The sequence below is a fragment of the Helicobacter pylori SA221C genome (assembly GCF_000476855.1).
In the GTDB taxonomy this organism is placed as follows: Bacteria; Campylobacterota; Campylobacteria; order Campylobacterales; family Helicobacteraceae; genus Helicobacter; species Helicobacter pylori_DK.
In genome coordinates this window covers 55,783-111,046 of the sequence record NZ_CBPT010000003.1, presented here as the reverse complement: position 1 = coordinate 111,046, position 55,264 = coordinate 55,783, and the positions used below count along the sequence as shown (strand labels likewise).

Here is a 55,264-nt window from a genome sequence, read left to right as displayed (position 1 = left end):
TTTTCATTATTCTTTTTGCTTTCTAATGAAGAAGCGTCAAAGTTAAAAAGAATGTTTTCTAATTCAAAAGCAAAATCCTTATAAATGGTTTCGCTTTTCACGTAATAAAGATCTTTAGTTTTATAAAATAAAGCGGTGTCTTTTTTAAGGGAGCATTTTTCATAATCGCTTTTGGTATAAAGGCTATCATAAAGGGGCGTGTCGTTGAAATAAATCCCCCCATTAGCGCTGAAATAACGCTTGAAAAAGCTATAGAGTTTGTCAAACAATTCTTCTTTGAGATCGTTGTTGTTTTGGCATTTTGAATCAATGAGTTTTTTTAATTCTTGTTTTTTATGGTGGTAATACTGGCTTTTAGCCTTCATGAGGTTGATCATGCCATTTTTGATGGCTCTAGGGCTAGAATCTAAAAGGTTTTCTGGCTTGTCTTCAATCTTAACGCCTATGAAAAGGTTTTCTAAAACTTCATAAAATTGCGCTTCGTTCGTTTTCATCATCACGCTCCTTAAAAACATGGAAAGTATTATAACAAAGCCCTTTAATTAAGCGCTACAATACCCCCATGCAAAAAAAGATTTTTTTACTAGAAGACGATTACCTTTTAAGCGAGAGCGTTAGGGAGTTTTTGGAGCATTTGGGCTATGAAGTGTTTTGCGCTTTTAACGGGAAAGAAGCTTATGAAAGGCTCTCGGTTGAGCGCTTCAACCTCTTGCTTTTAGACGTGCAAGTGCCTGAAATGAATAGCTTGGAATTGTTCAGGCGCATCAAAAACGATTTTTTAATCTCTACGCCTGTGATTTTTATCACCGCCTTACAGGATAACGCTACCTTAAAAAACGCTTTTAATTTGGGAGCGAGCGATTATTTGAAAAAGCCTTTTGATTTAGACGAATTGGAAGCGCGCATTAAAAGGTTTTTCAATGATGATCCTATAGAAATCATGCCTAACATTTTTTATTACCAAAATTGCTTGAGTGTTAGGGGCAAAAAAGAGATCTTGCCGCCCAAAACCGCCCAACTTTTAGAATACTTTTTAGAGCATAAAGGGCAAATCATTAGCTCTCAAGTGTTAGAAAATAATTTATGGGAGCAGGCTATTGATGATTCCACCTTGCGCACTTACATTAAAGTGTTGCGCAAGCTTTTAGGTAAAAATTGCATAGAAACGCATAAGGGGGTGGGCTATCGCTTTAACCCACTATGAAAAAAAATCCCTCAAACTCTTTTTAGGGACTTATTTGGGCTCTTCGTTTGTGTTGATGCTGGTGATTAGCGTTTTAGCGTTTAACTATGAAAAAAACGAAAAAATCAAAATGATACGCATGGACATGGACAAAATGGCTTCTAAGATCGCTAGCGAAGTAATTGCCTTGCACATGCAAACGCATGGGGATTATCAAAACGCTTTAAACGCTCTGATTTCACGCTATAAGGACGCTTCCATAGCCCTTTTTGATAATAAAAGGCGTGTTTTGTATTCTAATATCCCTGAAAGCGCGGATTTGATTAAAAACCATAAAGAAGCGGGCTTTTTTAGTTTTAGGGGAGAGTATTACCTGTTTAGCGATGAAACTTTCGCTCACTTAGGCGTGGCTAAAATGCTTTTTAAAAATTCTAAACCCCTTCATTTTTCTTCTTTGTATCGTAACATTGTTTTAGTGTTTGTTGTAGCGTTTTTATGCGTGATAGGGGTTTCTGTGTTTTTAGGGCGTTTGTTTTTAAAGCCCATTAGGAATGAAATCACCCGTATTGATCATTTTTTAAAAAACACCACGCATGAATTAAACACCCCCATGAGCGCTTTAGTCTTGTCTTTAAAAACATTAGAAGACAGCCAACAACACTGCCGCATTAAAATCGCTATCCAGCGCATGAGTTTTTTATACCGCTCGCTCTCGTATTTAGTGATGCAAGATATTGAGCGCGAAACCCCCATGCTTTTAGATTTAAAAGCCCTGATTATTAAAGAAAACACGCTTTTTAGCGAGATGATAGACTACCACAAGCTGGAATTTAAAAGCGATTTAGTGGGAGTGGAATTGAAGGCTAAAGAGCAGGATTTCATTTCGCTTTATAGCAATTTGCTCATGAACGCGATCAAATACAGCGTCATGCATGGGTATATCCACATAGAGCTAACGCATGCGTTTTTGAAAGTGAAAAATTTAGGGTATGAAATCCCTAAAGACAAGATCGCAGAATTAAGCGTTCGTTACGCGCGTTTCAATTCTAGCGTGTTGGGTTATGGTATAGGGTTAGATTTAGTGAAAAAAGTGTGCGAAAAGTATAAAATGCGTTTAGAAATTCATAGCGAACCCTCTTTAAAAGGATCGTTTCATGAAAATTCGTTCTGTATTCATTTTCAAGGATAAAGATGCTTTCAGTGTATGAAAAAGTGAATGCCCTAGACAAAAGGGCGCTTGAAGAATGGCTTTTAAGCGAAGACATTTTAATGGAAAACGCCGCTATGGCTTTAGAAAGGGCGGTTTTACAAAACGCTTCTTTAGGCGCTAAAGTCATTATCCTTTGTGGGAGTGGGGATAACGGAGGCGATGGCTATGCGTTAGCCAGGCGTTTAATGGGGCGTTTTAAAACGCTAGTTTTTGAAATGAAATTAGCCAAAAGCCCCATGTGCCAATTGCAAAAAGAAAGGGCCAAAAAAGTGGGGGTAGTCATCAAAACATGGGAAGACAATCATAAAGATTTAGAATGCGATGTGTTAATAGATTGCGTGGTAGGGAGCGCTTTTAAGGGCGAATTAGAGCCGTTTTTAGACTTTGAAAGCCTTTCTCAAAAAGCACGCTTTAAAATCGCTTGCGACATTCCTAGCGGGATAGATTCTCAAGGGAGGGTGGATAAGAGGGCGTTTAAGGCGGACATGACTATCAGCATGGGCGCTATCAAATCATGCTTATTAAGCGATAGGGCTAAAGACTATATAGGGGAATTGAAAGTGGGGCATTTAGGGGTTTTTAATCAAACCTATGAGATCCCAACAGGCACTTTTTTACTGGAAAAAAGCGATTTGAAACTGCCCTTAAGGGATAAAAAAAACGCTCATAAAGGCGATTACGGGCATGCGCATGTTCTTTTGGGTAAGCATAGCGGGGCGGGGTTATTGAGCGCATTAAGCGCATTAAGTTTTGGATCTGGAGTGGTGAGCGTTCAAGCGTTAGAATGCGAGATAACTTCTAATAACAAGCCTTTAGAATTGGTTTTTTGTGAAAATTTCCCTAAAAAGCTCAGTGCGTTCGCTCTTGGCATGGGGTTAGAAAATATTCCAAAGGATTTTAACAAGTGGCTTGGATTAGCCCCATGCGTTTTAGATGCGGGCGTTTTTTATCATAAAGAGGTGTTACAAGCCTTAGAAAAAGAAGCCGTTTTAACCCCTCACCCTAAAGAGTTTTTATCGTTGTTAAAATTAGTGGGGATCAATATAAGCATGCTAGAATTATTAGACAATAAACTAGAAATCGCAAGGGATTTTTCTCAAAAATACCCTAAGGTGGTTTTGCTTTTAAAAGGGGCTAATACCCTAATCGCTCATCAAGGGCGAACTTTTATCAACACTTTAGGGAGCGTGGCTTTGGCTAAAGCTGGGAGTGGCGATGTGTTAGCGGGGCTTATTTTAAGCTTGCTTTCTCAAAACTACACGCCTTTAGACGCCGCTATTAACGCAAGCCTAGCACACGCACTAGCGAGTTTAGAATTTAAGAATAATTACGCTTTAACGCCCCTAGATTTGATAGAAAAGATCAAACGATTATAAAAGGATAAAAATGGATCATTTAAAGCATTTGCAGCAATTGCAAAACATTGAAAGGATCGTGCTTTCAGGCATTGTGTTGGCCAATCATAAGATTGAAGAGGTTCATAGCGTTTTAGAGCCTAGCGATTTTTACTACCCGCCTAACGGCTTGTTTTTTGAAATCGCTTTAAAACTGCATGAAGAAGATTGCCCCATTGATGAGAATTTTATCCGCCAAAAAATGCCTAAAGACAAGCAAATCAAAGAAGAAGATTTAGTCGCTATTTTTGCGGCAAGCCCTATAGATAATATTGAAGCCTATGTGGAAGAGATTAAAAACGCTTCCATTAAACGAAAACTTTTTGGCTTGGCTAACACCATTAGAGAGCAAGCCCTAGAAAGCGCGCAAAAATCCAGCGATATTTTAGGCACTGTGGAGCGAGAAGTCTATGCGTTATTGAATGGCAGCACCATAGAGGGCTTTAGGAGCATTAAAGAAGTGCTTGAAAGCGCAATGGATCTTATTACAGAAAACCAAAGAAAGGGGAGTTTGGAAGTTACTGGCATACCGACTGGTTTTGTCCAGTTGGATAATTATACGAGCGGTTTTAATAAGGGGAGTTTAATCATTATAGGGGCAAGGCCGTCTATGGGTAAAACCAGTTTGATGATGAACATGGTCTTAAGCGCGCTCAATGACGATAGGGGGGTAGCGGTTTTTAGTTTAGAAATGTCTGCGGAGCAACTCGCTTTAAGGGCGTTATCGGATCTCACTTCTATTAACATGCATGATTTAGAAAGCGGGAGGCTTGATGATGATCAATGGGAAAATTTAGCCAAATGCTACGATCACCTTTCTTGCAAAAAACTCTTTTTCTACGATAAAAGTTATGTGAGGATAGAGCAGATCCGCTTGCAACTGCGAAAGCTTAAATCCCAACACAAGGAATTAGGCATCGCTTTTATTGACTATTTGCAGCTCATGTCAGGGAGTAAAGCCACTAAAGAACGCCATGAACAGATCGCTGAAATTTCAAGGGAGCTTAAAACTTTAGCCAGAGAGTTAGAAATCCCTATCATAGCACTAGTGCAACTCAACCGCAGCCTAGAAAATAGGGACGATAAACGACCTATTCTTTCGGATATTAAAGACAGCGGAGGGATTGAACAAGACGCTGATATTGTTTTATTTTTATACAGAGGCTATATCTATCAAATGAGGGCTGAAGACAACAAAATAGACAAACTCAAAAAAGAAGGCAAAATTGAAGAGGCGCAAGAGTTGCACCTAAAAGTTAATGAAGAAAGGCGTATCCACAAGCAAAATGGCAGTATTGAAGAGGCTGAAATCATTGTGGCTAAAAACAGGAATGGGGCTACAGGAACGGTTTATACGCGCTTTAACGCTCCTTTCACGCGCTATGAAGACATGCCCATAGATTCCCATTTAGAAGAAAACCAAGAAACTAAAGTGGATTATGATATAGTTACAACTTGAAAGACAAAACTTTTCAGGGGGCGTTTGAACTTCTTACAACCCCCAAAGAATACTTATTGTGTGGGGTGTTTTTAAGCCTTTTGTTGGCGATCAATCTTTATTTAGAATACTTGAATTACCAAAAGCTTGATTTTTCAAAACCTACAAGCTTGAACGCTCAAATCTTGTTGCAATACCCCAAAACTAAAGATCAAAAAACCTATTTTGTTTTAAAGCTCCAATCAAAGGGCATGATCTTTTATTCCACCATTAAAGAGCCTTTAAAAAACCTCCAATACCGCCACGCGCAATTTTTTGGCAGGATCAAATCTTGCTCGTTCTTAGAGTCTCTAAAATCATGCTTTTTTCAAACTTACTCTTTTTCTTTAACGCGAAAACACAATTTCAAATCGCATTTGCGCCATTTCATTGATAGCGTTCATTCCAACGCTTTAGTGGGTAATTTGTATCGCGCGTTATTTATAGGGGATAGCTTGAATAAAGACTTAAGAGACAGGGCTAACGCGCTAGGGATCAACCACTTACTAGCCATTAGCGGATTCCATTTAGGGATTTTGAGCGTTAGTGTGTATTTTCTTTTCTCTCTTTTTTATACCCCCTTACAAAAACGCTATTTCCCTTATAGGAACGCTTTTTATGATATAGGGGTTTTGGTGTGGGTTTTTTTGCTAGGGTATTTATTGCTATTAGATTTTTTGCCCTCTTTTTTCAGGGCGTTTTTAATGGGCTTACTAGGGTTTTTGGCATGCTTTTTTGGGGTAAGGATCTTAAGTTTTAAACTTTTGATTTTAGCGTGCTGTATCGCCATAGCTTTACTCCCTAAATTGCTTTTTAGCGTGGGGTTTTTGCTTTCTGTTTGTGGGGTGTGGTATATCTTTTTGTTTTTAAAACACACTCAAATTTTTTTTAAAACCTCTTCTTTTTTAAGGCGATCTTTTCAAGTCATAAGCTTAAGCGCGCTGGTGTTTTTGAACATGCTTATTATTGCGCATGCTTTTTTCCCTATGTTTTCGCCCTACCAGCTCTTTAGCATTCCTTTAGGCTTGATTTTTATCGTGTTTTTCCCTTTGAGCTTGTTCTTGCATGCGGTGGGTTTGGGGTCTTTGTTGGATCGCATTTTAAACATGCCTTTAGCAATCCCTACGATTTCAATCCCTTCGCCTTTATGGCTTTTGGGGACGCATTTATTTTTAACGATTTTAAGCGTGCGTTTTTTTAAAGTTTATTTAAGCATGAATGTTTTAAGCGCGGGCTTTTTCTTGTATTGTTGCTATCAATATATTATAATGCCTAGCTTAATTGTAGGTTAGAAAAGTCATTTTTAGGGATCAAATAATTGCTTAAAAAAATCACGCATCAAATCAAAGCTTTAAGCGAGTTGGTCGCTTTGGAGCATACGATATTTTCTAGCATGTTTTTACTCATGGCTATGGTCATAAGCTCCTATCAAAAAAATCAAACGCTCTTTTTTGGCTTAGAAACCTTAATCCTTTGTTTTTTAGCCTTATTAGGGGCAAGAAACTTCGCTATGGGGTTTAACCGCTTGGTGGATAGAGATATTGATAAGGATAACCCAAGGACCAAAAACCGCCCGAGCGTGGATGGCAGGATCAGCGTTAAAGGCATGGTGGTTTTTAGCGCTTTAAACGCTCTTTTATTCGTGGTGGTGAGCTATTTCATTAACCCTTTAGCTTTCAAGCTTTCGTTACCTTTTTTAATCATTTTAGGGGGGTATTCGTATTTTAAGCGCTTTTCTTCTTTGGCGCATTTCATCGTGGGTTTGGCTTTGGGTTTGGCCCCCATTGCAGGAAGCGTGGCGGTTTTGGGGGATATTCCTTTATGGAATGTCTTTTTGGCTTTAGGGGTGATGCTATGGGTGGCTGGGTTTGATTTGCTCTATTCTTTACAAGATATGGAGTTTGATAAAGAAAGGGGCTTGTTTTCCATTCCTAGTCAATTAGGGGAAAAATGGTGCTTGAATCTCTCAAGGCTCTCACATTTTGTGGCGCTGATCTGCTGGCTTTTTTTTGTGAAATGCTATCATGGGGGGCTTTTTGCGTATTTAGGCTTAGGGGTTTCAGCCTTGATTTTACTCTATGAGCAGATCTTAGTGGCTAGAGATTACAAAAACATCCCTAAAGCCTTTTTTGTGAGTAATGGCTATTTGGGGGTGGTGTTTTTTATTTTTATTGTCCTTGATGTGGGGTTTAAGCATGCATGAGTTGGTTTTAAGATCCCAAGCTTTAGGGTTTGAAACGCGCTTAGTCCAATGCGATTTATCGTTTTCTTATGAAAGGTTTATCTCTAAAACCAAACGCTCTTTAGCGGTATTAGAAGAATTTGATTGGTTAAATTCTGGCTTTGATTTTTCACGCTTGAATGTTGAAAATGATACTTTGGAATTGCTCAAAGCGCTGTATTTTAAATTAGAAAAATTAGAGAGCCTGCTTTTAAAAGAAAATTTACTTGAATTGGAGCAAAAGGATCGCATCACCGCTTTAGGGCATGGACTCATTTGCTTAAAAAAACAAAGCCTGATAGCGCCTCAAACTTACTATGGGCGTTGCGTGTTAGAGGGGAAAATCCTAGCCTTTTTTGGCGTGGCTAGGGATAAGAGCGTTTTAGAAATCACGCGCATGCACGCCTTAGACATCAAGCGTTATGATTCTTTCATTGTCCATAGCGAAAGAAAAGGCTTGAAATTATGAACGGGAGCGGTAATGTTATCTTCTAATGATTTGTTTATGGTCGTTTTAGGGGCGATTTTATTGGTGTTGGTGTGTTTGGTGGGGTATTTGTATCTTAAAGAAAAAGAGTTCTACCATAAAATGAGGCGTTTAGAAAAAACCTTAGACGAATCCTATCAAGAAAATTATATTTATTCTAAGCGTTTGAAAGAATTAGAGGGGCGTTTGGAAGGCCTTTCTTTAGAAAAAAGCGCTAAAGAAGATAGCTCATTAAAAACGACCCTTTCACACCTTTATAACCAGTTGCAAGAAATCCAAAAATCCATGGACAAAGAGCGCGATTATTTAGAAGAAAAAATCATTACTTTAGAAAACAAATTCAAAGACATGGGGCATTATGCCGCTAGCGATGAGATCAACGAAAAACAGGTTTTAAAAATGTATCAAGAGGGTTATAGCGTGGATTCTATTTCTAAAGAGTTTAAAGTGAGTAAGGGCGAGGTGGAATTTATACTGAACATGGCAGGGTTAAAATGGTAGCTTTAAGCAACGCTCTTTCAAGGGTTTTTGGCTTTTTGGCTGGCTATGAATTCCCTTCTTTTATCCAAAAAAGCATCAACGCCCTTTACGTTAAGATCTTTAAAATTGATTTGAGCGAGTTTGAGCCTTTGGAAAATTATAAGAGTTTGAACGCCCTTTTCACGCGCTCTTTGAAAAAAGAACGCTCTTTTGACAAAGCCCCTAATATTTGCATTGCGCCTTGCGATGCTTTAATCACGGAGTGCGCTTTTTTAGACAATGATACCGCTTTACAAATTAAAGGCATGCCCTATAAGGCGCATGAATTGGTGGGCGAAATCAACCCCTTAAGCCCCTCTTTTTTCTATGTGAATTTTTACCTTTCGCCCAAAGATTACCACCACTACCACGCCCCTTGCGATTTAGAAATTTTAGAGGCTCGTTATTTTGCGGGGAAATTACTACCAGTCAATAAGCCCTCGCTTTACAAAAACAACAATCTGTTTGTGGGCAATGAAAGGGTGGCGCTTGTTGCAAAAGACATTCAAGGCAATCAATTGTATTTTGTAGCGGTGGGAGCGTTAAATGTGGGTAAAATGCGTTTTAATTTTGATAAGAATATCCAAACTAACGCTAAAGTCCGTTTCATGCAAACCTATTCTTACAACCCCCCCATTAAGGTCAAAAAGGGGGATAACTTAGGGAATTTTGAAATGGGCTCTACTATCGTTTTATTCATTCAAAACACCGCTTTTAAAGATTTGAGAGAAAAAAGCGTGAAGTTTGGGGAAAATATAGGGGAATTTCATGCCAACTGATAACGATTTAAAAACTTCTATTGTGGAATTATTGCGCGATTTGGACGCGCTTTTAGTGGCTCACTTTTATCAAAAAGATGAGATTGTAGAGTTAGCCCACCACACAGGCGATAGCTTGGAATTAGCTAAAATCGCAAGCCAGAGCGATAAAAATCTCATCGTGTTTTGCGGGGTGCATTTCATGGGTGAGAGCGTGAAAGCCCTAGCCTTTAACAAACAAGTGATCATGCCCAAACTCTCATGCTGCTCTATGGCAAGAATGATAGACAGCCATTACTACGATAAAAGCGTCCATTTATTGAAAGAATACGGCGTTAAAGAATTTTACCCTATCACTTATATCAATTCTAACGCTGAAGTGAAAGCCAAAGTCGCCAAAGATAACGGCGTAGTCTGCACCAGCAGGAACGCTTCTAAGATCTTCAATCACGCCTTAAAACAAAATAAAAAAATCTTTTTTTTACCGGATAAATGCTTGGGGGAAAATCTGGCCCTAGAAAATGGCTTAAAAAGCGCGATTTTAGGCGTAAACAGCCCAGAAGAAATCAAAAACGCTGATGTGGTTTGTTACAACGGTTTTTGTTCGGTGCATCAGCTTTTCAAATTAGAAGACATTGAATTTTACCGCCAAAAATACCCGGATATTTTAATCGCTGTCCATCCAGAGTGCGAACCTAGCGTAGTTCAAAATGCTGATTTTAGCGGATCAACGAGTCAGATCATAGAATTTGTAGAAAAGCTAAGCCCCGATCAAAAAGTCGCCATAGGCACTGAAAGCCATTTAGTCAACCGCTTGAAAGCTAAGCGTAACCATCAAAACACTTTCATTCTTTCTAGCACGCTCGCCTTTTGCCCTACCATGAACGAAACGACTTTAAAGGATTTGTTTGAAGTCTTAAAAGCCTATAAAAACCACAGGGCTTATAATGTGATTGAATTAAAAGATGAGGTGGCGCGTTTGGCCAAACTCGCTTTAACTAAAATGATGGAGTTGTCCTAATGGAGATAAAAACCTTTTTAGAATGCGCTTTAAAAGAAGATTTAGGGCATGGGGATTTGTTTGAAAGGGTGTTAGAAAAGGATTTTAAAGCCACGGCTTTTGTTAGGGCTAAACAAGAGGGCGTGTTTTCAGGCGAAAAATACGCTTTAGAGTTGCTTCAAATGACCGGCATTGAATGCGCTCAAAACATTAAAGATAAAGAACGCTTCAAGCCTAAAGACACTTTAATGGAGATTAGGGGGGATTTTAGCATGCTTTTAAAGATTGAGCGCACCCTTTTAAATCTGTTGCAACACAGCAGCGGGATCGCCACTTTAACGAGCCGTTTTGTAGAAGCTTTAAATTCTCACAAGGTGCGCTTGTTAGACACACGAAAAACCAGACCCCTTTTAAGGATTTTTGAAAAATATTCCGTGCTTAATGGGGGAGCGAGCAACCACCGCTTAGGGCTAGATGACGCTTTAATGCTTAAAGACACGCATTTAAAGCATGTGAAAGACTTAAAAAGTTTTTTAACGCACGCCAGAAAAAACTTGCCTTTCACGGCTAAAATTGAAATTGAATGCGAAAGCTTTGAAGAGGCTAAAAACGCTATGAATGCGGGAGCGGATATTGTGATGTGCGATAACATGAGCGTTGGAGAGACAAAAGAAATTGCCACTTACAGAGATGCGCATCACCCCTTTGTCTTGTTAGAAGCGAGCGGGAACATTTCACTAGAGAGCATCAACGCTTACGCCAAAAGCGGCGTAGATGCCATTAGCGTGGGGGCTTTAATCCATCAAGCCACTTTTATTGACATGCACATGAAAATGGCTTGAAAAGTTTGAAAAGGAGTTGTTAGCATGTTAAAAGAGTATTTAGAAGGCATTAAAGACCTGACGCCTGAAAAGAACGAACTCACGCACCGCCTTTTTTTGCATAACCTACTTGATGGTTTAAAAAAGAATTTCAACAAAGAATTTAAGATTGAGCATGAGCCTAAAAAAGACAAACAAGGAGGTCAGCCTGATTTTCGCGTTTCTTTTCAAGGGCTTAATATTGGCTATGTGGAAAACAAAAGAGCAGGGACTAAACTTGACGAACTTTTAAAAAGCGATCAAGTTCTTAAATATTTAGAGCTAAACCCTAATCTCATGCTCACCGATTACCTTAATTTCGTGTGGGTAGGGAAAGATGAAAATAACGAGCCTTGGATTAAAAATAAAATCTCTATCGCCAGCCTTGATGAACCCTCTAAACCCCTAAAACCCACACCACAAACTGAGCGCGATCTCATTGAATTTTTTAGAGGCTTTTTCAACTATGAAGCAGCGCCTATCACTAACGCCAAAGATTTTGCAACGCATTTAAGTGCACCCACCAAGTATTTAAAAGACGCTCTAATTGCATACCAAAAAAACGAGCAAGTTTCTAGCATTTTTAAAAATTTTAAGGAATATTAAAGCCAAATAGGGCTTATTCTCTATTCAGTTAGAACAAAGCTAGAGATTAAACATTAAGATAGCCTTAAAATGCTTGTGTTAAAATGGCTGGAGTAGCAGAATGAAAGGTTAGCCAATCATGGATTTTTTAAAAGAAAACTTGAATACGATCATAGAGGGGGATTGTTTGGAGAAATTAAAAGATTTTCCTGACAAAAGCATTGATTTTATCTTTGCTGACCCCCCTTATTTTATGCAAACAGAGGGGGAATTGAAGCGCTTTGAAGGCACAAAATTTCAAGGCGTTGAGGATCATTGGGATAAATTTGGCTCTTTTAAAGAATACGATACTTTTTGTTTGGGTTGGTTAAAAGAATGCCAAAGGATTTTAAAAGATAATGGCAGTATTTGTGTGATAGGGAGTTTTCAAAATATTTTTAGAATTGGTTTTCATTTGCAAAATTTAGGGTTTTGGATACTCAATGATATTATTTGGCACAAGAGCAATCCGGTGCCTAATTTTGCTGGCAAGAGATTATGCAACGCCCATGAAACGCTTCTTTGGTGCGCTAAACACAAAAATAGTAAAGTTACTTTTAACTATAAAACAATGAAGTATCTTAATAATGATAAACAAGAAAAATCAGTTTGGCAAATCCCTATTTGTATCGGTAACGAAAGGCTAAAAGACGCGCAAGGCAAAAAAGTGCATTCCACGCAAAAACCAGAAGCGCTTTTAAAAAAAATTATTTTGAGCGCAACTAAACCTAAAGATATTGTTTTAGATCCCTTTTTTGGCACAGGCACAACAGGGGCTGTGGCTAAATCTATGAACAGGCATTTTATTGGCATTGAAAAAGATTCTTTTTATATCAAAGAAGCGGCAAAACGCCTTAATAACACTATGGATAAAAGCGATTTTATCACTAATTTAAATTTAGAAACTAAACCTCCAAAAATTCCTATGAGTCTTTTAATTTCCAAACAATTGCTCAAAATTGGGGATTTTTTATACTCACCTAACAAAGAAAGGATTTGTCAAGTTTTAGAAAACGGACAAGTGAGAGATAATGAAAATTATGAAACTTCTATTCACAAAATGAGCGCTAAATATTTGAATAAAACCAACCATAATGGCTGGAAATTTTTCCATGCGTATTATCAAAATCAATTTTTATTGTTAGATGAACTGCGTTATATTTGCCAAAAGGAATTTTAATGGATTATCAAACCTTTAACGAGATTTTTAATCGTTTTGTTTTTGGAACATCTAAAGCGAAATTACTTGAAAATATTGCTGAAAATCCTGAACGCTATTTGGGGATTTTTAGACCTACTAAACCTAAAACAAAGTTATTACAAAATTTACTAACTTCTCATGAGATTAAATTTGGCGATGCGTTTGAATGCTTAATAGAGCAGTATTTAAAAGAACATAACTTTTTACCTTTGTCTAAAAAAATTCCCTTTTATAATAAAGATAAAGAAAAAATGGAATCTTTAGAATTAGATCAATTTGCTGAAAAAGATAACGCATATTATTTTATAGAGCAAAAAATGCGAGATGACCATGATAGCGCTAAAAAGAGAGGGCAAATAGATAATTTTGAAAGAAAACTAGAGGTTTTAATCCATCATTATGGCGAAAACATTCAAGGCTATTTTTACTTTATAGATGAGAGTTTGAATAAAAACCAAAATTATTATAAAGAAGAATTGCAAAAATTATCCGTTGATTATGGCGTGCCTTTGAGCTTGTGTTATGGTAAGGAATTGTTTGAAGATCTTAATATCCCCCAAGTTTGGGATGAAATTTTAAACCATTTAGCGCGATGGCGTGAAACTTTACCCGATTTACCCAGTTTGAATTTTGATGAAAATCCTTTAGAGAGCTTTAAAGAAATCAAAGATTTAACGCCAAGCGTTTATAGAAAGCTTTTGGACAATGATGAGATTTTTAATCTTGTGTTAATTTTATTCCCAGAACAAAAAGTTTTAAAAATGTTAGCAGAATACTTTAGACAACAAAATAAAACGATTTATCAGCAATTAGCGTCAAAGTTAGCAGAAAGGTTATTGCTAACTCAAAATCATTAAAAAACTCTCTTACAACAAACCAGAACAACGCCTTTATATCAACCATAGCGCTTATTTTAAGGGGGTGAGTGAGGAAATTAATAATTATATGATAGGGGGGTATGGCGTTTTAGACAAGTATTTAAAAAGCCATAAAAACGAGCCTTGCGACTTTGATCGTGTAAGCAACATCATTAAAGTCATTGCGCGCACGATTGAAATCCAAAAAACGCTTGGATTTTTAACGAGCGATTTGCCCCATTTAAAAGGGAATGACAGCAAAGCCTTAATGCAAGAAATCTTGCAAAATCCACCCCCCCCCCCCCATTTAATGCCAATATCGCCCTTATCCTATCGCGCCAAGCCAAAGCCATCGGAGATTTTGACTTTGATGCCGCATTCATCAGCAAAGAAGCGAGCGACAACAATATCTATCGCAGAGGCGGAGGATCAGCCTTCCCTTTATTCTGTATTACCTAATCTCGCTCTCATTTGCGATAGAGGCTCTAAAGTAAGCCCCATTTCTAATGTTTTTGTAACGGGCATGCTTTGCGATTTGCATTTGAACGGATCGGGGAGTTACGCGTTTTTGTTGTATCGTTTAACATAGCAAAAACCACTCATAAATCAACCATTTACTCCATTTAAAAGAGTGTGAGTTTAGGTATAAGGAAAACTTGTATCAGGTTTATGGGAATGGATATTAGAAAGTGGTAGGGTTATGATCGTCCATATTTGCCTGATTTATCTATTAAAGTCAAAAGTCCAAGCGTCTTCGTTGAAAAATAAAGCCTTTTTAAGAGTTTGAATTTGAAAAGAGTTTATATAATCGCTCAGTAAAAAGCAGATTTTTATGTTTTTTACAATCTAAAACTGAAAGTTATTCTCTAAAAACTTGTAACGCAATCAAACTCGTTCAAAATAGGTTGTTTCTTTGGTATTAGATGGCACATATTCTTTCAAGAGATGGGGTGCAAAACGTTTAATGGCGCTAATAATATCTTGCGGATTCACAGAATCCACTGGCGGGTGCGGCATAGTCATGGCTTTGAACATCCAGTTACTAGACCTAGAAATTATTTTTTGAAAATCCCTTGGATAGATCATGTGGATATTAGGGCCAACTTTCTTTGGGTAGGGGTGGAATCTTGGACTTGAGAGACCCGAAGAGACTATGAACGCATGAGGGATTTTCAAACAAGCGCTCAAATGCGTGATGGAAGACTCATTGCCCATCGCAAAACTAGCGTTCTTTAAAAGATGGAGGTATTCTATCAAACCGGTTTGATTGACTAAAGAAATGGCATTTTTGTGGCGTTTTAGAATGGAATGGGCAAGCTTTTCATCTTTTTTAGAGTTCCCGCAAAGAACGAGTTGGTAGTCAGGATTTAAAAAATAGATCATCTCATCAAAGCGCTTATACACTCTAAAATCATCGCTAGCTCCGAGATTCAACACGCCATAAGGTGGTTTTAGAATATTCTTAAACTTTTCACATTCAAAAGCGATGGGGAGTTTTAATTCAAGTCCAACAAACCCTATATCCACGCCTTTAAAATGCTTAAAAAAAGACTGAAAAAAATCTTGATTTGAATCATAGAGAAATTGCGGCACTTCTTTAGGATAGAATAAATGCGTGTAAAAGCTTTTTCTAATTTCCCCTCTCTTTCTATAATCAGTCCTAAAGAAAGATTCTATTGGGTGGGTGCAAAAAACCCCCACTTTATTTTCGGCAATCAAGTGCTTTATAATAGCGTCTTCTTTAGTTGAAAAATAAAACATAGAACTATTAATGCATATCTCATAGCTTTCTTTTCTCAAATGAGAAACATCTTCGTAGCGTTTTCTCATGAACTTTGGGAGAAAAAATAACAATTCTTTTAATTTTGAAAGGCGTGAGCCATTAGCGCCAATCCGCAAGTATTTTTCCCAGTAAATGTTATTTAAAAAGATAAACTTATCTATATATTGGGAATCGCAATGGATTGCCATATCCTTGATAGTAGCGTTTCCAATAAAGGTGGTTTCATAATCTTCAAAATATTTTTTAAAAAGAGGTAAAAAATTGCGATAGAGTATATAATCTCCAATAATGTCCAAGCGGATAAAACATAAGGTTTTTTTACGAATGGGTGGAGAAGCAGGCTTTGTAAGAGTGAGCAATCTGTCTAGTTGGTTTTGGATGCGAATAAGGCTATCTTTTTGAAAGGAATAACGACTGTTAAAGAACCTTCTAATAACAGGAATCTTTTGAATAAGAGGAATTTTTGCAATGGTTGTAACCATCAAAACGAAAGCTATATAAGGGTAATAATAGAGATAAGATAATTTTGATTTTAAAAACAAAGAGAGTAAAGATTTCAAAAATAGCTCCTATTTTTTAGCGTTCAATAATGTAAAATCCACGCAAACATTAAATAAACAAAGGTATGATTATAGCAAAAAGTCTCTTATCAAAGCTACATCTTGCGGTAATTGATAAAACCCACAATCTTTTCACCCTCTCTTTCAATGTCAATCAAACCCATATCGTTTGAGCCATTAGGCGGGGTGATGCCTAAAAAACGCTCATTAAAAGGCCGCCATCTGGCAATGGAGGCGCTGAGTTCGTTAGGATAAAACCCAATAGAGGGGTTTTGACTCACTTAATGAAGCCATTAATCATTGTTTTTAGCCTTAGCTCTGTGCCTAAATCTGTGGTGCTGGTGTATCAAAGTTTTAAATTTATGTTATACTACAAGATAAAATTTTTGTTTGGGATTAATATTTTGAAACTACTATTACCTATTGCAATACTACTATTGCCTATTGCAATACTACTATTACCTATTGTGCTGTTATACGCTTATTTTAACCGAAAGACTTCTGATTGGTCTCTTAGGCTCTTTGAAATGACGCAACGCCTGATTGACAAGCTGCTTTCTATCGCTCCCATTAAACGCCAAAACGCCACAGAAAAAGCCTTGTGTATTGTGAGACTAGATGTGGTGGGCGATTATATTTTAACGCGCAATTTTTTTGCCCCCTTCAAAGAGCATTACAAAGATTATAAGATTGTTTTTATTGGCAATTCAATCATCAAAGATTTGAGTGTGGTTGCCGATAGCCCTTATGTTGATGAATTTATTTTCTTAGATCATTCCATTTGGAATCAATATAATGGATACATTCACAGCAGGCAACATGCCTTTAGATTTCTGCGTTATTTGCTCAAATTTTTCATCAAGCGCTACAATGAATTGTTGATGCTTAAAAAAACGCATTACGAGATTGCCATTAGCCCCATTTTGCCTTGGGGCGATATTTTAAGAGATGATATAGTGATGAAATATTTAGACGCTTCTTTTAAAGTTAGCGTAAGGCATGAACCTTTTGTGGATAGGGGCCATCATAGTGTCTATGTTAGCGACGGGAAAATCAGTCATTTTTACACCCATCTTTTCAATATCCCTAAGGTGAGCAAATTCTTATTTGAATTCCATCAGGATTTATTTTCTGCTTTTTTCAAAACTTTTAAAGGAGTGGATTTAGCTCCTGTGCCTTTTGGTATGGAATTGCCACCATCTTCTGTTCTTAAAGAAAGTTCGCAAAATTTACTCAATGGTTTGAGTTCTCGCTATGGCGTGTTGAATTTGGGATCAAGCGATTTTTTTAGGTGTTATAGGTATTTTAATAGGATTGTGCGTTATTTGAATGAAGATATTCAGCTAGTGATTTGTGGGACGACGCCCACAGAAGCAAAAGAAGCTGCTAAATTGGTAAAAGCTCATAAAAACGCCATATCGTTAGTAGGGAAAACTAGCTTATTGGAATACGCCTATATCATTAAGGGCGCTGAATTTGCATTAGGGAATGAATCTAGTATCGCTCATTTTGCAGCGGCTCTTAAAGTGCCTTACATTTTTATCTTAAGCAATGGCAGTTCTTATGCAACCTTTCACCCTTATCCTAGAACGCTTTGCACCACCTATCATGTGATTTATCCCACCGAATTTGCAAATCTTAGAGAATCAAAGAAAATTTGGGAACAACGAGATGTGAATACGATAAAACCTAGCGCCGTGATAGCAAGCATCAAAGAGCACGCCCCGCATTTATTAAAAGAGAACACTCCTGATGATATTGATAAAGATTACTTCATAGAAGAAGTGTGAAGCAGTCCAAACAACGCCATCTATTATTCTAACGCCGTTTTCCATTCTTGCTTTTAGGGTGGCTAACTAGATAAGGGGTGTAAATAGAGATTGTAATTATGCAATTAGGTCTGTTCCAAATAAAATTGCGCTTCGTTCGTTTTCATTATAACGCTCCTTAAAAAACATGAGAAAGATTATAACGATGATTACCTTATTAGAAGTTTAGCATGCATGTTATAGAGCGCTAATCTCTAATCTGTGCATCAAGCAAACTTGATGTTTGGATTTTTCTCGCACACAAAAGATAGATCAGGATACCAATTTTATTTTTCAGCAATAATGATTTCATAACCATTTTTCTTAGCAAATGTTTTAAACTTAGGGAAAAGTTGGATTTCAAGAATTTTTGAAATAATTTTAGTATCTGGTGAAATTGTATAAATATTTTTATCTATATTAATAAATCCTTTAATTTTCCAATCTCCCAACTGAGTTGTAACATGGCCAGTTAATTCTGTTGCAAAAACCTTAAGTTTTTCAATAAAATTTTGTTTGACTGACTCCATAACTACCCTTCAAACACTCAATTGCCACCAAATATATCTAACTGATTATAACACGAAAATTATCGCTTTTAGTGTTGTAAAAATTTGCTTCTCCTTACCAAATGAGCACTTCTTTTAAGGCTTTTAAAATCTCTTCACAGCTTTCTAATGCATAAACTTTTATTACCCCACCTCCATTAAATTCTTTAGCCGCACCGCTTTTAAAACCGCCAATAACCTTTTTAAGACGAGACAAAATCACGCTCTCAAAATGCTCCCCCATTTAATACCAATATCGCCCTTATCTTATCGCGCCAAGCCAAAGCCATCGGAGATTTTGACTTTGATGCCGCATTTATCAGCAAAGAAGCAAGCGACAACAATATCTATCGCAGAGGCGGAGGATTGGCTTTCCCTTTATTCTGTATTACCTAATCTCGCTCTCATTTGCGATAGAGGCTCTAAAGTAAGCCCCATTTCTAATGTTTTTGTAACGAACATGCTTTGCGATTTGCATGTGAATGGATCGGGGAGTTATGCGTTTTTGTTGTATCGTTTAGGCTCAAAATGAGTGAATGAATGGGCATGTTATCTAAATTTTAGATAGAATAAACGCAAAAAATTGAATAAAACCTTAAAGGTGATTCTTTCTAATCTCAAAAATGGGTGGTGCTATTAACAATGACAAAACGACTTTTTAAAGGGTTGTTAGCGGTTTCTCTTGCTGTGAGTTTGCATGGTGGTGAAGTTAAGGAAAAAAAGCCGGTCAAGCCGGTTAAAGAAAATCCGCAAGAATTAGCGGCTAAAAGGGTGGAAGCGTTCAGTCGTTTCACTAATGTGGTTACAGAAATTGAAAAAAAATATGTGGATAAAATCACTATTTCTGAGATCATGACTAAAGCGATTGAAGGCTTGCTCTCTAATTTGGACGCGCATTCAGCGTATTTGAATGAAAAGAAGTTTAAGGAATTTCAAGCCCAAACCGAGGGCGAATTTGGGGGGCTTGGGATCACGGTGGGCATGCGCGATGGGGTTTTGACCGTTATTGCTCCCTTAGAAGGCACTCCCGCTTACAAGGCTGGGATTAAGTCAGGCGATAACATTCTAAAAATCAATAACGAAAGCACGCTGAGCATGAGCATTGATGATGCGATCAATCTCATGCGCGGCAAGCCAAAGACCCCTATTCAGATCACTGTTGTGAGAAAAAACGAGCCAAAACCTTTAGTGTTTAACATCATTAGAGACATCATTAAACTCCCCTCTGTCTATGTGAAAAAGATTAAAGAAACCCCTTATCTGTATGTGAGAGTGAGTGGTTTTGACAAGAATGTTACCAAATCGGTTTTAGACGGCTTAAAAGCTAACCCTAAGGCTAAAGGGATCGTGTTGGATTTAAGAGGCAATCCTGGAGGGTTATTAAACCAAGCGGTGGGCTTGTCTAACCTCTTCATTAAAGAGGGGGTTTTAGTCTCTCAAAAAGGCAAAAACAAAGAAGAAAATTTAGAATACAAGGCTAACGGCAGAGCCCCTTATACCAATTTGCCTATTGCGGTGTTAGTCAATGGCGGTTCAGCGAGCGCAAGCGAGATCGTCGCAGGAGCACTGCAAGATCACAAACGAGCCGTGATTATCGGTGAAAAAACCTTTGGTAAGGGAAGCGTGCAGATGCTGCTCCCTGTCAATAAAGACGAAGCCATTAAAATCACGACCGCACGCTACTATTTGCCGAGCGGGCGCACCATTCAAGCTAAGGGGATCACGCCTGATATTGTGATTTATCCGGGTAAAGCGCCAGAAAATGAAAATAAGTTCAGCTTGAAAGAAGCGGATCTAAAACACCATTTAGAGCAAGAGCTTAAAAAGATTGATGACAAAACCCCTAATTCCAAAGAGGCGGATAAAGACAAGAAAAATGAAGAGGAAAAAGAGGTTACTCCTAAAATGATCAACGATGATATTCAGCTAAAAACCGCTATTGACAGCTTGAAAACCTGGTCTATCGTGGATGAGAAAATGGATGAAAAAGCGCCTAAGAAGAAATAAAAACTCATGGGGTTTTTATTTGAAAAATCGTTAATGAGTTTTTGCACCCACTCAATCAAAATCCTTAAAACCATCAGTTTGATTTTAAGCTTTTGGGTAAGCTTTTTGGTTGCTGAAAACACTCACGATCCAGAAGAAATCAAGGCTAAAGTGGCTTATGTGAAAATCCCCCAATTAGAAGATTTGGAAAACAACCCGGTTTATATCGGTCAAATTATAGGCGTAACTTATGATTTATTGCTGTTTGACGCTGAGTTTTTGGAAGCCAAAATCAAAGACGGGTTGGATAAAACCCAAATTGAGCTTTTAAACAAGATGCCTAAATGGAAAAAGGTGGAAAAAGAGCTTTTCAGAGCGACTTATTATTACAAGATTAAGGGCATAAAAGCGAGTATTCCGTCCTTAGAAGTGAGCGCGTTTTCCAATAAAGACAAATACATCGATCATTCCATAGCCCCAAAAGTTACTTTACAAGTAACGGATTTGTCCAAAAACCCTCGTTACGCGAATGTCATGGCTAAAGATTTACAAGTTGTGCAATACAAAACCAAAGATTATGACGATAAAAACAATATTTTGGTGATGGAAATAGCGTTCAAAGAAGCCACTTGGGAAGATTTCCACATCAAAGAAGCGATCAAGCAAGGGTTTGATAACGCCTCTTTAAACCAGATCAAGGCTAAAGAAGGGAGCGTTTTTTATTATTGCGTGTTGCCTAAAACCCTTCAAAACCTTTCTTTTGATTATTTTTCGCTTTCAAATAAGCAATTTAAAACCTTATCTTTTTCAACCATTCCCACTCAAGACACTACCGGTATTCAAAGCGATCTCATCCCTAAAAACAATTTTTTAGTTTTTTCTAATGTGGCGCTGCTCGCTTTGTGCGTGTTTTTCTTGGTGTTGTTTTTCATTTTTGGGCGCAAACTCATTTTTTTAGGGCTTGGGATTTTGTGCTTAGGGTTTGTTTTGTATCACCTTTTATTCACGCAAAAATCAGCCCTATTGCTCGCTCATAAAAAAATCCGCATTCTGCCCACGCAAAATTCCACCATTTTAGGGCTTTCTAAAAATGAAATGCCGATTAAAATCTTAGGCTCGCATGATGATTATTATAAAATCCTAACGCCGCATGAACAAATAGGATGGGTCAAAAAAGATGAAGTCAAATAAAAAATCCAATCATTTAAGAGCGATTTATAGAGCTTTAGTGATCGCTATAGGACTAGCTGTTATCATTGTTTTCAATTATTTTAACCGCAAAAACAATAACGCCCGCTCCAGCCGTAGGGCTTGTTCGTGCTTTTTTTCTCTTACCGGGGTTACTTTAGAAAAAATAGGCGCTTTTGATACGGACGCTAAACTCATTGTCTTAAACCACCAAAGCTTACTAGACATCATTTATTTAGAAGCCTACCACCCTAGCAATATTTGCTGGATCGCTAAAAAAGAGCTGGGCGAAATCCCCTTTTATGGGCATGCCTTAACGGATACGGGAATGATTTTGATTGACAGAGAGGATAAAAAGGGGATTGTGAGCCTTTTGAAAGCGTGTAAAGAAAAGCTAGACCAAAACCGCCCTTTAGTGATTTTCCCTGAAGGCACTAGAGGCAAAGGAGGAGAAAAATTCCTCCCTTTCAAGCAAGGGGCTAAAATCATCGCCGAAAAATTCCAGCTCAAAATCCAGCCCATGGTGTTAATCAATTCCATTAAAATCTTTAATTCTAAGCCCCTAGAAGCCTATAAAGCCCGCACCCGTTTAGTCATGCTAGAAAGCTATACGCCTGATTTTAACTCGCCCACCTGGTATGAAGAATTACAAGAACGCATGCAAAAAGAGTATTTAAAACACTACCATGAATTAAACGCATGAAGCTTTTTGACTACGCTCCTTTGAGTTTGGCTTGGCGGGAGTTTTTGCAAAGCGAATTTAAAAAGCCTTATTTTTTAGAAATAGAAAAACGCTACTTAGAAGCCCTAAAAAGCCCTAAAACCATTTTCCCTAAAAGCTCTAATCTGTTTTATGCGCTCAATCTAACGCCCCCTAGCGCGGTTAAAATCATCCTTTTAGGGCAAGACCCCTACCATTCCACCTACCTAGAAAATGAGCAAGAATTGCCGGTGGCGATGGGCTTAAGCTTTAGCGTGGAAAAAAACGCCCCCATCCCCCCAAGCTTAAAAAACATTTTTAAAGAATTGCATGCGAATTTAGGCGTGCCTGTGCCTTGTTGTGGGGATTTGAGTGCATGGGCTAAAAGGGGCATGCTGTTATTGAACGCCATTTTAAGTGTGGAAAAAAACCAAGCCGCTTCGCACAAATATATTGGCTGGGAAGCTTTTAGCGATCAAATACTGATGTGCCTTTTTAAAACGACCGCTCCTTTAATCGTGGTGTTATTAGGGAAAGTCGCCCAAAAAAAGATCGCGCTAATCCCCAAAAACAAGCACATCATCATCACAGCCCCTCACCCTAGCCCCTTATCTAGGGGGTTTTTAGGGAGTGGGGTTTTTACAAGCGTTCAAAAAGCTTATAGAGAGGTTTATCATAAGGATTTTGATTTTAGCTTATGATTGATGCTTAATAAGACAGAACCCCTTAAGAATGTCTTTATTTAAGAGCATTTGTGATAAAATGGTGGTTTTTAAATAAAGGGAAAACATGCCAATTAGAATCGCTATCAATGGGACTGGGCGCATCGGTTTGTGCACTATAAGAGTCGCTAGTCAAAGAAAAGATATAGAAATTACCGCTATCAATTCTACCGCTGAATTAGAAACTCTTTTGCATTTGATCCGCCATGACAGCGTGCATGGGCATTTTGAAGCCAAATTAAACGCCAATAGAACCCTAAATATCGGGCATAGTAAAAATATTTTAGTGTTGAGCGAGCGAGATATTAACAAGCTTGATTTTTCTGTCGCTAATGCAGAAATCATCTTAGAATGCACCGGGAAATTCAATTCCTTAGAGGCTTCAAGTGCTCATCTTAAAAACAGCGTGAAAAAAGTCATCATCTCCGCTCCCGCGCAAAATACGCCCACCTTTGTCTATGGAGTGAATCACACCCATTACCATAATGAAAGCGTGATTTCTAACGCCTCTTGCACGACTAACGCTACCGCTCCTTTATTAAAAATCTTAGATGAAGCCTTTAAAGTAGAAAACGCGCTTTTAACCACCATTCACAGCTACACTAACGATCAAAACCTCTTAGACACCAAGCACAAAGACATCCGCCGCGCTAGAGCGGCTGGTTTAAACCTTATCCCCACAAGCACCGGCGTGAGTAAAGCCATTTCGTTAGTCTTACCGCATTTAGGCCCTAAGATCACAGGCCTTGCGATTAGAGTGCCTACCCCTAATGTGAGCTTGGTGGATTTGTCTTTAAGCTTTAAAAAATCCGTGAGTAAAGCGAGCGTTCAGCATGCACTTAAAGACGCCAGTAAGCATGCCTTTAAAGGGGTTGTGGGTATTGATGAAGAAAGGCTTGTTTCAAGCGATTTTATTTCTTCGCCTTTTAGCGCGATCGTGATTGATGATCAAATCATGACAATAGGCGAAAAAAATGCTAAAGTATTGGCATGGTATGATAATGAGATGGGTTATAGCGAGCGCTTGATAGACATGGCGCAATATATAGCGCAAAATTAAAAGAAAGGATTTTTCATGTTAGCTAAAATGTCGTTTATGCAAAATGTTAAAAACATTCAAGAAGTGGATGTCAATCATAAAAAAGTGCTTATTAGAGTGGATTTTAATGTGCCTTTAGATGAAAATTTGAATATTACTGATGACACGCGCATTAGAGAGAGTTTGCCTACCATTCAATATTGCATTGACAATAAGGCTAAAGATATTATTTTAGTGAGCCACTTGGGTCGCCCTAAAGGGGTTGAAGAAAAATTGAGCTTAAAGCCCTTTTTAAAACGCCTTGAAAGACTCTTAAATCATGAAGTGATTTTTTCTCAAAATATCGCGCAACTCAAGCAAGCCTTAAACGAAAACGCGCCCACAAGGATTTTTCTTTTAGAAAACATCCGCTTTTTAAAAGGCGAAGAAGAAAATGATGAAAACCTGGCTAAAGATTTAGCGAGCTTGTGCGATGTGTTTGTGAATGACGCTTTTGGCACGAGCCACAGAAAGCATGCCAGCACTTACGGCACGGCCAAATTCGCCCCTATCAAAGTGAGCGGATTTTTACTCAAAAAAGAAATTGATTCGTTTTATCAAGCGTTCAACCACCCTTTACGCCCTTTATTGTTGATTGTGGGGGGGGCTAAGGTCAGCTCCAAACTCACTTTATTAAAAAACATTTTAGATCTCATTGACAAGCTCATCATTGCCGGGGCGATGAGCAACACCTTCTTAAAAGCTTTAGGCTATGATGTGCAAGATTCTTCTGTAGAAGACGCTCTAATCAATGACGCCCTAGAGTTATTGCAAAGCGCGAAAGAAAAAAAAGTCAAAGTCTATTTGCCCATAGACGCTGTTACCACTGATGATATTCTTAACCCCAAACACATCAAAATTTCACCCGTCCAAGACATTGAGCCTAAGCACAAGATCGCTGACATAGGGCCTGCGAGCTTGAAATTATTTTCTGAAGTCATAGAGAGCGCGCCCACGATCCTATGGAATGGCCCCTTAGGCGTGCATGAAAAGCAAGAATTTGCCAGAGGCACAACCTTTTTAGCCCACAAAATCGCTAACACTTACGCTTTCTCGCTCATTGGTGGGGGCGATACCATTGACGCGATCAACCGCGCGGGTGAAAAGGATAACATGAGTTTTATTTCTACCGGTGGGGGGGCGAGTTTGGAATTGTTAGAGGGCAAAATTTTACCTTGTTTTGAGGTTTTGGATAAACGCCATTAACTCTAAGGATCGCTTATGGTGAACGTGTTTTTCAAACAGCAAAAATTTGTCATTAAAAAACGCTTTAATGATTTTAATGGTTTTGATATAGAAGAAAATGAAGTGTTGTGGTTTGAATTAATCAACCCTACGCCCAATGAATTAGCCACTCTAAGCCAAGAATACGCTATCCACTACAACACAGACCATTCCCAACGAGTCTCATCAGTTACCAAATATTGGGAAGACAGCTCCAGCGTTACGATCAACGCCTTTTTCACTAATCAGGATGAAAATGAGACTTTCCACACGGAAATGGCGACCTTTATTTTGTCTAATAACATTCTTTTCACGATTTATTATGGGACTTTAGAAATCTTTGATTCTATCCAAAAAAAGGTTTTGGCTAGCCCTAAAAAATTTGAAGACGGGTTTGATATTCTAACCAAAATCTTTGAAGTGTATTTTGAAAAAGGGGTAGAATGTCTAGAGTGGATCAACAAACAAACGACCTTGTTGCGTAAAAACATCATTTTCAAAGAAACTTCTACGCATGATGATATTTTAGTGCGCTTGTCCAATTTGCAAGAATTTAATGTGGCTTTAAGGGATTCTTTTTTTGACAAACGGCGCATTATTACCGCTTTATTAAGGAGCAATAAAGTGGATAGCGATACTAAAAATAATTTAAATATCATTTTAACCGATTTTAGCTCTTTAGTGGAGTCTACAACGGTCAATCTCAACTCGCTTGATAACATCCAAAACCTGTTCGCTTCTCAAGTCAATGTGGAGCAAAATAAAATCATCAAGCTCTTCACGGTGGCGACTATGGCGATGATGCCTCCCACTTTGATTGGCACGATTTATGGCATGAACTTTAAATTCATGCCGGAGTTAGAATGGCAATACGGGTATCTTTTCGCGCTGATTATCATGGCGATTTCTACGATTTTGCCTGTGATTTATTTTAAAAAGAAAGGCTGGTTGTAGCCTTTCATGGAATTTTTATCCTCACTCTTAGACGCTCTTTCTACAACGCATGGCATAGTCTCCTTGACTACGCTCACGCTTTTAGAAATCATTTTAGGGATTGATAACATCATTTTTATCACGGTGATGGTCTATAAACTTCCCAAACACCAGCAAAATAAAGCCATGATTTTAGGCTTGGGCTTAGCGATGATCGCTCGCATAGGGCTTTTAGGGAGCTTGTTTTTTATCAGCCATTTGCAAAAGCCTTTATTCACTATAGCGGGCATGAGCTTTTCATGGCGTGATGTGGTGCTGCTTGTAGGGGGGGTGTTTTTAGCTTTTAAAGCGTTAGTGGAACTAAAAGAGCAGATCTACCCTAAAGAAAAACGCCAAGAAAAAGCGTTTAGCTTTTCCATCACTTTAATAGAAATCATGTTTTTAGACATTGTCTTTTCTTTAGACTCCGTGATCACGGCTATTGGGATCGCTAAACACCTAGAAGTCATGGCGCTTGCTATTATTTTATCTGTAATCGTGATGATGTTTTTTTCCAAAATCGTTGGCGATTTTATTGAAAGGCATTATCGCATCAAAACTTTAGCCTTTGTATTTTTACTCGTTGTGGGCGTGTTTTTGTTTTTAGAAGGCTTGCATTTGCATGTTGATAAAAATTATTTGTATGCGGGTATTGGTTTTGCCTTGCTCATAGAATGCTTAAACATTTTCATAGAAAAGAAAATGAAAAAAAGCTAGGTCTTTTAAGATTGAATGAATGGTTTATAAAAGGTTTTTGTGCTTTTTTTAAGTGCCGGTAACTAAATTTTAATCAAAATTCATAAGCGCATAGGGGCATTTCGCAATGAAACCCCCTTAAAAAGAGGGTTTGTGCTACCTAGTAAGCAAAAACATAATTGAGATACACGCTATAGAGCCTTCGGTATTTGAGTTCAGCCCCCATGAAAGAATAATAATCCGTGTTAATGGTGGGGATTTTCACGCCCAATTCCATGCCATGCTGAGCGGCATGATCGCTGTCTTTTTTCTTAGGCCTAGCGAGGTTCATTCTCAAGCCTAAATTGAATAAAAATTGGAAGTTAGCCACATTCATCTTAGCGCTATAGATATTGCCCACCATGTTCAAATTCACGAATTCAGAATTAAGCCACGAAGTCCCAGCTAGCGCAAAGCCACCAAAAAGCCCCACAGAAAGCTTGTTATTCTTGCCTAAAAAGTTGGTGTTTTTATCGTTGATGAAGTTATAAAGCGCATCCATACCCACTCCATAAGTCCACACATCAGAAGCCGAGTTGAAAAAGTTGGATTTAATGAACGCATGGTTGTAATCAAAGAAACCATAATACCTTAACCCGCACCTTCTTTTTTTGCCAAAGAATTGCTTGTAACCCACTTGCACGCCGATCCCGTTCATCGCACCGTTATTGTTTTGATAGTCAATCACGCCGATGCGCCTAAAGGGGTTTTTGCCTAATTCTTGCGTGGTGGTTTGGAGCTGGTTGTATTTGTCTGCATTTAAAGAATAAGTGAGTAACCCTTCTGGGGAATTAGGGTTTTGAGTGGCATGCGTCATGTTTTGAAGAGACTTAGCATTAGGCAAGTGAGAGATACCATTATTAATCGCTGTAGAGTCTTTATTCAGGGTATTAAGGGCTTCTTTAAAATTCAAAATGGTTTGAGCCAAAGCTTTCTCTTGGTTGACCTGATTGCCATAATAAGCGGTGTGTTGCACCAAAGAGTTTAAAGTTTCCTTCACAAACGCACAACCTGAACCATAAGTGTTGTCGTTAATCACACCAGCTGATCCTGCGGTGCATTCTTCTAGATCTTGTTGGATAGGCCCTTGAATGCTGTGGAAATTGTTCGCTACTTGTTGGGCTAAATTTAAAATCTCTGCTTGAGCGTTAGCTCTATTGAGCATTTCTTTTGCGAACCCTTTGTCTTCAGAAGTGTAGGGGTTGAAATTGTTGGGTTGCGTGATTTGGGCATTTTCATTAGCGTTAAGCTGTTGGGTTTTTGCTAGGGCTGTTTGAGCGTTTTTAATCATCTCGTTAATAGCGTTAAAGCTATCGCCAAAAATATCCATCACATTCCCGGTCTTGCCGCCAAACCCCCATGCCCCACCGCCACCATTCACATGCGGCTTTTGGGTGGTAAGGACTTGCATGATAGTAGCGGCTTGTTGCAAAAGGTTTTCAGCGTCATTGACGCTGCTAATCTTTAGCTGGATTGGGATTGATGAACCGCCTGAATAATAATTGCCATTCCCATCGGGGTAAGTGTATTCTGTGGTAGGGTTTCTTGTGAAAGTTTGATTGATATTGACTACCATATTTTTAGAGCTATTCAAGGCAGGCATCCCGCCTCCTTGGTTTTGGTTTAAAGCGGTTTGGATAGTTTGATAAGCGGTATTGAGAACCTGGTATTCACTACTAGACAGGATACCATTTGGCCCTACATTACTGGCTCCATTGCAAGTGGTGGTGGTCGTTCCGCTATTAGTGCCATAGCTGTAGTTGGGCGTGTTGTCAAACGATCGAACGCCCCCATTTTCTAAATGTTTTGGGCCAAGATTGGGGCCAGGGCCGCAGCTGATACCAAAGGCTATGACTTGCCACATGCCCACAGCGGCATTGAGCGCTAAAGCCACAGCTTGATAGGCCGGAGAAGTGGTGGTAGCGCTAGTGAGGTTGATCGCGCTTGAGCTTAGATTGTCGATCGCACCCGTGATCGCGCTCGGCGTGCTGGCTAGATTGACTAAGGAATTTAAGTAATTGTATTGGTTTAAAAGGTTGTTTAAGTTATCGTATCTGTCTGCAAGATTTTGCAACGCTCCAGTGTTTTTCACTTGTTGGACCGCTTCACCGATTTGATAGCCCACACTCATATAAAATCCGTCATCTTCAGCCCTTGATAATGAAGCCATGAGAGAAAGAGAGAGCAAGAGGGATTTTTTGATTTTCATGTTTTCTCCTTTTAATAGATTTTTCTTTGATACAAAGAAACTTCATATTATAAGCAATAAATGGAATTTTATGGCTAATTTTAGCTCTGAATTTTAGAGATTTTTGTTTTTTTTTTTTTTTTTGTAAATTGCGAAAAATAGGGGTTTTGGCCTAACTTTTAAGGCTTAAAAACCGCCCTTAAAAGAAAGACTAATCAGTCTTCTTTCAAGCTATAAGCGATAGGGATTTTTAGATGCACGGTTTCGTCTGGTTTAGGGAACAAATGCGCCGCGCTTTTAATAGCCTCTAAAGCCGCATGGTTTAAAATATCAGTCGTGTTGCTTTTGACTACTTTAATGTCTGTAACGCTCCCATCAGCATTGATCGTAAAGCTCACTAACACTTCGCCCTCAATGCCCCTAATTTGCGCCATTTTGGGATAGCGGTTTTTAGAAGAAATAGCGGTTTGGATCTTCATTAAAAATTCGTTGCTCACCCCTGGGTTATAAGCTTGAGCTTCAGAAGTTGCACCCTCAGAGGTTTTGTTAGACTCTTCTTGCTTGTCTTTTTCTTTGACTATATCCTTAGTCGTTACTTGTTTAGGAGCGCTTTTTTCTTTAGCTTCCTCTTTAGCTTCTTCTTTTTTGGGTTCTTCTTTAGGCTCTTCTTTTTTAACCTCTTCAACTTTAGGCTCAGGTTTTGGCTCAGGCTTAGGCTCAGGTTTGGGTTTGGGTTCAGGCTTAGGCTCAGGTTTGGGTTTGGGTTTTGGCTTAGGCTTTGATACCTCTTTTTTGGGCTCTTCTTTCTTGGGTTTTTCTTTAGGCTCTTCTTTGGGTTTAGCCGACTCAGCATTGGTCTTTGTATTGGAATTGGTATTAATGCTGGCTAAACTCATGGTAACCTTAGTGGTGCCCGCTTGTGCTAAAGGCTCTGGAACATCTTCGCGCAGTAAAAAATAGCTAAACCCTATAGCGTATAGGGCAAAAGAGATTAAAAAGCTAACACTCGTTGAGACTTTACTTAACTTCTGTGGAGATGGAGAAATTTTCATGATTATGCTCTTTTAAAATATCCATAATACTGATAAAAGTTTCAAAACGAGAGCTTTTGTCGCTTTTTAAGTCTATAAGGGTTTTAGGGTCTGTTTGTTTGACTACAGCGCTCAAAGCTTCTAAATTCGTCGGTTTGTCATCTACGAAAATATTGTCATGCTCATCCACAGAGATGACCACCACTTTTTGATCGTTTGGCTGGGATTTTTCTGCATTTTTAGCGTTAGGGAGACTGACTTTAATCTTACCTTGCGCGATAAAAGTAGAAATGCTCAACACAATCGCTAGTAAAACGAGCATAATATCAATAAAAGGGACAATATTGAGCCCATCGCCTCTTCTGATGCTTTTCATTTTTTCATGATCCTAAATTTTTCACTCAAAACATCGGATTTTCTCAACAAGCTATTATAAGCGATCAAAGTGGGAATCGCCACAGCAAGCCCTAGAGCGGTCGCTTTTAAAGCCAAAGACAAACCCACCATGATCGTTTTAGCGTCCATCCCGCCACTCACGCCCATGTCATAGAAAATCACCATGATCCCTAAAACCGTCCCTAACAAGCCCACGTAAGGCGCGTTAGAAAAAATCACATAGAGAATGGTTAGATTCTTGGTTAAATCCAAATTCAGGGCATCTATATCGTCATAAGCTTTCAAATCGACTTTAGAATAAAAAATAACCCTTTCAATCACAAACCACAAGGCTAAAAAACTGGCCACGCCAAGCACCGCAAAAACAAATATGTCCACATAATCTTTCAACATTCCCACTGAAAAACCGCCCATAAAAACTCCTTGTCTAAAATAATTCCCTTAAAATCAAAGCAACATGCAACACAGCCATTCTAAGAGCATGCGCTCTTTAAGAAGCATCCGTTCGCATAAATGCTTTAAAAATGATAAAAGAATGTTAGTTTGTTGATTATATTGTTTTAATAATAACAAGTCAATAATAATTAAGCTAGTAATTGTAATTAAATTCAAACGCTATAATAGTGTCTTATGGCCAACCATTTAAATCCAGTTTGTATTATAATTGTTCATTTTAAATTAATTCAATCATACTAGCATGAACGGCTTTTAACGAACTCATGCCAAAAAAGGATTTTTCTCAATGGATACACCCAATAAAGACGATTCAATCATCCGCTTTTCGGTTTCTTTACAACAAAATTTATTAGACGAATTAGACAACCGCATCATTAAAAACGGCTATTCTTCTCGCTCAGAATTAGTGCGCGACATGATCAGAGAAAAATTAGTAGAAGACAATTGGGCAGAAGATAACCCTAATGATGAGGGTAAAATCGCCGTGCTTGTGGTGATTTATGATCACCACCAAAGGGAATTGAACCAGCGCATGATAGACATTCAGCATGCCAGCGGGACGCATGTTTTATGCACCACGCACATTCATATGGATGAGCATAATTGTTTGGAGACGATTATTTTACAAGGCAATTCGTTTGAAATCCAACGCTTGCAACTAGAAATCGGAGGGCTTAGGGGGGTTAAATTCGCTAAATTGACTAAGGCGTCTAGCTTTGAATACAATGAATAGCGTCTTAAAATACAAAGAATTAGCGCTCTATGGAGGGAGTTTTGATCCTTTGCACAAGGCTCATTTAGCCATTATTGAGCAAACTTTAGAATTACTGCCCTTCGCTAAGCTCATTGTCTTGCCCGCCTATCAAAACCCTTTCAAAAAGCCATGTTTTTTGGACGCGCAAAGTCGTTTTAAAGAATTAGAAAGAGCTTTAAAGGGAATAGATAGGGTGCTGTTGAGCGATTTTGAAATCAAGCAAGAAAGGGCCGTGCCTACGATAGAAAGCGTTCTTCATTTCCAAAAACTCTACCGCCCCCAAACGCTTTATTTAGTCATAGGAGCGGATTGTTTGAGGCATCTTTCTTCTTGGACTAACGCTAAAGAGCTTTTAAAAAGGGTGGAATTAGTGGTTTTTGAAAGGATTGGCTATGAAGAAATCCAATTTAAGGGGCGTTATTTCCCTTTAAAAGGCATTGATGCACCGATTTCTTCTAGCGCGATTAGGGCTAGTTTAGGGGGTTAAGCGTGTTTTTTAATGTGGCGGTAGGCTTCTTGAATGATAGCGAAGCGTTTGGCGTAAAGAGCCTTTTTTTCTTTGAGATCGCATAAATCAGGGTGGTAGGTTTTAGCCAACTCCAAATAGCGCTTTTTGACTTCGCTGAAATTTTCATGCTTGATAAAACCTAGTGTTTTATAGCATTCTTTTAATTTGCGCTCAGCCAGAGTGGTGTAGCTGTCTTTGCCAAAGCCATTAGGATAGATGAAATCTAAGCATGCGTTATGGACGATTCTATTTTCATTGAGCGTTACGATGAGTTCCCAAAAACGCTCTGAATCGCCTCTTATATGCAATTCATCTTGGGTTTCTAAAAACACACAGCCGCTGAATTTTTGGCGTAAAAACCGCTTGGCGATAGGGTGCTTGGTGATAAAAAGCGCATATTCTGCCCCAAAGGTTAAAACTTTCACTTCTATTTTTTCTAAAAGCGTGTTTTGAGCTATGATTTTGATGCGTATGGGCAGGTGGCTTTTTTGTAAAACCTCTTCTAAAGAATGTTGGCTAATATCTTTCTCATGCGCGCATTCAAGGGCATGATAGACCCAATTAAGCAAGTAGTTTTTTTTAAAGCATTCCGTGTCGTTTAAAATGAGTAGCGATGAAGAGAGCATGTGGCACTGGCTGAAATGTTTTTTAGCGTAGTTTAAAACTTTTTTCAATAAAGGGTGGCTGTTGGGGAGCGCGATTTGCGTGAATTTGGCTAACAATTCAATTTTGGCCATTGCCCTTATTTTCTCCATGCGTTTTGATGCGATTTTTAAAAATCTTTAGGTATTTTAGCATGCCAATGGTTAAAAAAAGGTGGTTATGAATGGTTTTTGCGCTAGACTACGAGCCATAACTCATTTAATGAAAGATTAAAAATGAAAATAGCGGTATTACTCAGTGGGGGGGTGGATAGCTCTTATAGCGCTTATAGCTTAAAAGAGCAAGGGCATGAATTAGTGGGGATTTATTTGAAACTCCATGCGAGCGAAAAAAAGCATGATTTATACATTAAAAACGCTCAAAAAGCGTGCGAGTTTTTAGGCATTCCTTTAGAGGTGTTGGATTTTCAAAAGGATTTTAAAAGCGCGGTTTATGATGAATTTATCAGCGCGTATGAAGAGGGGCAAACCCCTAACCCTTGCGCGTTGTGCAACCCTTTAATGAAGTTTGGGCTAGCTTTAGATCACGCTTTAAAATTAGGGTGTGAAAAGATCGCTACCGGGCATTATGCGAGGGTCAAAGAAATTGACAAGGTAAGTTATATTCAAGAGGCTGTGGATAAAACTAAAGATCAGAGCTATTTTTTATACGCTTTAGAGCATGAAGTGATCGCTAAATTGGTGTTCCCTTTAGGGGATTTGTTAAAAAAGGATATTAAACCTTTAGCCTTGAATGCGATGCCTTTTTTAGGCACTTTAGAGACTTATAAGGAATCTCAAGAAATTTGCTTTGTGGAAAAAAGCTACATTGACACTTTAAAAAAGCATGTTGAAGTGGAAAAAGAGGGCGTGGTGAAAAACTTACAAGGCGAAATCATTGGCACGCATAAGGGCTATATGCAATACACGATTGGCAAACGCAAAGGCTTTAGTATTAAAGGCGCGTTAGAGCCGCATTTTGTGGTGGGGATTGACGCTAAAAAGAACGAGTTGATTGTGGGCAAAAAAGAAGATTTAGCCACGCGTTTCCTCAAGGCTCAAAACAAATCTTTAATGAAAGATTTTAAAGATGGCGAATATTTTATCAAGGCCCGTTACAGGAGCGTGCCTACTAAAGCGTTTGTGAGCTTAAAAGATGGAATGATTGAAGTGGAATTTAAAGAGCCTTTTTATGGCGTGGCTAAAGGGCAAGCCTTGGTCGTTTATAAAGACGACATCTTGCTTGGCGGGGGCGTGATTGTTTAGGGCTTTTTGCGCTTATGGTCTCATTGGTTGCTTTTTTAAACTCACTCTTGCTTAAAATTTTTAAAGCTAGGGAATCCATGCGGATCTAAGCGGATATTTTTAATAAGAGCTTTCCCACCGCTCAAATCACCGCTCACATTGAAGGGCTTTTTAGTTGGTTGTTTGGCTAAAAGGGCTAAAACTCGGGCGTTTAACGCCATGGTTTCATTCAAAAACGCCATTTGCTTATTTAATTCGCTTAAAAATTCTATATTCAAGGTTTTTAAAGTATGCTCGTAATTGGCTAAGATTAGAGCATGCTTTTCTTTATTATTTTTAGCGTTTTTTAATTCTTTGTCTCGCTCTATTAGGGCGTTTTGGTAGCGTTGGTGCAATTCTTTAGCGCATGATTTGAGATTTTCTTTATCGCATAAAAAATGCGTTTTTAAAGTTTCTAGGCGCTTTTCTAGGGGCAAAAAGGTTTTTAGGGCGTCTTCTTTGGCTTGGATTTGGCTTTGAAGCTTGTTTTTAAATTTTTTCAAACGCATGGCTTTATAGGCTTGAAAATCATGGTTTTTAAGAGCGTTGTATTCTAAAGTTTTGTTATGGGATTGTTGGTTATGGGCTTGGTTTTCTAAAACTTGATCGCACAAGGCGTTTAAAGCGCTCATCAAATCCAATTGCGAGAGCAAATGGGCGAGTTTGGGCTCTTTGAGCAAGAAAAGGGCGTTGTTTTGCTCTTGAACTTCTAAAGCGTTTGAAGCCTCTTCTAAATTCTTAACGCCGCTCAAATAAGGGCAATGTTCTTGCAAGAAAAGCGTTTGGGATTCTTTGATTAAGCGTTCTTGTTCCATGCCCTTTTTTATGTGTTTTTCTAAAGCTTGTAATTTTTCTAATTCCAAAGCGCTTTGTTTCAATAACGCATCAGTGTCCATAAGGCGGATCTGGCTGGCGTTAAAAAAACGCCTCTGGCTATTTAGGGTGCTGTTAGCCTTTTTGATTTCTTTGAGTTGATCCTGGTTGTTGGAAAGCATGTTTTGATAGATTCTTAAACTTTCATTGAGTTTGTAAAGCATGTCAGAAAGCTGTTCGTTAGAGCGCGAGAGCTTGGCGTTAGTTTGAGAATCAAAAGTCATCATTATCTGCGCGTTTGAAAAGGTTAGAAAAAATAAGAAGAAGCAAAAAAATCTCATAAGGTTATCTTTATTACTATAGTTTCATCGTGTTATTTTATCTAAGTTTTGGCATGCGCTAAAACACGCAAAATTATCGCTTTTAAGATAAAATAAGCGTTTTGATGCCATTTTTGGAGCGATCGTGGAATTGAGTTATTATGAAATTTTAGAAGTGGAAAAACACAGCAACCAAGAGACCATTAAAAAGTCTTACAGAAAGCTGGCTTTAAAATACCACCCAGACCGAAACGCCGGCGATAAAGAAGCCGAAGAAAAATTCAAGCTCATCAATGAAGCCTATGGGGTGCTAAGCGATGAAAAGAAGCGGGCCTTATACGATAGGTATGGTAAAAAGGGCTTAAACCAAGCCGGCTCAAGCCAGAGCGATTTTTCTGATTTTTTTGAAGATTTAGGCTCGTTTTTTGAAGACGCTTTTGGCTTTGGTGCTAGAGGGAGTAAAAGGCAAAAAAGCTCTATCGCACCGGATTATTTGCAAACTCTTGAATTGAGTTTCAAAGAAGCGGTTTTTGGCTGTAAAAAAACCATTAAAGTCCAATACCAGAGCGTTTGTGAAAGTTGCGATGGCACGGGCGCTAAAGATAAAGCCCTAGAGACTTGTAAGCAATGCAATGGGCAGGGACAGGTGTTTATGCGTCAAGGTTTTATGAGTTTTGCACAAACTTGCGGGGCGTGTCAAGGCAAGGGTAAAACCATTAAAACCCCATGCCAAGCGTGTAAGGGTAAAACCTACATTCTTAAAGATGAAGAAATTGATGCGATAATCCCTGAGGGCATTGATGATCAAAACCGCATGGTGCTTAAAAATAAAGGCAATGAATACGAGAAGGGGAAAAGAGGGGATTTGTATTTAGAAGCGCGAGTCAAAGAAGATGAGCATTTCAAGCGCGAAGGCTGTGATTTGTTCATTGAAGCGCCGGTGTTTTTCACCACTATCGCTTTAGGGCATACGATTAAAGTGCCGTCTTTAAGAGGAGGCGAATTGGAATTAAAAATCCCTAGAAACGCCAAAGACAGGCAAACTTTTGCGTTTAGAAACGAGGGCGTGAAGCACCCTGAAAGCTCTTATAGGGGGAGTTTGATCGTGGTGTTGCAAGTGATTTATCCTAAAAGCTTGAATAAAGAGCAGCAAGGGTTATTGGAAAAATTGCATGCGAGTTTTGGCTATGAGGGCGAACCGCATAAAAGCGTTTTAGAAACCTGTATTTCTAAAATTAAAGACTGGTTCAAATAAAAGGTTGTTGATGCATGATTTTCTAAAAGCTTTCAAAGACGCTTTCCCTCATACCATTTCTATCTTTTTAGGGTATTTGCTTATGGGAATGACTTTTGGAATGCTTTTAGTCCAGCATGGCTATGATTATAAAGTCGCTTTGTTCATGTCGTTATTCATCTATGCTGGGGCGGTGCAATTTGTAGCGATCACGCTTTTAAGCGTGCAAGCGAGCTTGATGAATGTCGTTATTGTGAGCTTGCTAGTGAATGCGAGACAGACTTGTTATGCGCTTTCTATGCTAGATCGATTTAAAAACACCCAATGGCGTTTGCCCTATTTAGCGCATGCGCTCACGGATGAAACCTTTGCTTTATTGAATTTATACGCTCCTAAAGAGGGGGTGAGTGAAAAAGACTTTATTTTTAGCATTTCTTTACTCAACCACTCTTATTGGATTTTTGGCTCGTTAGTGGGTTCGTTGGTGGGTTCGCATTTTTCCTTTGACACTCAAGGCATGGAATTTGTGATGACAGCGATTTTTATCGTGCTGTTCATGGAGCAATACAAACGAAACACGAATCATAAAAACGCATGGCTTGGGATTATTATTGCGGTTGTTTGTTTAGCGCTCTTTGGGACTGAATACTTTTTGCTCATCGCTTTGGTTTTAATGGTGCTTGCCCTCATTTTGTTTAGAAAGCAGTTAGAATGTTAACGCATTCTATACTCATTCTTTTAGTCATCATAATAACGACTTATTTCACGCGCATTTGGCCTTTTATGGTGTTTAATTCTAAAAACCCGCCCAATGACTTTGTGCGTTATTTGGGTAGGGCTTTATCATGCTCAGTGATAGGCATGCTCGTGATCTATTGTTTTAAAGACATTCACATTTTAAAACCCCCTTATGGGATCAATGAAATCACCGCTTTTTTATCGGTTATCCTTTTGCACCGCATTTTTAAGGTGTTTGTTTTAAGCATCACGCTCCCCACCATTCTTTATATGGTTTTAGTCCAAAGCCATGCGTTAGAAAAGGCTTTTTTTAATCCCTAAAACTATATTTTATTCCTAGCGCTTTTAACCCTAGCGTTTTTAATCACAAAATACGCCGTAGGGATAATAAAAAGCGTTAAAACAACGCTGCTTATCATGCCCCCTAGCATGGGCGCGGCGATGGATTTCATGATCTCACTTCCTGTGCCATGGCTATACATGATCGGAATGAGTGAAGCTAAAATGCTAAAAAAGGTCATCAGCTTGGGCCTTACCCTAAGCACCGCCCCATGCATGATAGCTTCTTTTAAGGCGGTAGTCGTTTGCTCTTTTAAAGGGGTTTTGATGAATTTTTGAAACGCGTCTTCTAAATAAATAATCATCACAATAGCCGTTTCGCTCGCTACCCCTAAAAGGGCTAAAAAGCCCACTAATGCTGCCACACTCATGTTAAAGCCCATGAGATTCATAAAAATCAACCCCCCCAAAAACGCAAAAGGCAGAGTGAAAAAGCATAATAAGGAATTAGTGAGATTCTTTAAAGCAAAGACAATTAAAATAAAAATGATAAACACGCTCACCGGCACGATGTATTGTAGGGTTTTAAACGCCTCTTCTAAATACTGGCTTTCGCCGCTAAATTCATAATAATACCCGCTGGGCAATTGGATTTTTTCTAGCGCTTTTTGAGCCAGTTGCCTGTAAGTGTCAGAGCTGATACCATTTTGCGGCACGATATAGATAAAATTCACGTTCAAGCCCTTTTCGCTCTTTAACACCGCCGGCGAATTGTCGTAATACACATGGGCTAATTCTCTTAAGGGCATGTAATTGTAAGCGGTTTTAATATAGAGGTTTTTTAATTTTTCAATGGTGTTTCTTTCGGTGTCTTCTAAGCGTAAAGAAATAGGGTAGCTTTCTACGCCTTTAATCATGGTCGTGAGCGTGGCTCCGCCCAGAGCGAATTTAATCGTGTCCAACACGGCGTTTTTATTGATGCCGTAACGAGCCAGATTTTCATCGTTCAAATCTAGCGTGATGTAGTAGCCGTTATTGGATCGCTCGGCAAAGACGGACAAGCTTTCTTTTAGGGTTTTGAGCTGTTGCTCCATAAGGATCGCTAATTCTTGTAATTTGTCCGTGTCGTTACCATAGAGCTTGATGCCTAGGGGCGTTCTAATGCCGGTTAAGAGCATGTCCGTTCTCCCACGAATGGGGTAAGTCCATGAATTAGTCAAGCCTTTTAATTGCAGGGTTTTTTCCAATTTGTCCCTAACTTCTTTATAGCTGAGCTTTTCTTTCCATTCGTTTTTTGGCTTTAATTCAATGTAGGTTTCTATCATTCCTAAACCGGCGGCATCGGTGCTGGTGTTAGCGCGCCCCACTTTACCAAAAACCTGTTTGACAAAATCTAATTGCTTGATAGCGCTATTGCTTTTTTTCAAATATTCTAAAGCGGTATCAATGCCCACGCCATTAAGCGTTACAGGCATATACATGATTACCCCTTCATTGATTTGGGGGATAAATTCCCAATTAAGTTTTTTATACGCTACATACAAGCCCCCTAAACCTAAGACGCTCGCTATCAAAAAAGCGTATCTGAACTTAAGCACAACCTTCAAGCTTGCGCCATAAATTTTGATGAAAAAAGCGTTAATCGGGTTTTTAGACTCTTCTAAAATCCGCCCTTTAATGAGCCATACCATTAAAATAGGGACTATCGTAATAGAGAGCATTGCTCCCACTAGCATGGCAAAGGTTTTGGTGTAAGCTAAAGGGGCAAAAAGCTTTTCTTCTTGACCGGTGAGCGCGAAAATAGGCAAGAAAGAAACCACAATGATCATTAAAGCAAAAAATATCGCGCCCCCCACATGCTTAACCCCTTGCATGATAGCATTAACCCTTTGGATATCATCTTTTGTATCAATGTGTTGCAAATGCTTGTGAGCGTTCTCCACCATCACAATCGCCGCATCCACCATCGCCCCTATAGCGATCGCAATGCCCCCCAAACTCATGATGCTCGCTTCAATATTGAAATAACGCATGAGCAAGAAACTGATGCACACGCTTAAAGGCAGAGTGATAATCACCACTAAAGCGCTCCTGAAATGCAGTAAGAAAATCGCAATAATGACTAGCACAATGATGCTTTCTTCTATGAGCGTGTGGATCAAATTGTCAATGCCTTTTTCAATCAATTCGCTCCTGTCATACACGCTGGTGATTTTCACATCAGGGTTACTCGCTTGTAGGGTGGCGATTTTTTCTTTAATGGCTTTAAGCACCTTATAAGTGTCAGCGTGATAGCGCACCATCACAATCCCCCCCACCACTTCCTTATCGCCATTGAGATTAGCCGCTCCTCTGCGTGGTTTTGGCACTAGTCTCACGCTGGCTATATCTTTGATTTTTAAAGGGATAGCCCCTTCTTTTTTAATGACAATTTCTTCTAAATCCTTCAAAGATTGGATATAGCCATGCGATCTTATAATTTTTTCAAACCCGTTTTCTAAAATAACCCCCCCACCGGTATCGTTATTGGAATTTTTAATCGCGTTAGCGACTTGTTCCAAACTCAAGTTATAGCGGATCAGAGAATCGTTTTGAAGCGTTACTTCATAATCCTTCACAAAGCCCCCCACGCTTGCGACCTCACTCACCCCATCAACCCCTAAAAGCGCATAGCGGTAATAAAAATCCTGCAAGACTTTCAAATCGCTTAAATTCTTGCTATCGCTAGATAAGGCGTATTGATACGCCCAGCCAATAGAAGTGGAATCGCTCCCTATTTCCACTTTAGCGTCCTTAGGTAAATTGCTCACTCGGTTTAGCTGCTCTAAAACCCTATCCCTAGCCCAATACAAATTGACGCCGTCTTTAAAAATGATGTAAATCAAGCCGCTTTCATAGCTAGAAATCCCCCTAACCGTGTCAATGTTAGCGATGCTCATGAAAGTAGAAACTAACGGGTAAGTAACCTGCTCTTGCACGATTTTAGGGCTTTGATTGGGGTAAGTGATTTGCACGACCACTTGAGCGGGGCTTAAATCCGGCAAAGCGTCTAAACGAACGCTTTTTATCGCCCACAAAGAGGCTAAAAAAATGAGTAGAGTGACTAAAGCGGTAAGGAGTTTGTTTTTAACGCTTAAATCAATGATTTTTTCTATCATTCAATAATCCCCATTGTTTTGAGCGTCAGCGTCTAGCACGAATAAAGCGTTATTAGCGACTTCTTCGCCCGCTTCTAAACCCTCTAAAATTTCATAACTCCCATCGCTCAAGCGAACGGCTTTAATTTCTAACGGGCTTAAGCCAAAATCATCTTTTTTAAACACGATAGCTTTCCCCCCCTTAATCAAAACCGCTTCTTTAGGCAAAATCTTCATTTTTTTTGGTTTGTGAAAGATTTCTACTTGAGCGAACATGTTAGGGTAATAAAGCTGTTTAGTATTAGGCACATTGAAACGCGCTTCTAGCATTTTATCTTCTTTGTTGATGATAGGGTTGATGTTTTCAAGCGTGATTTCTTGCTCGCCTTTAATCCCTTCTACGAACAAGATCGCTTGATGCGTGGTTTTTAAAAACTCTAAATCCTCTTGATTGACTTTAACAAGCGCCCACAATTGACTTAAATCTATGATTTGAAACAACTCTTGCCCTTTTTTAATGAAGCTCCCCTCATTGAGATCCGGACTTTTTTTAAAAATAACGCCACTGAAACGAGAGTAAATGGTCATTTCATTTTGGACTTGATGAGTGCTGATGGTTTTTTCAATGCTGGAGTTTTCTAACCCTAATAGTTTGAGTTTTTCTTTAATCGCTTCCACTTGTTGGTTGAATTTCAATGATGATAGCAATTCGCTTTGAGCGCTCACTAATTCAGGGGAATACACGCTCAATAACCTATCGCCCTTTTTAATGGGGGTATAGGTTTTATTCGCATAAAGCTTTTCCACATAGCCATCAAAACGCAGGGTTTGAGAAAAAATCAGCGCTTCATTAGGCTCTAAAATCGCGTAATAGCGCCGGCTCTGGGCGAATTCTTTTTCTATAACTTTAGTGGTGGAAATATTAAAACGGATTTGGCTTTTAGTTTCTTTAGTTTTTTTAGTCTCTTTGGTTTCTTGAGCGTTAGCGAATAAGGGGCTAAAAAATAAAATCAAGGCGAACAATAAAAGCCGTTTCATTCTAATCCTTTAAGGTTTTGTAAAGATAAATAAACGCTATTTAGAGCGCTTAAGGTTTCAAGCTGGGTGATTTGAATGGTGATTTTGTCGTTAAAAGCGTTGTAATAAGCGTTGTAATCGCCATTAGATTTCAAGTCAAGCGCATAAATTTGCGCGATTTTTTCATTCTGTTTGATGATTTTATTGAGTGATTCTAGGTTTTTTTGCAAGGTTTCTAATTTTTTAAGGAGTTTTAGGGCCAGGTGGCACGTTTTGTTTTTGGTGTTTTCCACTTCGCTTTTAAACACCAAGCTTTCTTTTTTCTTTTGCTCCACTAATTTAGCCTGCTTGCCATAAAGGGGTAAGGGGATGGACAAAGCGACGCTAAACATGTCGTAGTTATAGTATTGTTTGGAGCGGAAATAATACACCCCGGTAACATTCACGTCTTCTAAAAAGCTTTTTTTAGCCAAAGTGATGTCTTTTTGCGATTTTTCTTCATCAAGCCTAGCGATCGCAATATCGTAATTGGTAGCGTTAATGTTATACAGCTCTTGCTCCTTATTAAATTCAAAATTTTTAGGGGCAATGCTTAAAATCTCGTTTTCTTTAAAAGCCAATTCACCCATAGAATAATGGCTATTGGATAGCGCTTCTTCTAAATTGTTTTTTTTGATTTCTAATTGCGATTTTAAAATTTCTAGCTTGGCGATCGCTATTAAATCGGGCGAACTGGAATGGTTGGCTTGATAGAGGGTGTTTTCTAAATTTTTAATCGCTGCGTTTAAAAGCTCTATTTCTTGTTGGTTTTTATAATTTTCAATGCCATTTATCATTAAATTAATCACCAATTGCTGCTTGGTTTTTTTAAGCTCTAATATCTTTTTTTGTTTTTCTAAGTTAATCATTTGAGATTGCGTGAGTTTTTTACCATTTAAATCCACTTTTTGAGACAAACCCAAGCTCATGTTTTGCATTAAGGTGCTATCCAGCCTGAAAAAGTCGCTCACGTTAGCGTTGTTATAGCCTAAATACAAAATAGGGTTATCCCATTTGCTAACGACTTTTTCTTGAGAACTTAAAGCGTCAATTTGCTCTTGTAGGGCTTGTATTTTTTGATTTTTAGAAAGGTATTTAGTTACAAAAGATTGGATCTCTAAATCTTTAGCCAAACCCAAACTAAAAAGCAGTAACAAAGCTGTTAAAAGGCGTATTGAAACGCCCCTTTTATCAAACGCGCTTATAAAAGAGAGCATGCTCTTATAGATCCAGGCTTGTTTTAGCGCGATAAACTTTGCCTTCTTTGGATTTAATATCCACCCTAACCTGCCATGTCCCATTCATAGAAAGATTGGTTTTAGCTTCATAAAGGCCGTTTTTTTCACTCACTTGCGCCATTTCTTTCATCGCTGGCATGCCGGGCATTTCAGGCATCATAAACTGCACCCTAACGATAGCTTTTTCTAAAGCCTTACCTTTTAAAGTGGGGCTAAGCACGAAAGTGTTATCGCCTTTAATGGGGTTACCCACGGATTTGATTTTCACTTCCAAGTCATTGGCTTTTAGGGTTTGCTCCCATGCATTTAAACTCATAACCCCCAACACGCTTACTAAAAATAAAGCGGCTAACTTTTTCATCGTTTTGACCTTTACATTAAGATAACAAGAAAATTCTTGTTGCGGACGAATGATAACCCTCTTGTGTGTAAAAATTGTGGAAATGGTTTTTAAAAAAATGGGGGTTTTAAGTAGAAGGTATAAGAGTTTATGCTATTTTTTTAAGGTTTTAAAATCAAATTTCAAAGGATTAGCATGCAATTTAGAATCGAACATGACACGATGGGCGAAATCAAAGTAGATGATAGCCAATACTGGGGGGCTCAAACGCAACGCAGTCTTGAAAACTTTAAAATCGGCACTGAAAAAATGCCTAAAGAACTCATTGGCGCGTTTGCCAAACTCAAAAGGAGTCTGGCGGTAGTTAACCACAAGTTGGGGAAATTAAGCCTGGAAAAATCGCAAGCCATTATCAAGGCGTGCGATTGCATTTTAAAAGGCGAGTTGTGCGGCGAGTTTCCCTTAGCGATATGGCAAACAGGGAGCGGGACTCAAACGAACATGAATCTCAATGAAGTCATTGCCAATAAGGCTACCGAAATTTTAGGGGGTAATTTCAGGGAGAAAAAACTCATCCACCCTAACGATGATGTGAACATGTCTCAAAGCTCTAACGACACTTTCCCTACCGCTATGCACATTGTGAGCGTGCTAGAAATCACACACAAACTACTGCCCAGTTTAGAGAATCTGTTAAAAACCTTTAAAGACAAAAGCCAGCAATTTAAAGAGATTGTCAAAATCGGGCGCACGCATTTGCAAGACGCTACGCCTTTAACTTTGGGGCAAGAATTTAGCGGGTATGCGAGCATGCTAGAGCATTCTAAACAACAAATTTTAGAGAGTTTGGAGCATTTAAGAGAATTAGCCATAGGTGGGACGGCCGTAGGCACAGGTCTAAACGCTCATAAAGAATTGAGTGAAAAAGTGGCTGAAGAATTAAGCGAGTTTAGCGGGGTGAAATTCATCTCTGCGCCCAATAAATTCCACGCGCTCACTAGCCATGACGCTATCGCTTATGCGCATGGGGCTTTTAAGGCTTTAGCGGCGAATTTAATGAAAATCGCTAACGATATTAGATGGCTTGCGAGCGGACCGCGCTGTGGTTTGGGCGAGCTTAATATCCCTGAAAACGAGCCGGGCAGTTCTATTATGCCCGGTAAAGTCAATCCTACGCAATGCGAAGCGATGACAATGGTGGCCGTGCAAGTGATGGGGAATGATACCGCTATTGGCATTGCGGCCAGTCAGGGTAATTTTGAATTGAATGTGTTCAAGCCGGTGATCATTTATAACTTCTTGCAAAGTTTAAGGCTACTAAGCGATAGCATGGAAAGTTTTAATACCCATTGCGTAAGCGGTATTGAGCCTAACAAAGAAAAAATTGATTACTACTTGCACCATTCTTTGATGCTAGTAACCGCCCTAAACCCGCATGTAGGCTATGAAAACGCCGCTAAAATCGCTAAAAACGCCCACAAAAAAGGCATTTCTTTAAAAGAAAGCGCGCTGGAACTGAAACTCTTGAGCGCTGAAGATTTTGACCAATTCGTGGTGCCTGAAAAGATGATCGGACCTAAGGCCTGAAACCTTGGGCGTGCGAGATGAAACCTGAAAAAACCACTCATAGCAAAGAGATTCGTAAGATCTTAAAAGAAGCATTGCATCACAATAAAGATTTGAATCTTTATTTGGAATCTGGAAGCAAGCATGCCAAGCTGACTGATGGGGCGTATTCCTTGACTATCCCTTCACCGCCAAGCGACAGAAAAAGCGTGAAAAACTTTGAAAAAGAATTAACAGAGTTTATTAAGAAATTAAGAGAAAACAGGATAACGCATGGAGCGTGTGAGTAAGGATTTTTATACCGGTTGGGTTGCGTATCAATGATTTTAGGTATTGATGAAGCGGGTAGGGGGTGTTTGGTCGGGTCGCTTTTTGTGGCTGGGGTGGTGTGTAATGAAAAAACAGCGTTAGAATTTCTAAAAATGGGCTTAAAAGACAGCAAAAAGCTCAGCCCCAAAAAGCGTTTTTTCTTGGAAGATAAAATCAAATCGCATGATGAGGTGGAATTTTGCATCATTAAAAAAAGCGCAGATGCAATTGATCGCTTGGGCTTAGGGGTGTGTTTGAAACTCGCTGTGCAAGAAATTTTAGAAACGCTAAGCCCTTTAGCTCAAACAATCAATATAGACGGCAACACGGCGTTTGGCTTGAACAAACGATACCCCAATATACAAACCATCATCAAGGGCGATGAAACAATCGCTCAAATCGCTATGGCGTCTGTTTTGGCGAAAGCCTTTAAGGACAGAGAAATGCGACAATTGCACGCTTTGTTTAAGGAATACGGCTGGGATAAGAATTGCGGGTATGGGACTAAACAGCATATAGAAGCGATCATTAAGCTAGGGGCTACGCCTTTTCATCGGCATAGCTTCACGCTTAAAAACCGCATCTTAAATCCCAAACTCTTAGAGGTGGAACAACGCCTTGTTTAAAATGGCGCTGAGGTTGGTAGTGCTCGTTAAAGAAAGACTGATGCGTTTGGCTTTAAAGTAAGCGATTAAGTCTTCAGGCTGAATGAAAGGGAATTGCACCATGACATACACACGATGGTTGGTGGTATCCACGAACCTTTTAGCCAAAATGGATTTAGAGGTTAAAAAATCAACAAGCCCGAATAAATGGCTGATAACGTTATTTTTAACTTGAAGCGCTTTAACAATGCGATTGCACATTTTTGTAGTGATTAAAACGCTTTCTAAAGTGCTGTAAGCGTTCATTTTAGCCCTTAAAAAAGCCACTTTTTCAGCGTTCTCTTCAGGGGGTAATTTGTCATCATAGGGAATATAATTGGAATAAAAATCGTTTCTTTTACCGGAAATAGAAGCCGATCCGACATATTGATTGGGCGGGTTCTTTTCGTTAAAAAGATTGATTTTAAGCCAATTAGGGTAGTCTGCGATGTCTTGCAAACTCTCAGCATGCACTGCTTGAGTGAAAAGGCTTAGGGACAAAAAGGCGCAAAGACTTAATTTTGTCAATGTTTTCATTATAACTTCCTTTCTATAAAAGAATATTAAAAATGCCCTACGCTTTTAGGGTAGGCGGTATTTCTCAAAAAGGCGAAATACTAGGATAGCTTATAGTGGATTAGCTTAAGAAAAAATAAAATACATGTTAATAATATAAAAAAATGTGTAATAATTTTAATACATAAATACATAAATACATAAATACATAAATACATAAATACATAAATACATAAATACATAAATACATAAATACATAAATACATAAATACATAAATACATAAATACATAAATACATAAATACATAAATACATAAATACATAAATACATAAATACATAAATACATAAATACATAAATACATAATAACTATTATACCAAAATAGATTGAATATCCAAAGAAAAATCAATGAAATTAAGGTGTTTGTAGGGGGTATTGGTTGCTGAAATAGGGGCGTTGATAGAAACGACTATAATGTTTAAAAACCCATGCTCATGGCACCATAGAAGCTGTTTTTCTAAAAAATGGGGCGTGGGGAAAGCGTGGGCGATGAGGGCGAGCTTGTTGGTAGAATTTTTATGCAAGATAAAAATCCCATTATCATGGGAGTAAAGCTCATATTTTGGGAATTGCTTGTAAAGCTCTAAAAAAACCATGTTTTCAAAAACGCTTAAAAGCGAGGGGCTAGGAGTTAGGCTATAAGGCAGGGCAAAATCGCACAGATACAATTTGGTTTTATTATTTTCAAAACTGGGGACTAAAAAAAGGATGCGTTGTTTTTCTAGCGCGTGTAAAAATTTATAAAGGGTGTCTTTAGAAATTTTAAGCTCTTTTTTGAATTGCGTATAAAGATAAAAAGCGCTCACAAATTTAGATTGATGCGCGCAGATTTTAGCCATTAAGGGGGCGTAAGCTTGAAAGACTAGTTTGATATTTTCTTGTTTTTTTAGGATTTTTTCTTGCTCGTTTTCTATAAAAAGCGAGTCTAAAGCGTTGCCGTCTCTTAAAAAGCGGTTAAACAGGGTGTTTTTAGGGGTGTTGGGCTTGAAAAAGCTAATATATTCTTTAAAATTCAGCCCTAACGCATAGCGCAAGCTAAAATTGGGTGCTGTTATGGGGCTTAAATAATTAGGGATAAGAACGATTTTAGAAAGCTTAGGCAGGCTGAAATCCAAGCGCTCAATACGATCTAAAATGAGCAAATCCATTTTCTTTTCCAAATGCCATTTTAAAAGCCATGAGCTTAGAATGTTTTTATTCAAACGCATGTCATTGTAATTGATATACACAGGGTTTTTAAAATCCTTTGCTAGTTTGAGGGCGAAAGTGGTTTTACCGGATTTCATCGGTCCTAAAAGACAGATTTTATCGCTTGAAAGTGGGTTTGAAAGCGGGTTGTTCAAAGCCGGCTCTTTAGGGGTTTCAAAAGGCCCAAAAGGGTGCAAGCAAGAAAGGGGCATGAACTTCCTTATAAAGGGGATTGAATAAGATAATCGTAGCGCATTTTCTTTATATTTCCTTATAAAAAGGAAGTAAAAATCTCTAAAAAGCCCTAAAAACAGCAAAATTTATTGACTAAATGGCGCATTTTGAGTAGTATTTCAGTTTTTATTTTATTGTTTTATTCTGTTTTTGAGTAACGAATGAAACGAGTTCTTTTAGGAGAGTTTATGGAAAAAATCAGGTTGAAGCTCAAAGCTTATGACCATAGAGTGTTGGATCGCTCTGTTGTGGCTATCGTGGAAGCCGTAAAGCGCTCGGGTTCTGAAATTAGAGGGCCTATCCCTTTACCGACTAAGAATAAGCGTTACACCGTTTTACGCTCCCCGCATGTCAATAAGGATTCAAGAGAGCAGTTTGAGATTAGGGTTTATAGCCGATTGATTGATATTATCTCGGCCACCCCAGAAACCGTGGATAGCTTGATGAAGTTGGATTTAGCTCCTGAAGTGGATGTAGAAGTAACTTCTATGGAAACGAAGTAGTCCTAACGCATTGAGATCATAAAATAAGGGTTAGATATGGAATTTTTAGTTCAAAAGATAGGCATGAGCCGCACGATTGATGCTAACAGCACGCCTGTAACCTTGCTTAAAGTCTTGCAAGCGAAAGTGTGCCAGCTAGAAAATGGGAAAGCTTTAGTGGCCTATGCGATGCATAAAAAACACAATAAGGCGATTGAAGGCCAGCAAAAGAAATACCAACTCAGTAAAGAGTTTAACCATTTCGCCACCTTAAAAGCTTCCCAACAAAAAGAGTTGGGCGATTTGGATTTGAGCGCTTTAGAAACGCTTAAAAGGGTTAAAGCGAGCTTTAAAACTAAAGGGAGAGGCTTTGTGGGGGTGATGAAGCGTTGGAATTTCCAAGGCGGGCCTGCAGCGCATGGGAGCCGTTTCCACCGCCGTCCTGGTTCTATTGGTAACAGAGAATGGCCAGGAAGAGTGCAAAAGGGTAGGAAAATGGCAGGGCATTATGGCAATGAGCTAGTTACTTGCCAAAACGAGGTACTCTCTTTTGATAAAGAAAGTATGGTGTTAGTGCTAAAGGGTTCAGTGGCCGGCTTTTCTGGGGCTTATGGACGCATTAGAGCGGTATAAAACCATACATTGAATATAATATAAAGGGTTTGATATGAGTAAGGCCATCGTTTTAGACAGCCATTTGAAAGAAAAGGGTAGCGTGGAGTTACCTAAAAGATATGGGGGTATCAACAGCCATAACCTCTATCTTTATGTGAAACATTATTTATCTTCTGCGCGCGCTAATACCGCTAAAAGTAAAAACCGCGCTGAAGTGAGCGGGGGCGGTAGGAAGCCTTGGGCGCAAAAAGGGGGCGGAAGAGCCAGAGCAGGAAGCATCACTTCGCCTGTGTTTGTGGGTGGGGGTGTCTCTCATGGGGCTACGAATAAGCGCAACTACAACCTTAAAATCAATAAAAAACAAAAACGCTTGGCTTTAGAATACGCTTTAGAAGAAAAAGCGCAAGCGAACAAGCTTTTTGTGGTGGAAAAAATCGCTATAAAAGGCGTGGTTGAAGACAATAAAAGGAAGCATTTGACTAAAGAAGCCAACCAAATGTTCCAGGCTTTAGAGCAACGAGACACTTTGTTTGTGTGCATGAACATGGACGAATACACCGAGTTAGCCTTTAGTAACCTTAAAAAATGCCTCATTATTGATGTGAGCGAGTTAAACGCTTATCTTTTAGCGGCGTTTAGCTCTGTAGTGATGGAAGAAGCAGCGTTTCAGCATGTGGTGCAAGATAAGACAGAGGAGTAAAAAATGGCAGACATCATGGATATAAAGTCAATTCTTTACACTGAAAAGTCATTAGGATTGCAAGAAAAAGGCGTTTTAGTGGTTCAAACGGCTCAAAATGTAACCAAAAACCAGCTCAAAGAAGTGTTTAAAACTTACTTTGGCTTTGAGCCTTTGAAAATCAATTCTTTGAAACAAGAGGGTAAGGTGAAACGCTTTAGAGGGAAGCTTGGACAAAGAAAATCGTTTAAGAAATTTTATGTGAAAGTTCCAGAGGGCGCTAGCATTGCCGCCCTTGGCGCTTAAGAAAGGAGAAAGCGTTATGGCGATTAAAACTTATAAGCCCTACACCCCAAGCAGACGCTTCATGTCGGTGTTGGACTCTAAAGACATTACCGCAAAAAGCAGTGTCAAAGGCTTACTCACTAAGCTTAAAGCAACAGCAGGGAGAAACAATAACGGGCGCATCACTAGCCGCCACAAAGAGAGAGGGGCTAAAAAACTCTATCGCATTATTGATTTCAAGCGCAACAAATACAACATTGAAGGGAAAGTGGCTGCGATTGAGTATGATCCTTACAGAAACGCGCGCATCGCTCTTGTAGTCTATCCTGATGGGGACAAACGCTATATTTTACAGCCAAGCGGTTTGAAAGTGGGCGATAGCGTTATCGCTGCTGAAGGCGGTTTGGATATTAAAGTGGGCTTTGCGATGAAGTTAAAAAATATCCCTATAGGAACGGTGGTGCATAACATTGAAATGCATCCAGGGGCTGGCGGGCAATTAGCCAGAAGCGCAGGAATGAGCGCTCAAATCATGGGTAGGGAAAATAAATACACCATTCTTAGAATGCCAAGCTCTGAAATGCGCTACATTCTAAGCGAATGCATGGCGAGTGTTGGCGTGGTAGGGAATGAAGATTTTATCAATGTCTCTATCGGTAAGGCAGGGCGTAACCGCCACAGAGGGATTCGCCCACAAACTCGTGGTAGCGCGATGAACCCAGTGGATCACCCGCATGGTGGGGGTGAGGGTAAAACAGGGACAAGCGGTCATCCTGTATCGCCTTGGGGCACTCCAGCTAAGGGCTATAAAACTAGAAAGAAAAAAGCTAGCGACAAGCTCATCATTTCCAGAAAGAAACATAAATAAAGGGTTAAAGAATGTCTAGGTCAATTAAAAAGGGTCCTTTTATAGACGACCACTTGATGAAAAAAACGCTCAAGGCAAAAGAGGGTAAGGATAACCGCCCGATTAAAACATGGTCTAGAAGAAGCACCATTTTGCCTGAAATGATTGGTTTTACTTATAATGTGCATAACGGAAGGGTTTTTGTCCCTGTGTATATCACAGAAAACCATGTGGGTTATAAGTTAGGGGAATTCGCTCCTACAAGAACTTTTAAAGGGCACAAAGGCAGTGTCCAAAAAAAGATTGGCAAGTAAGGGGGTAGAATGAGTAAAGCGTTATTAAGATTTGTGCGGTTATCTCCTACTAAAGCCAGATTGATTGCAAGACAGATTCAAGGCATGAACGCTGAATTAGCGATCGCTAGTTTGGAATTTACGCCCAATAAAGCGGCTAGAGTGCTTTCAAAAGTGGTGGCTTCTGCGGTCGCTAACGGCTCTTTAGACGCCAAGAGCGCTCTGATTGTTTCTTGCAGAGTGGATGCTGGCCCTGTGCTTAGGCGCTCCATTCCAAGGGCTAAAGGCAGAGCCACAGCCATTAGAAAGCCAACATCTCATGTATTCGTAGAAGTAGCAGAAGGGAAAGAAATGAAATCTTCTAAAAGCCATAAAAAAAATCAAGCAGAAGGTAAGTAGGGCATGGGACAAAAAGTTAATCCGGTAGGTTTAAGATTAGGTATTAATAGGAATTGGACTTCCAGATGGTTCCCTAGCGCTCGCACCGCTCCAAGCAATATTGATGAAGACAATAAGATTAGGAAATTCCTTAAAAAAGAGCTTTATTATGCCGGCGTGAGCGAGATTGTGATTGAAAGAGCGGCTAAAAAACTGCGCGTTACGGTTGTAGCGGCTCGCCCAGGGCTTATCATTGGTAAAAAAGGCGTGGATATTGAAAAAGTCAAAGAAGGCTTAAAAACGCTCATCAAAAAAGAAGTCTCCATTAATATTAAAGAAGTCAAACGCCCCCAAGCTGACGCCCAATTAGCCGCAGAAAATGTAGCCACCCAGCTAGAAAAAAGGGTCGCTTTCCGCCGCGCGATGAAAAAAGTCATGCAAGCGGCGTTAAAATCCGGCGCTAAAGGGATCAAGGTGCGTGTTTCTGGCCGTTTAGCAGGGGCTGAAATCGCTCGCACCGAATGGTATATGGAAGGGCGCGTGCCTTTACACACCTTAAGGGCTAAGATTGATTACGGCTTTGCTGAAGCGATGACGGTATATGGTATTATTGGCGTGAAAGTGTGGATTTTCAAAGGGGAAGTTTTGCAAAAAGGCATCCAATTTGAGAAAAAAGAAGAGGCTAAAGAAGAAAGAGAGCCTAGAAGAAGCAGAAGAGGGAGGCAATAATCATGTTAATGCCAAAAAGAACAAAATACAGAAAGCAAATGAAAGGGCGCAATCGTGGGAAAGCCCATCGTGGTAACTCTATTGCGTTTGGGGATATTGCGATTAAAGCCATAGAGCATGGGAGGATTGATTCACGCCAGATTGAATCCGCAAGGGTGGCCATGACAAGGCACATTAAAAGAGCGGGTAAGGTGTGGATTAGAGTGTTTCCCGATAAGCCTTTGACCGCTAAACCTTTAGAAACCAGGATGGGTAAAGGTAAAGGCTCTGTGGAAAAATGGGTGATGAATATCAAGCCGGGCAGAATCGTTTATGAAATGCTAGGCATTGAAGAAGGACTAGCGAGAGAAGCCTTAGCGTTAGCTCAGAGCAAACTTCCTTTTAAAACCAAAATTGTAACTTGTGAGAGCGAAAATGAAATATACTGAATTGAAAGATAAAAGTATCAAGGAATTAGAAGAGTTGTTGCATGCTAAAAAGGCGGAGCTTTTTGAGTTGCGCGTTAAGTTAAAGACCATGCAATTGAGTAATCCTAACGAGATTAAGAAAGCCAGAAGAAATATCGCTCGCATTAACACGGCCATTAATGCGCATTATTCTTCTAGCGTTGAGTAAAAAAGGGTAAGCAATGAATACGAAAGAGCCGCATAAAAGGCTGGTGCAAGGCAAGGTTATCAGCAAGTTTGCTGAAAAAAGCGCTGTGATTCTTGTGGAAAGGAAAGTGGTGCATGAAAAATACCGCAAGATTGTTAAAAAGTTCAAAAAATACACCATCCATGATGAAAACAATCAGGTGAAAGTAGGGGATTTTGTGAGCGCGATTGAGTGCAGACCGCTTTCTAAAACCAAGTCCTTCACGCTTAAAGAAATTTTAGTAGTGGGAGTATAAGCATGATACAGAGTTTTACGAGATTGAATGTCGCTGACAATAGCGGCGCGAAAGAAATCATGTGCATTAAGGTGTTAGGAGGTAGCCACAAACGCTATGCGAGCGTGGGTAGCGTGATTGTGGCTTCCGTGAAAAAAGCCATCCCTAATGGTAAGGTGAAACGAGGCCAGGTGGTGAAAGCCGTTGTGGTGAGAACGAAAAAAGAAATCCAAAGGAAAAATGGTTCTTTGGTGCGTTTTGATGACAATGCAGCGGTGATTTTGGACGCTAAAAAAGATCCGGTTGGCACAAGGATTTTTGGGCCAGTGAGCCGAGAAGTGCGTTACGCTAATTTCATGAAAATTATTTCTCTAGCGCCGGAGGTTGTATAATGAAAAGCGAAATCAAAAAAAATGACATGGTGAAAGTCATTGCAGGAGACGATAAGGGTAAGGTCGCTAAGGTTTTAGCGGTGTTGCCTAAGACTTCTCAAGTGGTTGTTGAAGGGTGTAAAGTGGTGAAAAAAGCGATTAAACCTACTGATGATAACCCTAAAGGGGGCTTTATCCATAAAGAAAAGCCCATGCACATTTCCAATGTGAAGAAAGCCTAAGGAGTTGGATACATGTTTGGTTTGAAACAATTTTATCAAAATGAAGTGAGAACAAAACTCGCTCAAGAATTAGACATCAAAAACCCCATGCTTTTACCCAAGCTAGAAAAAATCGTTATCAGCGTGGGCGCTGGGGCTTATGCAAAAGACATGAAAATCATGCAAAATATCGCGCAAACGATCTCTTTGATTGCAGGGCAAAAGGCAGTTATCACTAAAGCGAAAAAATCCGTTGCAGGCTTTAAGATCAGAGAAGGCATGGCGGTAGGGGCGAAAGTTACCTTAAGGAATAAACGCATGTATAATTTCTTAGAAAAGCTGATTGTGATTTCGTTACCCAGGGTGAAAGACTTTAGAGGGATTTCACGGAATGGTTTTGATGGGCGCGGGAATTACACCTTTGGGATCAATGAGCAGTTGATTTTCCCGGAAGTGGTTTATGATGATATTATGGTCAGTCATGGCATGAACATCACTATGGTAACTTCTACAGACAACGATAAAGAAGCGTTCAAGTTGTTAGAATTGCTTGGATTGCCTTTTGCAAAAGTGAGATAAGGGGTTAATATGGCTAAAAAATCAATGATAGCAAAGACTCAAAGGAAACCAAAATTTCAAGTAAGAGCCTATACCAGATGCCGCATTTGTGGGAGATCTCATTCGGTGTATAGGGATTTTGGACTTTGTAGGGTGTGCCTAAGAAAAATGGGCAGTGAGGGACTCATCCCAGGCTTGAGAAAAGCCAGTTGGTAAGGATAAGATATGGTAAATGATATAATTGCAGATTCATTAACTCGTTTGAGAAACGCTTCTATGCGCCGCTTAGAATTCACACAGCTTTATTACGCAAAGATCGTGGTTTCTATTTTAGAGATTTTTAAAGAAAAAGGTTTCATTAAAGATTTCAATGTCAAAGATAAAGACAAGAAACAATCGGTTTATGTGCAATTGGCTTATGATGAAAAAGGGCATTCAAAAATCAGCGAAGTGAAGCGCTTAAGCAAGCCCGGTCGTCGTGTGTATAAGCAAAAAAACGAGTTGAAGCGCTTTAAAAATGGCTATGGCGTGATTGTGGTAAGCACTTCTAAAGGGGTGATCACCAACGAAGAAGCTTACAGACAAAATGTCGGTGGCGAAGTGCTTTGCAGCATTTGGTAAAGGATTGAAAATGTCAAGAATTGGGAAAAGAATCATTGAAATTCCAAGCTCTGTGCAAGCGAGCGTGGAAGGGAGCAAGCTTCTTTTTAAAAACAGCAAAGAAAAGCATGAGCTAGAAACTCACAACCGCGTGAAAATCACGCTTGAAAACAACCAATTGAGCTTCCAGCCTGTGGGCGAAGACGCGCAGTCTAGGGCTTATTGGGGGACTTATGGGGCGTTAGCCAACAACATTGTAACAGGCTTAAGCACTGGATTTAGTAAGACTTTAGAAGTCAATGGCGTGGGCTATA

The 55,264-nt window shown here is 39.2% G+C and carries 66 protein-coding genes and 2 pseudogenes (2 of these 68 running past the window's edge); 51 read left to right on the top strand and 17 right to left on the bottom strand.

Annotation, left to right across the window (positions count from 1 at the left end):
• A protein-coding gene (locus QU01_RS08430) for a DNA methyltransferase (RefSeq protein WP_154213343.1) crosses the window boundary here: on the bottom strand, positions 1–494 show its 5' end (the start). The gene continues 931 nt to the left of window position 1, outside the view; the window shows 494 of its 1,425 coding nt (coding positions 1–494); the start codon lies at positions 492–494; its stop codon lies beyond the left edge, outside the window.
• Positions 495–562: 68 nt separating this feature from the next.
• Between QU01_RS08430 and crdR the strand changes: the two genes are divergently transcribed.
• The 15 genes and pseudogenes from crdR to QU01_RS03125 form a co-directional block, all read left to right on the top strand.
• On the top strand, positions 563–1,204 hold the full coding sequence (gene crdR / locus QU01_RS03195) for a copper response regulator transcription factor CrdR (RefSeq protein ID WP_033761928.1): 642 nt from the start codon (positions 563–565) through the stop codon (positions 1,202–1,204).
• A complete protein-coding gene (gene crdS, locus QU01_RS03190) occupies positions 1,170–2,372 on the top strand; it encodes a copper-sensing histidine kinase CrdS (protein WP_080248346.1) in 1,203 nt (400 codons plus the stop codon). Before crdR ends, crdS begins: the two co-directional genes overlap by 35 nt.
• Positions 2,373–2,374: 2 nt before the next feature.
• Positions 2,375–3,769 (top strand): bifunctional ADP-dependent NAD(P)H-hydrate dehydratase/NAD(P)H-hydrate epimerase, encoded by a 1,395-nt coding sequence (locus QU01_RS03185; RefSeq protein ID WP_033761930.1) that lies wholly within the window; start codon positions 2,375–2,377, stop codon positions 3,767–3,769.
• A gap of 10 nt (positions 3,770–3,779) precedes the next feature.
• Positions 3,780–5,246: a replicative DNA helicase gene (locus tag QU01_RS03180; RefSeq protein ID WP_033761932.1), complete on the top strand. Its 1,467-nt coding sequence runs from the start codon at positions 3,780–3,782 to the stop codon at positions 5,244–5,246.
• Entirely contained in the window at positions 5,243–6,556 is a 1,314-nt protein-coding gene (locus QU01_RS03175) for a ComEC/Rec2 family competence protein (protein WP_033761933.1), read from the top strand. The genes QU01_RS03180 and QU01_RS03175 overlap by 4 nt, the downstream gene beginning before the upstream one ends.
• 26 nt (positions 6,557–6,582) lie before the next feature.
• The gene (gene mqnP, locus QU01_RS03170; protein ID WP_033761941.1) at positions 6,583–7,467 is read left to right on the top strand and encodes a menaquinone biosynthesis prenyltransferase MqnP; all 885 of its coding nucleotides are present in this window, start codon (positions 6,583–6,585) and stop codon (positions 7,465–7,467) included.
• Positions 7,460–7,954: a hypothetical protein gene (locus tag QU01_RS03165; protein ID WP_033761943.1), complete on the top strand. Its 495-nt coding sequence runs from the start codon at positions 7,460–7,462 to the stop codon at positions 7,952–7,954. The genes mqnP and QU01_RS03165 overlap by 8 nt, the downstream gene beginning before the upstream one ends.
• 12 nt (positions 7,955–7,966) lie before the next feature.
• The gene (locus QU01_RS03160; protein ID WP_000953090.1) at positions 7,967–8,473 is read left to right on the top strand and encodes a DUF6115 domain-containing protein; all 507 of its coding nucleotides are present in this window, start codon (positions 7,967–7,969) and stop codon (positions 8,471–8,473) included.
• Complete coding sequence (locus tag QU01_RS03155; protein ID WP_033761945.1) at positions 8,467–9,270, top strand: phosphatidylserine decarboxylase; 804 nt, start codon at positions 8,467–8,469, stop codon at positions 9,268–9,270. The genes QU01_RS03160 and QU01_RS03155 overlap by 7 nt, the downstream gene beginning before the upstream one ends.
• Positions 9,260–10,270, top strand: coding sequence for a quinolinate synthase NadA (gene nadA / locus QU01_RS03150; protein WP_033761946.1), 1,011 nt, complete (start codon positions 9,260–9,262; stop codon positions 10,268–10,270). The genes QU01_RS03155 and nadA overlap by 11 nt, the downstream gene beginning before the upstream one ends.
• Positions 10,270–11,091 (top strand): carboxylating nicotinate-nucleotide diphosphorylase, encoded by an 822-nt coding sequence (gene nadC / locus QU01_RS03145; RefSeq protein ID WP_033761948.1) that lies wholly within the window; start codon positions 10,270–10,272, stop codon positions 11,089–11,091. The genes nadA and nadC overlap by 1 nt, the downstream gene beginning before the upstream one ends.
• A gap of 24 nt (positions 11,092–11,115) precedes the next feature.
• Positions 11,116–11,712, top strand: a pseudogene (locus QU01_RS03140) (DNA methyltransferase); the annotation flags it as partial.
• A 121-nt stretch (positions 11,713–11,833) separates the two neighbouring features.
• Positions 11,834–12,913: a DNA-methyltransferase gene (locus QU01_RS03135; protein ID WP_033761950.1), complete on the top strand. Its 1,080-nt coding sequence runs from the start codon at positions 11,834–11,836 to the stop codon at positions 12,911–12,913.
• Entirely contained in the window at positions 12,913–13,791 is an 879-nt protein-coding gene (locus tag QU01_RS03130; protein WP_033761952.1) for an HpyAIV family type II restriction enzyme, read from the top strand. Before QU01_RS03135 ends, QU01_RS03130 begins: the two co-directional genes overlap by 1 nt.
• Positions 13,784–14,380, top strand: a pseudogene (locus tag QU01_RS03125) (type ISP restriction/modification enzyme); the annotation flags it as partial. The gene QU01_RS03130 and the pseudogene QU01_RS03125, both read left to right, overlap by 8 nt.
• Positions 14,381–14,676: 296 nt before the next feature.
• Here the strand turns inward: QU01_RS03125 and QU01_RS03120 are convergent.
• Positions 14,677–16,134, bottom strand: a complete 1,458-nt coding sequence (locus QU01_RS03120; protein WP_033761954.1) for a glycosyltransferase family 9 protein — start codon at positions 16,132–16,134, stop codon at positions 14,677–14,679.
• A 95-nt stretch (positions 16,135–16,229) separates the two neighbouring features.
• Positions 16,230–16,415, bottom strand: coding sequence for a hypothetical protein (locus QU01_RS03115; RefSeq protein ID WP_033761955.1), 186 nt, complete (start codon positions 16,413–16,415; stop codon positions 16,230–16,232).
• 246 nt (positions 16,416–16,661) lie between these two features.
• On the opposite strand from QU01_RS03115, the gene QU01_RS03110 reads away from it, so the two are divergent.
• Positions 16,662–17,924 (top strand): glycosyltransferase family 9 protein, encoded by a 1,263-nt coding sequence (locus QU01_RS03110; protein WP_195742651.1) that lies wholly within the window; start codon positions 16,662–16,664, stop codon positions 17,922–17,924.
• Positions 17,925–18,229: 305 nt separating this feature from the next.
• Here QU01_RS03110 and QU01_RS03105 read toward each other — a convergent pair whose 3' ends face one another.
• Both QU01_RS03105 and QU01_RS03100 read right to left on the bottom strand, forming a co-directional pair.
• Complete coding sequence (locus QU01_RS03105) at positions 18,230–18,472, bottom strand: type II restriction endonuclease (protein WP_000446581.1); 243 nt, start codon at positions 18,470–18,472, stop codon at positions 18,230–18,232.
• 94 nt (positions 18,473–18,566) lie between these two features.
• A complete protein-coding gene (locus QU01_RS03100) occupies positions 18,567–18,734 on the bottom strand; it encodes a hypothetical protein (protein ID WP_033761958.1) in 168 nt (55 codons plus the stop codon).
• Positions 18,735–18,797: 63 nt separating this feature from the next.
• On the opposite strand from QU01_RS03100, the gene QU01_RS07980 reads away from it, so the two are divergent.
• The 9 genes from QU01_RS07980 to QU01_RS03060 all read left to right on the top strand — a co-directional run bounded on the left by QU01_RS07980 (position 18,798) and on the right by QU01_RS03060 (position 27,077).
• Positions 18,798–19,022 (top strand): DNA methyltransferase, encoded by a 225-nt coding sequence (locus QU01_RS07980; protein WP_411326679.1) that lies wholly within the window; start codon positions 18,798–18,800, stop codon positions 19,020–19,022.
• 110 nt (positions 19,023–19,132) lie between these two features.
• Positions 19,133–20,497, top strand: a complete 1,365-nt coding sequence (locus tag QU01_RS03095) for a S41 family peptidase (protein WP_033761960.1) — start codon at positions 19,133–19,135, stop codon at positions 20,495–20,497.
• 6 nt (positions 20,498–20,503) lie between these two features.
• Entirely contained in the window at positions 20,504–21,667 is a 1,164-nt protein-coding gene (locus tag QU01_RS03090; RefSeq protein WP_033761962.1) for an SH3 domain-containing protein, read from the top strand.
• Positions 21,654–22,367, top strand: coding sequence for a 1-acyl-sn-glycerol-3-phosphate acyltransferase (locus tag QU01_RS03085; protein WP_033761963.1), 714 nt, complete (start codon positions 21,654–21,656; stop codon positions 22,365–22,367). The genes QU01_RS03090 and QU01_RS03085 overlap by 14 nt, the downstream gene beginning before the upstream one ends.
• A complete protein-coding gene (gene ung, locus QU01_RS03080) occupies positions 22,364–23,065 on the top strand; it encodes a uracil-DNA glycosylase (protein WP_033761965.1) in 702 nt (233 codons plus the stop codon). The genes QU01_RS03085 and ung overlap by 4 nt, the downstream gene beginning before the upstream one ends.
• 88 nt (positions 23,066–23,153) lie before the next feature.
• Entirely contained in the window at positions 23,154–24,146 is a 993-nt protein-coding gene (gap, locus tag QU01_RS03075; RefSeq protein ID WP_033761967.1) for a type I glyceraldehyde-3-phosphate dehydrogenase, read from the top strand.
• 15 nt (positions 24,147–24,161) lie between these two features.
• Positions 24,162–25,370, top strand: coding sequence for a phosphoglycerate kinase (locus QU01_RS03070; RefSeq protein ID WP_033761969.1), 1,209 nt, complete (start codon positions 24,162–24,164; stop codon positions 25,368–25,370).
• A gap of 15 nt (positions 25,371–25,385) precedes the next feature.
• Positions 25,386–26,342, top strand: coding sequence for a magnesium/cobalt transporter CorA (gene corA, locus QU01_RS03065; RefSeq protein ID WP_015428515.1), 957 nt, complete (start codon positions 25,386–25,388; stop codon positions 26,340–26,342).
• Positions 26,343–26,348: 6 nt separating this feature from the next.
• Positions 26,349–27,077, top strand: coding sequence for a TerC family protein (locus QU01_RS03060; protein ID WP_033761973.1), 729 nt, complete (start codon positions 26,349–26,351; stop codon positions 27,075–27,077).
• 139 nt (positions 27,078–27,216) lie between these two features.
• On the opposite strand, the gene sabA is transcribed toward QU01_RS03060, so the two are convergent.
• From sabA to exbB, 4 genes are all read right to left on the bottom strand, one after another.
• Positions 27,217–29,304 (bottom strand): Hop family adhesin SabA/HopD, encoded by a 2,088-nt coding sequence (gene sabA, locus QU01_RS03055; protein ID WP_033761976.1) that lies wholly within the window; start codon positions 29,302–29,304, stop codon positions 27,217–27,219.
• A 194-nt stretch (positions 29,305–29,498) separates the two neighbouring features.
• Positions 29,499–30,335 (bottom strand): energy transducer TonB family protein, encoded by an 837-nt coding sequence (locus QU01_RS03050; RefSeq protein ID WP_033761979.1) that lies wholly within the window; start codon positions 30,333–30,335, stop codon positions 29,499–29,501.
• Positions 30,301–30,690: a TonB system transport protein ExbD gene (gene exbD / locus QU01_RS03045; RefSeq protein WP_033761981.1), complete on the bottom strand. Its 390-nt coding sequence runs from the start codon at positions 30,688–30,690 to the stop codon at positions 30,301–30,303. The genes QU01_RS03050 and exbD overlap by 35 nt, the downstream gene beginning before the upstream one ends.
• On the bottom strand, positions 30,687–31,124 hold the full coding sequence (exbB, locus tag QU01_RS03040; protein ID WP_000508569.1) for a TonB-system energizer ExbB: 438 nt from the start codon (positions 31,122–31,124) through the stop codon (positions 30,687–30,689). The genes exbD and exbB overlap by 4 nt, the downstream gene beginning before the upstream one ends.
• Positions 31,125–31,452: 328 nt before the next feature.
• Here exbB and nikR point away from each other — a divergent pair, with 328 nt between their 5' ends.
• Together nikR and nadD are read left to right on the top strand one after the other, a co-directional pair.
• Entirely contained in the window at positions 31,453–31,899 is a 447-nt protein-coding gene (gene nikR, locus QU01_RS03035) for a nickel-responsive transcriptional regulator NikR (RefSeq protein WP_000380770.1), read from the top strand.
• Positions 31,892–32,407, top strand: a complete 516-nt coding sequence (nadD, locus tag QU01_RS03030) for a nicotinate (nicotinamide) nucleotide adenylyltransferase (protein WP_033761983.1) — start codon at positions 31,892–31,894, stop codon at positions 32,405–32,407. Before nikR ends, nadD begins: the two co-directional genes overlap by 8 nt.
• On the opposite strand, the gene QU01_RS03025 is transcribed toward nadD, so the two are convergent.
• Positions 32,404–33,165 (bottom strand): J domain-containing protein, encoded by a 762-nt coding sequence (locus QU01_RS03025; protein WP_033761985.1) that lies wholly within the window; start codon positions 33,163–33,165, stop codon positions 32,404–32,406. The two genes, nadD and QU01_RS03025, sit on opposite strands and share 4 nt — an antisense overlap.
• 141 nt (positions 33,166–33,306) lie before the next feature.
• Between QU01_RS03025 and mnmA the strand changes: the two genes are divergently transcribed.
• Positions 33,307–34,335: a tRNA 2-thiouridine(34) synthase MnmA gene (gene mnmA, locus QU01_RS03020; RefSeq protein ID WP_033761986.1), complete on the top strand. Its 1,029-nt coding sequence runs from the start codon at positions 33,307–33,309 to the stop codon at positions 34,333–34,335.
• Positions 34,336–34,376: 41 nt separating this feature from the next.
• On the opposite strand, the gene QU01_RS03015 is transcribed toward mnmA, so the two are convergent.
• The gene (locus QU01_RS03015) at positions 34,377–35,453 is read right to left on the bottom strand and encodes a hypothetical protein (protein WP_229260236.1); all 1,077 of its coding nucleotides are present in this window, start codon (positions 35,451–35,453) and stop codon (positions 34,377–34,379) included.
• 178 nt (positions 35,454–35,631) lie between these two features.
• Between QU01_RS03015 and dnaJ the strand changes: the two genes are divergently transcribed.
• The 3 genes from dnaJ to QU01_RS03000 are packed head-to-tail and all read left to right on the top strand — an operon-like array spanning position 35,632 to position 37,779.
• Positions 35,632–36,741, top strand: coding sequence for a molecular chaperone DnaJ (dnaJ, locus tag QU01_RS03010; RefSeq protein WP_033761990.1), 1,110 nt, complete (start codon positions 35,632–35,634; stop codon positions 36,739–36,741).
• 10 nt (positions 36,742–36,751) lie between these two features.
• Positions 36,752–37,438 carry an azaleucine resistance protein AzlC gene (gene azlC / locus QU01_RS03005; RefSeq protein ID WP_000543668.1) on the top strand — a complete coding sequence of 229 codons (687 nt, stop codon included), beginning with the start codon at positions 36,752–36,754 and terminating at the stop codon, positions 37,436–37,438.
• Positions 37,432–37,779 carry a branched-chain amino acid transporter permease gene (locus tag QU01_RS03000; protein WP_001918987.1) on the top strand — a complete coding sequence of 116 codons (348 nt, stop codon included), beginning with the start codon at positions 37,432–37,434 and terminating at the stop codon, positions 37,777–37,779. Before azlC ends, QU01_RS03000 begins: the two co-directional genes overlap by 7 nt.
• 2 nt (positions 37,780–37,781) lie before the next feature.
• Here QU01_RS03000 and QU01_RS02995 read toward each other — a convergent pair whose 3' ends face one another.
• From QU01_RS02995 to crdA, 4 genes are read right to left on the bottom strand one after another with little or no spacing between them, the layout of a single operon-like run.
• The gene (locus QU01_RS02995) at positions 37,782–40,895 is read right to left on the bottom strand and encodes an efflux RND transporter permease subunit (RefSeq protein WP_033761993.1); all 3,114 of its coding nucleotides are present in this window, start codon (positions 40,893–40,895) and stop codon (positions 37,782–37,784) included.
• Entirely contained in the window at positions 40,896–41,912 is a 1,017-nt protein-coding gene (locus tag QU01_RS02990) for an efflux RND transporter periplasmic adaptor subunit (RefSeq protein WP_033761995.1), read from the bottom strand.
• Positions 41,909–43,147, bottom strand: coding sequence for a copper resistance outer membrane protein CrdB (gene crdB / locus QU01_RS02985; protein ID WP_033761997.1), 1,239 nt, complete (start codon positions 43,145–43,147; stop codon positions 41,909–41,911). The genes QU01_RS02990 and crdB overlap by 4 nt, the downstream gene beginning before the upstream one ends.
• 4 nt (positions 43,148–43,151) lie before the next feature.
• Positions 43,152–43,529 carry a copper resistance determinant CrdA gene (crdA, locus tag QU01_RS02980; protein ID WP_000731626.1) on the bottom strand — a complete coding sequence of 126 codons (378 nt, stop codon included), beginning with the start codon at positions 43,527–43,529 and terminating at the stop codon, positions 43,152–43,154.
• A 174-nt stretch (positions 43,530–43,703) separates the two neighbouring features.
• On the opposite strand from crdA, the gene fumC reads away from it, so the two are divergent.
• The 3 genes from fumC to QU01_RS02965 are packed head-to-tail and all read left to right on the top strand — an operon-like array spanning position 43,704 to position 46,009.
• Positions 43,704–45,095: a class II fumarate hydratase gene (fumC, locus tag QU01_RS02975; protein ID WP_033761998.1), complete on the top strand. Its 1,392-nt coding sequence runs from the start codon at positions 43,704–43,706 to the stop codon at positions 45,093–45,095.
• Positions 45,096–45,112: 17 nt separating this feature from the next.
• Positions 45,113–45,364, top strand: coding sequence for a hypothetical protein (locus QU01_RS02970; RefSeq protein WP_033761999.1), 252 nt, complete (start codon positions 45,113–45,115; stop codon positions 45,362–45,364).
• A 30-nt stretch (positions 45,365–45,394) separates the two neighbouring features.
• Complete coding sequence (locus QU01_RS02965; protein ID WP_033762009.1) at positions 45,395–46,009, top strand: ribonuclease HII; 615 nt, start codon at positions 45,395–45,397, stop codon at positions 46,007–46,009.
• Here the strand turns inward: QU01_RS02965 and QU01_RS02960 are convergent.
• Positions 45,983–46,564 (bottom strand): hypothetical protein, encoded by a 582-nt coding sequence (locus tag QU01_RS02960; RefSeq protein ID WP_033762011.1) that lies wholly within the window; start codon positions 46,562–46,564, stop codon positions 45,983–45,985. The two genes, QU01_RS02965 and QU01_RS02960, sit on opposite strands and share 27 nt — an antisense overlap.
• Before the next feature lie 349 nt (positions 46,565–46,913).
• Positions 46,914–47,945 (bottom strand): ATP-binding protein, encoded by a 1,032-nt coding sequence (locus QU01_RS02955; protein WP_324286955.1) that lies wholly within the window; start codon positions 47,943–47,945, stop codon positions 46,914–46,916.
• 267 nt (positions 47,946–48,212) lie between these two features.
• On the opposite strand from QU01_RS02955, the gene rpsJ reads away from it, so the two are divergent.
• The 17 genes in view from rpsJ to rplF are tightly spaced (at most 36 nt apart) and all read left to right on the top strand, a layout consistent with a single transcriptional unit that may run on beyond the window.
• Positions 48,213–48,527, top strand: coding sequence for a 30S ribosomal protein S10 (gene rpsJ / locus QU01_RS02950; RefSeq protein ID WP_000411561.1), 315 nt, complete (start codon positions 48,213–48,215; stop codon positions 48,525–48,527).
• A 36-nt stretch (positions 48,528–48,563) separates the two neighbouring features.
• Positions 48,564–49,139 carry a 50S ribosomal protein L3 gene (rplC, locus tag QU01_RS02945; RefSeq protein ID WP_033762013.1) on the top strand — a complete coding sequence of 192 codons (576 nt, stop codon included), beginning with the start codon at positions 48,564–48,566 and terminating at the stop codon, positions 49,137–49,139.
• A gap of 34 nt (positions 49,140–49,173) precedes the next feature.
• On the top strand, positions 49,174–49,821 hold the full coding sequence (gene rplD / locus QU01_RS02940; protein ID WP_033762016.1) for a 50S ribosomal protein L4: 648 nt from the start codon (positions 49,174–49,176) through the stop codon (positions 49,819–49,821).
• A gap of 3 nt (positions 49,822–49,824) precedes the next feature.
• Positions 49,825–50,106 carry a 50S ribosomal protein L23 gene (locus QU01_RS02935; protein ID WP_000763613.1) on the top strand — a complete coding sequence of 94 codons (282 nt, stop codon included), beginning with the start codon at positions 49,825–49,827 and terminating at the stop codon, positions 50,104–50,106.
• Between the two features lie 16 nt (positions 50,107–50,122).
• Positions 50,123–50,953 carry a 50S ribosomal protein L2 gene (rplB, locus tag QU01_RS02930; protein ID WP_000985811.1) on the top strand — a complete coding sequence of 277 codons (831 nt, stop codon included), beginning with the start codon at positions 50,123–50,125 and terminating at the stop codon, positions 50,951–50,953.
• Between the two features lie 11 nt (positions 50,954–50,964).
• Positions 50,965–51,246, top strand: coding sequence for a 30S ribosomal protein S19 (rpsS, locus tag QU01_RS02925; RefSeq protein ID WP_000091385.1), 282 nt, complete (start codon positions 50,965–50,967; stop codon positions 51,244–51,246).
• A 9-nt stretch (positions 51,247–51,255) separates the two neighbouring features.
• On the top strand, positions 51,256–51,624 hold the full coding sequence (gene rplV, locus QU01_RS02920; RefSeq protein ID WP_000030375.1) for a 50S ribosomal protein L22: 369 nt from the start codon (positions 51,256–51,258) through the stop codon (positions 51,622–51,624).
• A 3-nt stretch (positions 51,625–51,627) separates the two neighbouring features.
• Positions 51,628–52,332, top strand: coding sequence for a 30S ribosomal protein S3 (gene rpsC / locus QU01_RS02915; RefSeq protein WP_000529972.1), 705 nt, complete (start codon positions 51,628–51,630; stop codon positions 52,330–52,332).
• Positions 52,333–52,334: 2 nt separating this feature from the next.
• Positions 52,335–52,760 carry a 50S ribosomal protein L16 gene (rplP, locus tag QU01_RS02910; RefSeq protein WP_000928961.1) on the top strand — a complete coding sequence of 142 codons (426 nt, stop codon included), beginning with the start codon at positions 52,335–52,337 and terminating at the stop codon, positions 52,758–52,760.
• Positions 52,747–52,947: a 50S ribosomal protein L29 gene (gene rpmC / locus QU01_RS02905; protein ID WP_000877894.1), complete on the top strand. Its 201-nt coding sequence runs from the start codon at positions 52,747–52,749 to the stop codon at positions 52,945–52,947. Before rplP ends, rpmC begins: the two co-directional genes overlap by 14 nt.
• A 13-nt stretch (positions 52,948–52,960) precedes the next feature.
• A complete protein-coding gene (gene rpsQ, locus QU01_RS02900; protein WP_001092746.1) occupies positions 52,961–53,221 on the top strand; it encodes a 30S ribosomal protein S17 in 261 nt (86 codons plus the stop codon).
• A 2-nt stretch (positions 53,222–53,223) separates the two neighbouring features.
• Entirely contained in the window at positions 53,224–53,592 is a 369-nt protein-coding gene (rplN, locus tag QU01_RS02895; protein ID WP_000616110.1) for a 50S ribosomal protein L14, read from the top strand.
• Positions 53,592–53,813 (top strand): 50S ribosomal protein L24, encoded by a 222-nt coding sequence (gene rplX / locus QU01_RS02890; protein WP_000834238.1) that lies wholly within the window; start codon positions 53,592–53,594, stop codon positions 53,811–53,813. Before rplN ends, rplX begins: the two co-directional genes overlap by 1 nt.
• A 12-nt stretch (positions 53,814–53,825) precedes the next feature.
• Positions 53,826–54,371 (top strand): 50S ribosomal protein L5, encoded by a 546-nt coding sequence (gene rplE / locus QU01_RS02885; protein WP_000467392.1) that lies wholly within the window; start codon positions 53,826–53,828, stop codon positions 54,369–54,371.
• Between the two features lie 9 nt (positions 54,372–54,380).
• Positions 54,381–54,566 (top strand): type Z 30S ribosomal protein S14, encoded by a 186-nt coding sequence (locus tag QU01_RS02880; RefSeq protein ID WP_033762018.1) that lies wholly within the window; start codon positions 54,381–54,383, stop codon positions 54,564–54,566.
• A 9-nt stretch (positions 54,567–54,575) separates the two neighbouring features.
• The gene (gene rpsH / locus QU01_RS02875) at positions 54,576–54,971 is read left to right on the top strand and encodes a 30S ribosomal protein S8 (protein ID WP_000245805.1); all 396 of its coding nucleotides are present in this window, start codon (positions 54,576–54,578) and stop codon (positions 54,969–54,971) included.
• Between the two features lie 10 nt (positions 54,972–54,981).
• Positions 54,982–55,264, top strand: partial view of a 50S ribosomal protein L6 gene (gene rplF, locus QU01_RS02870; RefSeq protein ID WP_000086604.1) — the 5' portion only. It continues 254 nt past the right edge of the window; the window shows 283 of its 537 coding nt (coding positions 1–283); its start codon is at positions 54,982–54,984; the stop codon falls past the right edge of the window.

Bases quoted from the DNA above. Each gene is read 5' to 3' on its own strand.
- crdR (WP_033761928.1), top strand. From the start codon at position 563: ATGCAAAAAAAGATTTTTTTACTAGAAGACGATTACCTTTTAAGCGAG.
- QU01_RS03185 (WP_033761930.1), top strand. From the start codon at position 2,375: ATGCTTTCAGTGTATGAAAAAGTGAATGCCCTAGACAAAAGGGCGCTT.
- QU01_RS03180 (WP_033761932.1), top strand. From the start codon at position 3,780: ATGGATCATTTAAAGCATTTGCAGCAATTGCAAAACATTGAAAGGATC.
- QU01_RS03165 (WP_033761943.1), top strand. From the start codon at position 7,460: ATGCATGAGTTGGTTTTAAGATCCCAAGCTTTAGGGTTTGAAACGCGC.
- QU01_RS03160 (WP_000953090.1), top strand. From the start codon at position 7,967: ATGTTATCTTCTAATGATTTGTTTATGGTCGTTTTAGGGGCGATTTTA.
- QU01_RS03155 (WP_033761945.1), top strand. From the start codon at position 8,467: ATGGTAGCTTTAAGCAACGCTCTTTCAAGGGTTTTTGGCTTTTTGGCT.
- nadA (WP_033761946.1), top strand. From the start codon at position 9,260: ATGCCAACTGATAACGATTTAAAAACTTCTATTGTGGAATTATTGCGC.
- nadC (WP_033761948.1), top strand. From the start codon at position 10,270: ATGGAGATAAAAACCTTTTTAGAATGCGCTTTAAAAGAAGATTTAGGG.
- QU01_RS03135 (WP_033761950.1), top strand. From the start codon at position 11,834: ATGGATTTTTTAAAAGAAAACTTGAATACGATCATAGAGGGGGATTGT.
- QU01_RS03130 (WP_033761952.1), top strand. From the start codon at position 12,913: ATGGATTATCAAACCTTTAACGAGATTTTTAATCGTTTTGTTTTTGGA.
- QU01_RS03110 (WP_195742651.1), top strand. From the start codon at position 16,662: ATGACGCAACGCCTGATTGACAAGCTGCTTTCTATCGCTCCCATTAAA.
- QU01_RS03105 (WP_000446581.1), bottom strand. From the start codon at position 18,472: ATGGAGTCAGTCAAACAAAATTTTATTGAAAAACTTAAGGTTTTTGCA.
- QU01_RS03100 (WP_033761958.1), bottom strand. From the start codon at position 18,734: ATGGGGGAGCATTTTGAGAGCGTGATTTTGTCTCGTCTTAAAAAGGTT.
- QU01_RS07980 (WP_411326679.1), top strand. From the start codon at position 18,798: ATGCCGCATTTATCAGCAAAGAAGCAAGCGACAACAATATCTATCGCA.
- QU01_RS03095 (WP_033761960.1), top strand. From the start codon at position 19,133: ATGACAAAACGACTTTTTAAAGGGTTGTTAGCGGTTTCTCTTGCTGTG.
- QU01_RS03090 (WP_033761962.1), top strand. From the start codon at position 20,504: ATGGGGTTTTTATTTGAAAAATCGTTAATGAGTTTTTGCACCCACTCA.
- QU01_RS03085 (WP_033761963.1), top strand. From the start codon at position 21,654: ATGAAGTCAAATAAAAAATCCAATCATTTAAGAGCGATTTATAGAGCT.
- ung (WP_033761965.1), top strand. From the start codon at position 22,364: ATGAAGCTTTTTGACTACGCTCCTTTGAGTTTGGCTTGGCGGGAGTTT.
- gap (WP_033761967.1), top strand. From the start codon at position 23,154: ATGCCAATTAGAATCGCTATCAATGGGACTGGGCGCATCGGTTTGTGC.
- QU01_RS03070 (WP_033761969.1), top strand. From the start codon at position 24,162: ATGTTAGCTAAAATGTCGTTTATGCAAAATGTTAAAAACATTCAAGAA.
- corA (WP_015428515.1), top strand. From the start codon at position 25,386: ATGGTGAACGTGTTTTTCAAACAGCAAAAATTTGTCATTAAAAAACGC.
- QU01_RS03060 (WP_033761973.1), top strand. From the start codon at position 26,349: ATGGAATTTTTATCCTCACTCTTAGACGCTCTTTCTACAACGCATGGC.
- sabA (WP_033761976.1), bottom strand. From the start codon at position 29,304: ATGAAAATCAAAAAATCCCTCTTGCTCTCTCTTTCTCTCATGGCTTCA.
- QU01_RS03050 (WP_033761979.1), bottom strand. From the start codon at position 30,335: ATGAAAATTTCTCCATCTCCACAGAAGTTAAGTAAAGTCTCAACGAGT.
- exbD (WP_033761981.1), bottom strand. From the start codon at position 30,690: ATGAAAAGCATCAGAAGAGGCGATGGGCTCAATATTGTCCCTTTTATT.
- exbB (WP_000508569.1), bottom strand. From the start codon at position 31,124: ATGGGCGGTTTTTCAGTGGGAATGTTGAAAGATTATGTGGACATATTT.
- nikR (WP_000380770.1), top strand. From the start codon at position 31,453: ATGGATACACCCAATAAAGACGATTCAATCATCCGCTTTTCGGTTTCT.
- nadD (WP_033761983.1), top strand. From the start codon at position 31,892: ATGAATAGCGTCTTAAAATACAAAGAATTAGCGCTCTATGGAGGGAGT.
- QU01_RS03025 (WP_033761985.1), bottom strand. From the start codon at position 33,165: ATGGCCAAAATTGAATTGTTAGCCAAATTCACGCAAATCGCGCTCCCC.
- mnmA (WP_033761986.1), top strand. From the start codon at position 33,307: ATGAAAATAGCGGTATTACTCAGTGGGGGGGTGGATAGCTCTTATAGC.
- QU01_RS03015 (WP_229260236.1), bottom strand. From the start codon at position 35,453: ATGATGACTTTTGATTCTCAAACTAACGCCAAGCTCTCGCGCTCTAAC.
- azlC (WP_000543668.1), top strand. From the start codon at position 36,752: ATGCATGATTTTCTAAAAGCTTTCAAAGACGCTTTCCCTCATACCATT.
- QU01_RS03000 (WP_001918987.1), top strand. From the start codon at position 37,432: ATGTTAACGCATTCTATACTCATTCTTTTAGTCATCATAATAACGACT.
- QU01_RS02995 (WP_033761993.1), bottom strand. From the start codon at position 40,895: ATGATAGAAAAAATCATTGATTTAAGCGTTAAAAACAAACTCCTTACC.
- QU01_RS02990 (WP_033761995.1), bottom strand. From the start codon at position 41,912: ATGAAACGGCTTTTATTGTTCGCCTTGATTTTATTTTTTAGCCCCTTA.
- crdB (WP_033761997.1), bottom strand. From the start codon at position 43,147: ATGCTCTCTTTTATAAGCGCGTTTGATAAAAGGGGCGTTTCAATACGC.
- crdA (WP_000731626.1), bottom strand. From the start codon at position 43,529: ATGAAAAAGTTAGCCGCTTTATTTTTAGTAAGCGTGTTGGGGGTTATG.
- fumC (WP_033761998.1), top strand. From the start codon at position 43,704: ATGCAATTTAGAATCGAACATGACACGATGGGCGAAATCAAAGTAGAT.
- QU01_RS02970 (WP_033761999.1), top strand. From the start codon at position 45,113: ATGAAACCTGAAAAAACCACTCATAGCAAAGAGATTCGTAAGATCTTA.
- QU01_RS02965 (WP_033762009.1), top strand. From the start codon at position 45,395: ATGATTTTAGGTATTGATGAAGCGGGTAGGGGGTGTTTGGTCGGGTCG.
- QU01_RS02960 (WP_033762011.1), bottom strand. From the start codon at position 46,564: ATGAAAACATTGACAAAATTAAGTCTTTGCGCCTTTTTGTCCCTAAGC.
- rpsJ (WP_000411561.1), top strand. From the start codon at position 48,213: ATGGAAAAAATCAGGTTGAAGCTCAAAGCTTATGACCATAGAGTGTTG.
- rplC (WP_033762013.1), top strand. From the start codon at position 48,564: ATGGAATTTTTAGTTCAAAAGATAGGCATGAGCCGCACGATTGATGCT.
- rplD (WP_033762016.1), top strand. From the start codon at position 49,174: ATGAGTAAGGCCATCGTTTTAGACAGCCATTTGAAAGAAAAGGGTAGC.
- QU01_RS02935 (WP_000763613.1), top strand. From the start codon at position 49,825: ATGGCAGACATCATGGATATAAAGTCAATTCTTTACACTGAAAAGTCA.
- rplB (WP_000985811.1), top strand. From the start codon at position 50,123: ATGGCGATTAAAACTTATAAGCCCTACACCCCAAGCAGACGCTTCATG.
- rpsS (WP_000091385.1), top strand. From the start codon at position 50,965: ATGTCTAGGTCAATTAAAAAGGGTCCTTTTATAGACGACCACTTGATG.
- rplV (WP_000030375.1), top strand. From the start codon at position 51,256: ATGAGTAAAGCGTTATTAAGATTTGTGCGGTTATCTCCTACTAAAGCC.
- rpsC (WP_000529972.1), top strand. From the start codon at position 51,628: ATGGGACAAAAAGTTAATCCGGTAGGTTTAAGATTAGGTATTAATAGG.
- rplP (WP_000928961.1), top strand. From the start codon at position 52,335: ATGTTAATGCCAAAAAGAACAAAATACAGAAAGCAAATGAAAGGGCGC.
- rpmC (WP_000877894.1), top strand. From the start codon at position 52,747: ATGAAATATACTGAATTGAAAGATAAAAGTATCAAGGAATTAGAAGAG.
- rpsQ (WP_001092746.1), top strand. From the start codon at position 52,961: ATGAATACGAAAGAGCCGCATAAAAGGCTGGTGCAAGGCAAGGTTATC.
- rplN (WP_000616110.1), top strand. From the start codon at position 53,224: ATGATACAGAGTTTTACGAGATTGAATGTCGCTGACAATAGCGGCGCG.
- rplX (WP_000834238.1), top strand. From the start codon at position 53,592: ATGAAAAGCGAAATCAAAAAAAATGACATGGTGAAAGTCATTGCAGGA.
- rplE (WP_000467392.1), top strand. From the start codon at position 53,826: ATGTTTGGTTTGAAACAATTTTATCAAAATGAAGTGAGAACAAAACTC.
- QU01_RS02880 (WP_033762018.1), top strand. From the start codon at position 54,381: ATGGCTAAAAAATCAATGATAGCAAAGACTCAAAGGAAACCAAAATTT.
- rpsH (WP_000245805.1), top strand. From the start codon at position 54,576: ATGGTAAATGATATAATTGCAGATTCATTAACTCGTTTGAGAAACGCT.